The organism is Paenibacillus woosongensis (assembly GCF_009725165.1).
Classification (GTDB): Bacteria; Bacillota; Bacilli; order Paenibacillales; family Paenibacillaceae; genus Fontibacillus; species Fontibacillus woosongensis.
Genome location: NZ_WNZW01000009.1, coordinates 1 through 57,671 on the forward strand (window position 1 = coordinate 1; position 57,671 = coordinate 57,671).

Annotated in this window: 50 protein-coding genes and 1 pseudogene (1 of these 51 running past the window's edge); 21 read left to right on the forward strand and 30 right to left on the reverse strand. The window is 44.2% G+C overall.

Annotated elements, in window-relative coordinates; genetic code table 11:
• The 4 genes from GNP95_RS18535 to GNP95_RS18550 form a co-directional block, all read right to left on the reverse strand.
• Positions 1–303, reverse strand: a 303-nt coding sequence (locus GNP95_RS18535) for a hypothetical protein (RefSeq protein WP_196427244.1), incomplete at its 3' end; no start/stop codon positions are given.
• A gap of 216 nt (positions 304–519) precedes the next feature.
• The gene (locus GNP95_RS18540; protein WP_155612351.1) at positions 520–780 is read right to left on the reverse strand and encodes a DUF6809 family protein; all 261 of its coding nucleotides are present in this window, start codon (positions 778–780) and stop codon (positions 520–522) included.
• Positions 731–1,198, reverse strand: a complete 468-nt coding sequence (locus GNP95_RS26275; protein WP_230873909.1) for a hypothetical protein — start codon at positions 1,196–1,198, stop codon at positions 731–733. Before GNP95_RS26275 ends, GNP95_RS18540 begins: the two co-directional genes overlap by 50 nt.
• A gap of 361 nt (positions 1,199–1,559) precedes the next feature.
• Entirely contained in the window at positions 1,560–1,865 is a 306-nt protein-coding gene (locus GNP95_RS18550) for a DUF6809 family protein (protein WP_155612352.1), read from the reverse strand.
• A 160-nt stretch (positions 1,866–2,025) separates the two neighbouring features.
• On the opposite strand from GNP95_RS18550, the gene GNP95_RS18555 reads away from it, so the two are divergent.
• A complete protein-coding gene (locus GNP95_RS18555) occupies positions 2,026–2,244 on the forward strand; it encodes a helix-turn-helix domain-containing protein (RefSeq protein WP_155612353.1) in 219 nt (72 codons plus the stop codon).
• A gap of 65 nt (positions 2,245–2,309) precedes the next feature.
• Here GNP95_RS18555 and GNP95_RS18560 read toward each other — a convergent pair whose 3' ends face one another.
• From GNP95_RS18560 to GNP95_RS18575, 4 genes are all read right to left on the reverse strand, one after another.
• Positions 2,310–4,244: an SMC family protein gene (locus GNP95_RS18560; protein WP_155612354.1), complete on the reverse strand. Its 1,935-nt coding sequence runs from the start codon at positions 4,242–4,244 to the stop codon at positions 2,310–2,312.
• Positions 4,241–4,717, reverse strand: a complete 477-nt coding sequence (locus GNP95_RS18565; protein ID WP_155612355.1) for a hypothetical protein — start codon at positions 4,715–4,717, stop codon at positions 4,241–4,243. The genes GNP95_RS18560 and GNP95_RS18565 overlap by 4 nt, the downstream gene beginning before the upstream one ends.
• Positions 4,711–6,006 carry an SIR2 family NAD-dependent protein deacylase gene (locus GNP95_RS18570; protein ID WP_155612356.1) on the reverse strand — a complete coding sequence of 432 codons (1,296 nt, stop codon included), beginning with the start codon at positions 6,004–6,006 and terminating at the stop codon, positions 4,711–4,713. Before GNP95_RS18570 ends, GNP95_RS18565 begins: the two co-directional genes overlap by 7 nt.
• Before the next feature lie 189 nt (positions 6,007–6,195).
• Entirely contained in the window at positions 6,196–9,618 is a 3,423-nt protein-coding gene (locus GNP95_RS18575) for an AAA domain-containing protein (RefSeq protein WP_196427245.1), read from the reverse strand.
• A gap of 567 nt (positions 9,619–10,185) precedes the next feature.
• On the opposite strand from GNP95_RS18575, the gene GNP95_RS18580 reads away from it, so the two are divergent.
• From GNP95_RS18580 to GNP95_RS18590, 3 genes are read left to right on the forward strand one after another with little or no spacing between them, the layout of a single operon-like run.
• A complete protein-coding gene (locus tag GNP95_RS18580) occupies positions 10,186–10,725 on the forward strand; it encodes an ATP-binding protein (RefSeq protein WP_155612358.1) in 540 nt (179 codons plus the stop codon).
• Positions 10,722–12,221: a PIN domain-containing protein gene (locus tag GNP95_RS18585; RefSeq protein WP_155612359.1), complete on the forward strand. Its 1,500-nt coding sequence runs from the start codon at positions 10,722–10,724 to the stop codon at positions 12,219–12,221. The genes GNP95_RS18580 and GNP95_RS18585 overlap by 4 nt, the downstream gene beginning before the upstream one ends.
• Positions 12,199–12,570 carry an ASCH domain-containing protein gene (locus GNP95_RS18590; RefSeq protein ID WP_155612360.1) on the forward strand — a complete coding sequence of 124 codons (372 nt, stop codon included), beginning with the start codon at positions 12,199–12,201 and terminating at the stop codon, positions 12,568–12,570. The genes GNP95_RS18585 and GNP95_RS18590 overlap by 23 nt, the downstream gene beginning before the upstream one ends.
• 325 nt (positions 12,571–12,895) lie before the next feature.
• On the opposite strand, the gene GNP95_RS18595 is transcribed toward GNP95_RS18590, so the two are convergent.
• The 8 genes from GNP95_RS18595 to GNP95_RS18630 all read right to left on the reverse strand — a co-directional run bounded on the left by GNP95_RS18595 (position 12,896) and on the right by GNP95_RS18630 (position 21,260).
• A complete protein-coding gene (locus GNP95_RS18595; protein WP_155612361.1) occupies positions 12,896–13,426 on the reverse strand; it encodes a hypothetical protein in 531 nt (176 codons plus the stop codon).
• Between the two features lie 48 nt (positions 13,427–13,474).
• Entirely contained in the window at positions 13,475–14,065 is a 591-nt protein-coding gene (locus GNP95_RS18600; protein ID WP_155612362.1) for a hypothetical protein, read from the reverse strand.
• 11 nt (positions 14,066–14,076) lie between these two features.
• Positions 14,077–14,619, reverse strand: a complete 543-nt coding sequence (locus tag GNP95_RS18605) for a dCTP deaminase (protein WP_155612363.1) — start codon at positions 14,617–14,619, stop codon at positions 14,077–14,079.
• Positions 14,620–14,629: 10 nt separating this feature from the next.
• Positions 14,630–15,232: a dCTP deaminase domain-containing protein gene (locus GNP95_RS18610; protein ID WP_155612364.1), complete on the reverse strand. Its 603-nt coding sequence runs from the start codon at positions 15,230–15,232 to the stop codon at positions 14,630–14,632.
• Positions 15,233–15,259: 27 nt separating this feature from the next.
• Positions 15,260–15,514 carry a nucleoside triphosphate pyrophosphohydrolase family protein gene (locus tag GNP95_RS18615; protein ID WP_155612365.1) on the reverse strand — a complete coding sequence of 85 codons (255 nt, stop codon included), beginning with the start codon at positions 15,512–15,514 and terminating at the stop codon, positions 15,260–15,262.
• A gap of 332 nt (positions 15,515–15,846) precedes the next feature.
• Positions 15,847–16,626, reverse strand: coding sequence for a hypothetical protein (locus GNP95_RS18620; RefSeq protein WP_155612366.1), 780 nt, complete (start codon positions 16,624–16,626; stop codon positions 15,847–15,849).
• 40 nt (positions 16,627–16,666) lie between these two features.
• Complete coding sequence (locus tag GNP95_RS18625) at positions 16,667–19,075, reverse strand: restriction endonuclease-like protein (protein WP_155612367.1); 2,409 nt, start codon at positions 19,073–19,075, stop codon at positions 16,667–16,669.
• Positions 19,047–21,260: an MrcB family domain-containing protein gene (locus GNP95_RS18630; protein WP_155612368.1), complete on the reverse strand. Its 2,214-nt coding sequence runs from the start codon at positions 21,258–21,260 to the stop codon at positions 19,047–19,049. Before GNP95_RS18630 ends, GNP95_RS18625 begins: the two co-directional genes overlap by 29 nt.
• Positions 21,261–21,429: 169 nt before the next feature.
• Between GNP95_RS18630 and GNP95_RS18635 the strand changes: the two genes are divergently transcribed.
• Positions 21,430–21,909, forward strand: coding sequence for a hypothetical protein (locus tag GNP95_RS18635; RefSeq protein ID WP_155612369.1), 480 nt, complete (start codon positions 21,430–21,432; stop codon positions 21,907–21,909).
• Between the two features lie 8 nt (positions 21,910–21,917).
• On the opposite strand, the gene GNP95_RS18640 is transcribed toward GNP95_RS18635, so the two are convergent.
• The 3 genes from GNP95_RS18640 to GNP95_RS18650 are packed head-to-tail and all read right to left on the reverse strand — an operon-like array spanning position 21,918 to position 24,594.
• Positions 21,918–22,568 (reverse strand): hypothetical protein, encoded by a 651-nt coding sequence (locus GNP95_RS18640; protein ID WP_196427246.1) that lies wholly within the window; start codon positions 22,566–22,568, stop codon positions 21,918–21,920.
• A 60-nt stretch (positions 22,569–22,628) separates the two neighbouring features.
• Positions 22,629–23,273: a hypothetical protein gene (locus GNP95_RS18645; RefSeq protein ID WP_125081465.1), complete on the reverse strand. Its 645-nt coding sequence runs from the start codon at positions 23,271–23,273 to the stop codon at positions 22,629–22,631.
• Positions 23,263–24,594, reverse strand: a complete 1,332-nt coding sequence (locus tag GNP95_RS18650) for a hypothetical protein (protein ID WP_125081466.1) — start codon at positions 24,592–24,594, stop codon at positions 23,263–23,265. Before GNP95_RS18650 ends, GNP95_RS18645 begins: the two co-directional genes overlap by 11 nt.
• A gap of 930 nt (positions 24,595–25,524) precedes the next feature.
• Between GNP95_RS18650 and GNP95_RS18655 the strand changes: the two genes are divergently transcribed.
• From GNP95_RS18655 to GNP95_RS18690, 8 genes are all read left to right on the forward strand, one after another.
• Entirely contained in the window at positions 25,525–26,820 is a 1,296-nt protein-coding gene (locus GNP95_RS18655) for an ABC transporter substrate-binding protein (protein ID WP_230873912.1), read from the forward strand.
• 159 nt (positions 26,821–26,979) lie between these two features.
• Positions 26,980–28,761: a cache domain-containing sensor histidine kinase gene (locus tag GNP95_RS18660; RefSeq protein ID WP_155612371.1), complete on the forward strand. Its 1,782-nt coding sequence runs from the start codon at positions 26,980–26,982 to the stop codon at positions 28,759–28,761.
• Positions 28,758–30,392 (forward strand): helix-turn-helix domain-containing protein, encoded by a 1,635-nt coding sequence (locus GNP95_RS18665; RefSeq protein ID WP_230873910.1) that lies wholly within the window; start codon positions 28,758–28,760, stop codon positions 30,390–30,392. The genes GNP95_RS18660 and GNP95_RS18665 overlap by 4 nt, the downstream gene beginning before the upstream one ends.
• 262 nt (positions 30,393–30,654) lie before the next feature.
• Positions 30,655–32,157 (forward strand): glycoside hydrolase family 32 protein, encoded by a 1,503-nt coding sequence (locus tag GNP95_RS18670; RefSeq protein WP_155612372.1) that lies wholly within the window; start codon positions 30,655–30,657, stop codon positions 32,155–32,157.
• Positions 32,158–32,169: 12 nt separating this feature from the next.
• On the forward strand, positions 32,170–34,068 hold the full coding sequence (locus GNP95_RS18675) for a GH32 C-terminal domain-containing protein (protein ID WP_155612373.1): 1,899 nt from the start codon (positions 32,170–32,172) through the stop codon (positions 34,066–34,068).
• A gap of 17 nt (positions 34,069–34,085) precedes the next feature.
• Complete coding sequence (locus GNP95_RS18680) at positions 34,086–35,021, forward strand: carbohydrate ABC transporter permease (RefSeq protein WP_155612374.1); 936 nt, start codon at positions 34,086–34,088, stop codon at positions 35,019–35,021.
• Between the two features lie 82 nt (positions 35,022–35,103).
• Positions 35,104–35,943, forward strand: coding sequence for a carbohydrate ABC transporter permease (locus tag GNP95_RS18685; RefSeq protein ID WP_155612375.1), 840 nt, complete (start codon positions 35,104–35,106; stop codon positions 35,941–35,943).
• Between the two features lie 50 nt (positions 35,944–35,993).
• Complete coding sequence (locus tag GNP95_RS18690) at positions 35,994–36,977, forward strand: carbohydrate kinase family protein (protein ID WP_155612376.1); 984 nt, start codon at positions 35,994–35,996, stop codon at positions 36,975–36,977.
• 128 nt (positions 36,978–37,105) lie between these two features.
• Here the strand turns inward: GNP95_RS18690 and GNP95_RS18695 are convergent.
• Positions 37,106–37,267: pseudogene (locus GNP95_RS18695) on the reverse strand (transposase); the annotation flags it as partial.
• 535 nt (positions 37,268–37,802) lie between these two features.
• Positions 37,803–38,066: a hypothetical protein gene (locus GNP95_RS18700; RefSeq protein ID WP_155612377.1), complete on the reverse strand. Its 264-nt coding sequence runs from the start codon at positions 38,064–38,066 to the stop codon at positions 37,803–37,805.
• Between the two features lie 171 nt (positions 38,067–38,237).
• On the opposite strand from GNP95_RS18700, the gene GNP95_RS18705 reads away from it, so the two are divergent.
• Positions 38,238–39,203 (forward strand): copper amine oxidase N-terminal domain-containing protein, encoded by a 966-nt coding sequence (locus GNP95_RS18705; protein WP_155612378.1) that lies wholly within the window; start codon positions 38,238–38,240, stop codon positions 39,201–39,203.
• 6 nt (positions 39,204–39,209) lie between these two features.
• Here the strand turns inward: GNP95_RS18705 and GNP95_RS18710 are convergent, their stop codons facing one another.
• Complete coding sequence (locus GNP95_RS18710) at positions 39,210–39,425, reverse strand: hypothetical protein (protein ID WP_155612379.1); 216 nt, start codon at positions 39,423–39,425, stop codon at positions 39,210–39,212.
• A 161-nt stretch (positions 39,426–39,586) separates the two neighbouring features.
• Between GNP95_RS18710 and GNP95_RS18715 the strand changes: the two genes are divergently transcribed.
• Positions 39,587–40,006 (forward strand): hypothetical protein, encoded by a 420-nt coding sequence (locus GNP95_RS18715; protein WP_155612380.1) that lies wholly within the window; start codon positions 39,587–39,589, stop codon positions 40,004–40,006.
• 86 nt (positions 40,007–40,092) lie between these two features.
• On the opposite strand, the gene GNP95_RS18720 is transcribed toward GNP95_RS18715, so the two are convergent.
• Positions 40,093–40,629, reverse strand: a complete 537-nt coding sequence (locus tag GNP95_RS18720) for an NAD(P)H-dependent oxidoreductase (RefSeq protein WP_330163520.1) — start codon at positions 40,627–40,629, stop codon at positions 40,093–40,095.
• A 289-nt stretch (positions 40,630–40,918) separates the two neighbouring features.
• On the opposite strand from GNP95_RS18720, the gene GNP95_RS18725 reads away from it, so the two are divergent.
• On the forward strand, positions 40,919–41,296 hold the full coding sequence (locus GNP95_RS18725) for a winged helix-turn-helix transcriptional regulator (RefSeq protein WP_413773762.1): 378 nt from the start codon (positions 40,919–40,921) through the stop codon (positions 41,294–41,296).
• Positions 41,297–41,374: 78 nt separating this feature from the next.
• Here GNP95_RS18725 and GNP95_RS18730 read toward each other — a convergent pair whose 3' ends face one another.
• From GNP95_RS18730 to GNP95_RS18755, 6 genes are all read right to left on the reverse strand, one after another.
• Positions 41,375–43,075 (reverse strand): ABC transporter substrate-binding protein, encoded by a 1,701-nt coding sequence (locus tag GNP95_RS18730; protein ID WP_155612382.1) that lies wholly within the window; start codon positions 43,073–43,075, stop codon positions 41,375–41,377.
• Positions 43,076–43,156: 81 nt separating this feature from the next.
• A complete protein-coding gene (locus GNP95_RS18735; protein ID WP_413773763.1) occupies positions 43,157–44,005 on the reverse strand; it encodes a carbohydrate ABC transporter permease in 849 nt (282 codons plus the stop codon).
• A 57-nt stretch (positions 44,006–44,062) separates the two neighbouring features.
• A complete protein-coding gene (locus GNP95_RS18740) occupies positions 44,063–45,019 on the reverse strand; it encodes an ABC transporter permease (RefSeq protein WP_155612384.1) in 957 nt (318 codons plus the stop codon).
• Positions 45,020–45,141: 122 nt separating this feature from the next.
• The gene (locus GNP95_RS18745; protein WP_155612385.1) at positions 45,142–46,701 is read right to left on the reverse strand and encodes a response regulator transcription factor; all 1,560 of its coding nucleotides are present in this window, start codon (positions 46,699–46,701) and stop codon (positions 45,142–45,144) included.
• Positions 46,694–48,487 carry a sensor histidine kinase gene (locus GNP95_RS18750; protein ID WP_155612486.1) on the reverse strand — a complete coding sequence of 598 codons (1,794 nt, stop codon included), beginning with the start codon at positions 48,485–48,487 and terminating at the stop codon, positions 46,694–46,696. The genes GNP95_RS18745 and GNP95_RS18750 overlap by 8 nt, the downstream gene beginning before the upstream one ends.
• A 221-nt stretch (positions 48,488–48,708) precedes the next feature.
• The gene (locus GNP95_RS18755) at positions 48,709–49,158 is read right to left on the reverse strand and encodes a VOC family protein (protein WP_155612386.1); all 450 of its coding nucleotides are present in this window, start codon (positions 49,156–49,158) and stop codon (positions 48,709–48,711) included.
• Positions 49,159–49,277: 119 nt separating this feature from the next.
• Between GNP95_RS18755 and GNP95_RS18760 the strand changes: the two genes are divergently transcribed.
• The 5 genes from GNP95_RS18760 (at position 49,278) to GNP95_RS18780 (ending at position 57,147) form a co-directional block, all read left to right on the forward strand.
• Positions 49,278–50,216 (forward strand): helix-turn-helix transcriptional regulator, encoded by a 939-nt coding sequence (locus tag GNP95_RS18760; protein ID WP_155612387.1) that lies wholly within the window; start codon positions 49,278–49,280, stop codon positions 50,214–50,216.
• Between the two features lie 79 nt (positions 50,217–50,295).
• On the forward strand, positions 50,296–52,791 hold the full coding sequence (locus GNP95_RS18765) for a GH39 family glycosyl hydrolase (RefSeq protein WP_155612388.1): 2,496 nt from the start codon (positions 50,296–50,298) through the stop codon (positions 52,789–52,791).
• A gap of 345 nt (positions 52,792–53,136) precedes the next feature.
• A complete protein-coding gene (locus GNP95_RS18770; RefSeq protein WP_155612389.1) occupies positions 53,137–54,375 on the forward strand; it encodes a PTS sugar transporter subunit IIC in 1,239 nt (412 codons plus the stop codon).
• 67 nt (positions 54,376–54,442) lie between these two features.
• Positions 54,443–56,704, forward strand: a complete 2,262-nt coding sequence (locus GNP95_RS18775; RefSeq protein WP_155612390.1) for a beta-glucosidase family protein — start codon at positions 54,443–54,445, stop codon at positions 56,702–56,704.
• Positions 56,705–56,967: 263 nt separating this feature from the next.
• A complete protein-coding gene (locus tag GNP95_RS18780; RefSeq protein WP_155612391.1) occupies positions 56,968–57,147 on the forward strand; it encodes a hypothetical protein in 180 nt (59 codons plus the stop codon).
• A gap of 51 nt (positions 57,148–57,198) precedes the next feature.
• On the opposite strand, the gene ahpF is transcribed toward GNP95_RS18780, so the two are convergent.
• Positions 57,199–57,671, reverse strand: partial view of an alkyl hydroperoxide reductase subunit F gene (ahpF, locus tag GNP95_RS18785; protein ID WP_155612392.1) — the end only. 1,060 nt of this gene lie beyond the right edge of the window; 473 of the gene's 1,533 nt are visible here — the last part of the coding sequence; its start codon lies off the right edge, out of view; its stop codon occupies positions 57,199–57,201.

Sequence of the window (57,671 nt, forward strand, 5' to 3'; positions counted from 1 at the left end):
TGTATTCATTTGCTTAATAGGAGTGTCTGGTTCACTACTTATCAGCTTCATAAATTCATCCGAATTGGCTTCATTCCTATATTTTGTTGATAAATTTAATAATTTAACAAGTTCCAACTGTTCACCAGCATAGTCATTCTCTACAATATAAGGGTTTTGGACATTATTATTTACTTCATTGTGTTCATTATTCTGATTACTCGAACGTGAAGGGCTAGAGACATTCTGTCCATTAGAACATGCTGTTAGAAGAAATATACATAAGGCCAATAAATTAACCATTTTATAACAATTCATTTTCATTAGTAATCCCCCTAAAGACCTCAAGAATTTGGTGTACATAAAATGCTAACATCACACTCTTTTTATCGTAACCATTATATAACATTACTATATCCTTTTTAAGTCATAAATGAGATAAAAACCAAATAAGTCTCTCATCACGAATATGTCAATGCAGCTTACACAGCTATTGAAGAAGTTTTACTCTATCAAGCTATCAAATTTGCACATGCCAGCTTATGTAATGAAAATTGTAGTTATCCTGTTTGCGATAAGCTCCACCCCATGATCGAGATGGATTTCAATGATCATAACCGCTCCCAGCTTGAACCCGTAGGCGAACGCTGCCGTCACTTCCATGCTCTGAATTTGCTGCTCTAAGTCCAACAGTGCCTCAAGCTCGGCAAATTCGTCACTGGACAGCTTCTTCTTCCAGACTTCTATTTTTTCAGACAGTTCTCTGCCCTTTTTGCGATACAGGGGATCTTTGGAAACCAATTGTTCTTCGGGTATGAGATGACCGTAGTGCTTCGGTCGCGTTGTACTTTTTCATCTCATTCGAAATCAGCACGCGCTGGTAATCACTCTCCTCGGCCTGATACAACCGGAACTCTCGATTCTGCACCAGCTCAAACGGCAGATTGTACACATACCGCGTGAACGTGTCCATCGACGTCATGAACTGCTCCGTAATATGGGCGTTCCAGTCCATCTCCTTCTCTTTGACCACCTCCGCCGAATACGGATAGTAATACAGCACAATGATCATGACCGGAAACAGCAGCACCAGCAAATAGGAAATCAATAGCTTGGTCAGTAAATTGATCTTGCTCTGATTTCCCCCAGCTTGAATTAACTTCTTAGGACCCACCTTGTTCTGGTTCACCTTGCTTATATTCAGTTCGGTTTTCCCCAAGCCGATCTCACCTTCCTTTTTGAAGTTCCTGTTAGTAAAGAAAATATAAGAAGAAATTGAAATTTACAACCATTTCTTTGGACTATCTGGGATAGCGGTGGATGTAGGCAACAAAGAAGTTTGACAGCGATCTAGCTGCGAGCGACCCGACCGCTATGTGGCCTGTGACCTGCAGCCTCCGATAGTAGCAAATATGGCTTAAGTCAGCCTTGCCGCTGTGTGACTATATTATAAATGCAGACGTAGAGAGGGGTTAGAGAACATGGAAGGAATTTGGGGGGACTTAAGGGTGAAGAGGTATTGATTAGGGGAGCTAGGGCTTGATTGTGTCGCCAGGTCGGGTAGGGTTAAGCTGGGCTACTCAATATTCATCATCATGTTTAGAGATATTGCCCACCCCATGATCCAGGTGAATTTCTATGATCATAACCGCCCCCAGCTTGAAGCCGTAGGTGAACGCCGACGTCATCTCCATGCTCTGGATTTGCTGCTGCAAATCCAACAGCGCCTCAAGCTCGGCGAATTCATCGCTGGATAGCTTCAGCTTCCAGGCTTCTATTTTTTCAGACAGTTCCCTGCCCTTCTTGCGATACATGGGGTCTTTGGGAACCAATTGTTCTTCGGGTACGAGATGACCGTAGTATAGGGATTCGAGTAGGGATTGCATGGGGGAGGCCTCCTTTTAGGGCGGGTTCATTAGACAATCAAGAATCATATATAAACCCGTTTTACGATACGCATCCACGTACCACTAATGAAATCATTATACGTTACGCTTATGCGTATAGTCAAGTTGGGAATGATTCCATTAGGGGTGATTTTAAAAAATGAAGAAGAAAGTTGTCATAAAAATAGGAGAACTCACCAAAAAACATAATATTTCCTTACGAGAATTATCCAGGCTATCTGATGTCAGGCACGCTGCACTAAGTGAACTGTCGAACGGTAAACGAGAAAGCATCAGCTTTAGTCACATTGAAAGAATCGCGGAGGCGCTAAATATTAGTGATATTCGGGAGATTATTGAGTTGGTAGAGGAGGAATAAATAAACCACCCGAGAAGGGTGGTTTTATATGAAAAGATACAACTGTTTAGGAAGTAGGTTAAGATTTATTTGATTTCATTTGCATCCTCATCTATTAAGCCGTGTTTCCCATTATAAAAGGTATATTTTGTATAAAGTCTATCGAATTTCTGAGGAGGGGTATTTTCGACAAGTATAATTTGATGGTTAGCACCCAACTCAATTAATATTTTATAAAACTCTTCATAGACTTCAGGATCTTTTATACTGTCCTTATGACTAAGAGAATCTTCTAGCTTGCTATGCTCGTTTTCATCCTTCTTCAATGTCCCTACATACTTACTTATCGAGTCTAACATTAACAATCCAGGATGTCCTTCTGCATAACCTGCTTCCTTACTATTAAGTATAGCACCTAAAAAAGAAAGCTGCATGCTTTCTAATAAACCTCCACTTTCATGAGCGTAGACACTAGCTCCGTTATAATACGGTATATATTCATCTCTATTGATAAAGGTACCGTCCAATAACTCATATTTTAATCTACTCATGTATTTTTTATATTCACTATCGAGAAAATTCAAAATCTTGTCCTTCTCCCCTCCTTTCACTTGTAAGGCTGCTAGTTTTTCCTTTAATTTATCTTCTTGAATTTCTAATGTTTTAATATAATTTTCTTTTTCCTCAATTTTATTATACATTCTTATACTTTCTTTAAGAACTTCTTGATCCTTAGTTAACCTATTTATAATGCTGTTTATAGTTTCAATTTGAGAAAGAAAAGGTACATCTGTCTTTTTACTAAATACTCGAATTGCTTCATCAAAAATTTCACGTTTTTGATTTAATTCTGATATTTCTTTATTTATTTCTACTAATTTCTTTTTTTCTGTGTCTATTAGTCCTGATACTAAAGTTATCTTGCTATTAATCTCTTTTTTTACTTTTAGCAACATTTGCTCAGTCTCATTACCTTTGCTTTCATCGTTATGATTGTGTTTTATTTCAGAATTACACAAAGGACATTCAAGTGTTTGATCAAAAATCACTAATTTATAGTTAATGTTTAAGGTTTCTTCAACTTCCGAAAGTTCTACTCCATACTCTTCTAATAATAAATTTTTAGAGGCAATGGATAAATTCAACAATTTTTCTTCTTTTCTAAGACTAAATATTTCATTAGAAATATTCTCTAAGTCACTTTTCAACTTGATATACAACTGATTTTCTTTATTTTCATTAGATTTACTATTCAATATAACATTATCTTTTTCTTTTCTTTTTTCCTCTATTTCTCTACTAATTTTTTCTATGGTTAGATGTAATTTAAAGGGATCCTCTGCATCTCTATCTTTCAGGTAAGATTTTAAACCTATAAGTTCTTTTTTAGTTTCCGATATTTTATTTTGAACCTCAACTAACTTTTCGCTTAAAGTGTCTTTATCAACATCAATCAAGTTAAACATCATTTTAAAAGCATGGAGATTTTTATTTGCCTTAAATACATTACTTTTCTCTAAAAAATTTCCTGTCCCTAAATCATGTTGGTGTATATATACATATCTAAATATATCTCTAAATGATACTGTATCTATTTCCTTTTCCGTACTATGCTGCTTATGCCTGATTAATTTGTACTCATTTACACCTAACTTTTGCATTAAAAATTGCATAGCTTCTTTTATATCTAAAATCTTTGGTGTATATTCATCTAAAGCTATAAATTGACAAAAATATATATTTATCTTATCAAACTTCTTTTTTAAAGCTCTATTAAATGTCATTATCTCGTCATTAATAGATAATTCAACAAAAACCTCATCGCAGTAATTATCCAACTCTGTCTGAACACTTAAATCTATTTTGCTTCTTTTCCCAAGGCAGTAATCAATAAGGCTTAGAATTAAAGATTTTCCTGATGTTTTCTCACCACTAATAATTGTTAAACCTTCATTAAACTCGATTGTTCGTCTATACGATATTCCTTGTATAATAAGTTTTTTTATTACTATACGATTCAAAGTTTCCCCTCCTTTAATTTCTTTGAATTTTCACTAGTGAATTTCACCAATTCAAATGTCTCTAAGTACTTTTCTTGGAGCTCTATAAAAAATTCTGATTTGTTTTCTTCAAAAAATCCCCTACCTTTTATTGTTATTTTAAATTTAATATCCTCAGGTTTAGTAAAAACATTCGCATTCAATTCCAACAATCCTAATTTTTCCATACTGATCAAAAGTGGCTTGAATCTTGCCTGAAATCTAAAATATAAATTAGGGGACGTAATACAATCGTTACCACCAAATATTCCAATTAAGTTATAATTAACAAGTGCAAAGTAAAACAAAATTTCAGAAGCTTTTATATATCTTTGTCTTTTAACTGATAATGCGTATATTAAACAAAGTATTTTCATAATATCTAACTTATCGTTCTCAAATAATAATTCTATTGATGATGGGACAGATGAATATTGAGATTTATCGATTAGCATCTATTCTCCCCCCACCATACCTTCATTTTTTCATCATCAGCTAAAATGTGAATTAATCCCCTAGTCTCATCTTCATCGGCTAAATTATTATTAAGTAATTGTTTTATTCTACCATAATCTAAATTTTCTAGACTCGAATGAACAATGGTCAAAAATTCTTCACTATTCCCATGTTTTTTGTAAGTATCTACATATCTTTCTTTGTATTTAATAAACACCTTTCCTAACATGGCATCTATAATATTTAATGGTATTCCTGCTTTCTTTAATTCTCGAATATATTCTTCCGACGCAACATAGAATGCTGAACTAAGCTCAATCAGGGATTGATCAATATTTTCAATCTCTAGCTTTTTATAAAATAAGTTATTAGCCATATTCTTATTAAAATCATCGATTCCTGCACCCACAACAATCGAGTTGCCTAGTGTTTGATTTTCTTGACTTTGTGGATTATTCAAGTTGGTCTGTTTATGTCGATTCAATTGTTCTAATATTTTCCTAATCTCGATTGCATGCGTAGATTCCGAAGTTTTATATGGTATCGTAAGTAAACCATACTCTTCTCGGAGCTCCTTTATTTTTTCTTGTGTGGGATCAGCTAGAATTATATAGTGTTTAGACATAAAAAATTGTCTATGCTCTCTTATTAATGTTCTTATAAATTGATCATCAAATGAAAAACCCATAAAAAGTAGTTTTTTTGATCCTGTTATTAATTGCAATAAACTTTCATATTTTTTATCATTATAGAGAGTTCTATAACTATCTCTACTAATGACTATTGTTCCATAGTTGGAAGTCGTGCCATGAAGTTGAAGTACTCTTCTTTCATCAAATAGATTTTGAATATTAAATTGTATATCTTTCAGTAATATGGGGTTCAATTTGCATTTAAGATACTCCTGTAAAATATTTTCATAATTAGTTGTTAAATAAAGATTAAAGTCCATTTTTTGTAAGTCAAAATAATTATGTAATAATTCATTTTCGATCATTTCTATTCTAGTATTGATGGTATTTGCAATATGCTCTTGAATATCCTCTTCTTGTACTGTTGTGTAATTCTTCAAGGTATCAATCGCCTGCCAGTAATCATATCTCTGTAAGTCTTTCTCAACTGCTAACTTTACAAAGTCCAGATCATCTACAGCGTACTTGTCGGCTATGGATCTAATTAAGTTACTCCAATCGGGAACATTAAATGGAATAGATAAACCCGCTCCAATAAACGGAACAATTTTATTGTCGGAATAATCCTTGCATAAATCTTCTAAATGTACACTCATTAGTAACTCCTCTTTCTAATTTCTAATGGTTATCCCTATACTTATTGTTTAATAATACCAAATGGCTTTAGAAGCTTCCAGTACATATGACCTATTCTCAGTAGCACAAGACACTAGTTGATTGTGACCATATATCCAGGCATCTATTAGTTCTGTAATACATTGCTACAGAAAGGTTTTTTTGACCACCTAACCCGAAATCCTCTGCACCAATTTCCTCTTATCCAAATCTTCCCTGATCTTCCCAATCATCGCTCCAACATCCGGGCCGCGATAGACCAAAGACGTCTCATAATAACACCACTGATGAGATGGGTTCCTCCTGGCAGATAGCCAATTGAAGGAGCCTTCAATCAAGACATTGGTATCCACCCACAACGCCTTACTATGGACTCTGTCGGTCAGATGTAGCTGTACCCCGTGTTCCTGCAAAATCTGTTTGGCTTTTACATAAGTATACTTAAGCTCACTCTTATTGTAGTTTAATGCTTCGTTTGTATATACCGACACCGTGATGCCACGCTGCACAGCTTCATCAAACAACGGCTGAAGCTGATCAGCTTCAATAGCGACTGACGATAGGTACGGGGAGACAATATGAACCTCTTGGTTAGCCGATTGAATGCAATCCCGAAGAAGTTGTTGGTGAGCCTCTAGTTCATGAATATGCTCGACGGGTGCACCGTAACGGGTGTTAAAGTAGTCCCCCAAATCAATGTTCTTGATTTCATTTTCCTCTTTGGCAAATAAATACTTAGCAAGCAAGCCTGATGGTGTCGGACTAGCAGGAGAGAACACTCTCATATCGCCAAACACAAGAAAGCTGTCCCTCGCTCTGGATACAGCCACGTTCAACATCGAAACCCCTTGGTCGAAGAAGTACCCTGAAGAGTGGTTACTGTCGTACACCGGAGAAAATAAGACGATCGGGCGTTCATCTCCCTGTAATGTATGTACCGTACCCGCTTTTACTCCTTTCAATCCTGCACGTTTTAACTTATTTAGGAGTAACCATTTCTGAGAAGAAAACGGAGTTACAATGGCAACAATGTCCTCGATCCGAGTTAGCCCCTCTGACGAGTAGTATTCCAAAAGCTTATCCTTATTTCGGTCAATCCAACTGACAATCACTTCCGCTTCGAGTTTATTCTCTAGGCTGCCTCCTCGTTTCCGTGAAGTACCCGGAATATGAGCGTATCCCATATGCGGTAGTAAGTAATCTTTGATCGATTTCCGCTTAGGTTCCAGTTTCCCGTGATAAGCCAGTTCATTGCAGTAGGCAATAATTTCAGGTACGCACCTACGATGCTCTGTTAACAAAAATCCTCCATCCGACTCCGAAATAGTATATTTAGTGTGTCTTCTGGCAATTTCCATGACGGAGCCGCAAGACGCCGGGATCCCTGTAATTCTTAGTTCATCATAAGCGTCGGGGTCTGTCTGCAATCCATATCGTTGTAAATTGCCCATATCCACCGTAATAGGGATGCTCCAAACGGGCTGTATTTGCAAAGTATCTCCGACAATAATCGCCTTCTTGGCTAAGGCAAAGGAAGCCCCAGCAACTTCAGGTACAACTTGCCCAGCTTCATCAATAATCAGCATATCAATATACTCATACATGGGATGCAGCCTCGCTTGATATGCACTAAAAAAAGTAGGTAACATATATAAGGTTGTGACAAAACAAGGCGTTAACTTGGCCAATCTCCTCCACAGTAGTGCGCGCCCTTTCTTTCCATTTTTCCGATTATAGCTCGGATCCGATAGCATTCTTTCCGTTTCTAACAACCATTGACCTTCCCAATAATGAACGGCGAGCTTAAACGCCTCATAACGGCTCGTTCGATCCAAATACTCCAAATAGGTCTCTTCTCCTTGTATCGAAAGGGTAGATGCGACCTCTTCCCATTTATTCTGCGCTGTTACATATTCCTCATATTCCTTCTTCACTTCCGACAACTGCGCTTCTGCCTGCTCCCTCTTTCCTCTCAACCTGTTGCGGCTGTCTGCGAACCACATATCAATTTGCTCCTCTTGGGGCATATCGGGTAGTTGGTTAAGGGAACAAAAGAGTAAGTTCCTTAATTGCTTCTTGCGAATAGCTATATTTTTGACAACGGGAATTTTAAGCAGCAAAGGGATCCACCAGGGTTCTTCCAAAAGAAACTTCTTCCACTCGACCCGTGTCTTCTCTAGTTCAGCCAATTCCTCTATTGCTCGATTTACATGTTCCGTTCGTTCTTGAATCACATTTTGAATACCTTCGGGATACTTGGCCTTAATAGAAACTTCCAATTCTTGATACTTAACATGGGTGTTTACAATATCTTGAATTTCTTGTGATACTTTAACAAGACTACCGTGCAACAAGTCGATTGCATCATCGACGGTAACGATATCCGCTGCAAAATATTGAGAACATTTTTCCAAATAGTACTGGGAGGCTTGAGCTAGGAATTCCGTCGTTTCAATGTGCTCAAAGTAACCCCGAAATCCGCCTTGTCCAGTCATTACGGTTAACCAGTCTTCATCTTCGTGTTCGTCTTTGAAGGAAGATCTCAAATAAGATCCGTAGCTCGTAATATCGGGAATCCATCGACCGGAAAGGGGATTCTCCCCCACTTCATTCACTTTTCCAAAGCTTCCAATAACATTAGTAACCGCATTGTTATTTGTAGAAGTCACGACAATGACTGGCGGCTCCATTTTATGAATTGCATGGTGAACAACAGAAGTGGCGACAACACTTTGTAACAATGTCGTTTTTCCTGTCCCCGGCGGGCCATTGACCGCTATCAAATCCCCATCGTTTAGCAGCGTTGCATGATGCATAGCCTGTCGCTGCGAGTTGGAAAGGTAGAACTGATTACTCATCTGCCCATAGTGACCAATAGAAAGCTTCTCGGAATCTATCTCCTTCAATGCAGGTAACGGAGGTTGACTTTCTATGCTTGCAAACGTTAGCTGCAAAGGCGATTGGACTTGGTCTATCTCGATATTGCCGTAAAGATCCTGTATGGCTCTCGAAGTTCCAGTGACAAGATCATTGATGAAAAGATAACTTTCATCAGATAAACGATACTGTTCATGTGTCCACTCCGAAAGGAGTGAACCCGTGACATTATTAAATAATTCGAGAGAGAAGTTTAAATAATCCGCCCAGCTTTCCCGGTTTACAGATCGTGTTGAAAGATACTCATCCACCTGATCAACATTCCCCATCGGTAAAACTTCAGTTTCACTCGGTTCCAGATAGTCCCTGCAAATCCAGGGCGTATATCGTGGGTGAGGCTTTAATGTTCCGGATACATCTAGTAAGGCCGGAATCCATAATGGAGCAATAGCTTCAGGTAATCTATAGTTGATCGTGCTGCCATGCTCTTTTTTTACATAAGTTACGGCAGGGCACACTACCACATCAAAAATCTTCTTCTTATCCTTATCCTTACACTTGGAAATAAACTGCTGTACGGTATCCGAGGATACGACACCTTTCTCAATTGCATCATATTCAATTAAAAACCCACTGGGCTTCATCTTGTTAAAATTCGGATCCAACCAGTCCGCATCGGCTAAGCTGTTTCTCCAATACTTCAGTATGTTCATCATGGTCGCCATTCACCCTTCCATGCCTAAAGCTCTAGTTAGGGGTACTTTCGACAAACCTCAGGGAAATCCTTCCTAATCTGATAGATTGGCGTTAGGTCAAGTGGACCTCTTTCTATCACAAGCGAAGGCATCCGGCTCAATCAAACCATGGAACCGTAGTAACATTTTTTCTGGCAAGTGACCTCAGCATTTTTCACTCCCAATTACAAAAAGCAAGGAAGCCCCAGGCAACTTCTAGTATAAATTTCCATGCTTCATCAAATGATCAACATATAAAAATATTCATATATCGGATGCGGGGCTTCTCTTGATATCTGAATAATATACAGGAAACAGAATAATATTGTGACAAAACAAATCCCGGTAAATCCTTCCTCTGTAAATTAGCCAAGTAGATGGTTACTAAATTGATAAGTTATTTGATATGTATAAAGATGAAACGATAAATATGTTTCTATTTTTATTCTAATAGTCTCATCTCATTCTTCTATAAGAACGCATGGTAATAAACGACTAACCATGGTATCATCTGGGTATATAGTAATATTTGCGAAAGGAGATTAAATATTGAAAGGTTTAATTTTTATAGGTGGTGTACACGGAGTAGGTAAAACCACTATTTGTGAAAGTTTGGTTAATACATATCAAATACCTGCTTACTCTGCAAGTAATATAATTTCAAAATTAAAAAAACAAAACTTACCATCTGAAAAACTGATCCCAGATATAGATATTAACCAAGCACTACTTATTGCGGGTCTAAAAGATATTAAGGCAATGAAGAATATCTTTTTTCTGGATGGCCATTTTTGTTTACTAAATGAAAAACGTGATATTTCAAAAATATCCGACCAAGTCTTTCAGCAAATAGAACCTATTGCCTTCATTATTGTTACTGATACTGTAAGTAGAATTGTTGAACGTCTTAAAAGACGTGACAATATTGATTACGAATTTAATCTTATTGAACAATTTCAAAATGAAGAAATTCGCCACGCTGTATCCCTATCGCATAATTTAAATATTCCACATTATATTTACAATCAAAATTTGCATTCAGAAAATGACATACATAAATTTATCACCGAACTAGGAGTGGTAAAATGAAAGTGTTACTTGATACTAATATCGTGATTCATCGTGAAACCAGTAACGTAAAGAAGAATGATATTGGAGTTCTCTTTAGATGGCTCGACAAACTAGGTTATACGAAATGCGTTCATCCGGTAACTGTTGAAGAAATTAAAAGATATGAAGACAAACAAGCCGTTAGCTCTATGGTCATTAAACTCGATAGTTATCATCTCATGAAAACTCAGGCCCCAATAACTTCAATGGTTACTAGTATTTCAAACGAATACGATAAAAATCTGAACGATATAAATGATACTAAGCTATTAAATGAACTAGCAGCTGAACGTGTTGATATGTTAATAACCGAGGATCGAAAAATAGCCTTAAAAGCTACTAAACTGAACCTTTCTGCTAAAGTATTTACGATCGATTCCTTTTTAGAAAAGGTAACTAATGAGCATCCTGAATTGATTAATTATAAAGTTCTTTCAGTTACAAAAGAGTACATGGGAGATATAAATCTAAACGATCCATTCTTCGATAGTTTGAAAGAAGACTACCCTGGTTTTGAAAAATGGTTCAATAAAAAGGCAGATGAAATAGCTTATATTTGTAAAATGGATGATAATGTGGCTGCTTTTTTGTATTTGAAAATCGAGGATGAAAATGAAAACTACTCCAATATATCACCTCCATTTTCTAAAAAGAAACGTCTGAAAATTGGAACATTTAAAGTGACCATGAATGGATACAAACTTGGAGAACGATTTCTAAAAATTATTTTTGATAATGCATTAAGGTTCAGAGTTGATGAAATTTACGTTACCATATTTGATAAGAGCATGGAGCAAATACGACTAATTAATTTACTCACAGATTTTGGATTCACCAAGCATGGTACCAAGGATGATGCAGAATTAGTCTACATACGGGATTTCCAGCCAGCGTTTGATGACATGAATCCAAAATATACATTCCCATTTCATGATACAAACAAAGAAATATTTATTACTCCAATATATCCGGAATACCATACGAATTTATTTCCAGACTCTATATTACGTACAGAGTCACCAGAAGATTACATTGAAAATGAACCTTTCAGGAATGCAATAAGTAAAGTTTTCATTTCAAGATCGATTGAAAGGAATCTCAACAAAGGTGACATTATTGTATTTTATCGAACTGGAGGGTACTATGAGAGTGTGGTTACAACGTTAGGCATCGTTGAAAGCATTATCACTGACATTAAAACTCCCCAACATTTTATAGACTTATGCAAGAAAAGAAGTGTATTTAGTGATAAGGAACTGCTTGAGTTTTGGCACTATAAAAAGAGCAGACCCTTCATAGTTAATTTTCTCTATTCCTATTCTTTTCCAAAGCGAATAAACATGAAGAGACTTATTGAATTAGGTGTTATCCAAAGCGTTCACGCAGCTCCACGAGGTTTTGTGAGAATCACATATCAAAATTTTAAGGACATCTTACGGGAGGCACAAATTGATGAACGTATTATTATCAATTAAACCGGAATTTGTGAACAAAATATTTTCAGGACAAAAAAAATATGAATACCGTAAGACTATTTTTAAACGAAAAGACATCAGTAGGGTCGTGGTTTATGCAACTGCGCCTATTAGTCGTGTAGTTGGTGAATTTGAAATTGAATCTATTCTTTTTGATGACATAGACTCTCTCTGGCAAGAAACTAAGAACTATTCGGGAATTGATGAACATTTCTTTTTTGAGTATTTTACGAAGAAAGAAAAAGGATATGCCATAAAAATAAAGAGCTATAAAAAGTATTCTAAAACAAGAGAGCTCGGTGACGTTTATCATTCAGTTCCCCCCCAATCTTTTGTATATATCGATTAATTTAAACCCGATATATCTTACTTTTATTGAGAGATAGTTACTCTAGCTCGTATGCCTGACAAGTAAAAGTGGAAACTTCTGAATTTCTAGTTAAAACAACCATACTACTCTAATACATTATTTTTATTATAAACATGCTTAAGAAGAGCAGTCATACTGCTCTTCTTAAGCATGTGTTCTCTCAACTTCCTTCTTTGTCTTTTCGTTATACCAGATAAAATGTCTATTCCTTGATGACATAAAAACCTTCGGTTAATAGTTATTAAATCATGAAAACGGGATTCTATTTTAACTGTCTACGGTATGAAGAAATACAAAACCATCATTATTTCTTTCTTTTTATTATCCAAAAGCCGTCTTTTTTTATTTTTATTGATCTGTACAAGTCGTAATCTATAACACTTTTATAACCAGGATTTTTAGGACCTGGATCATATATAGTTACAATATTTGTTTGAGGATTGTAATCAGTAATTATAGAAACATGACCTACTCCGGTAGCTTCTCGGTGATGTAAAAAATCATAGTCATAACCACAAATCACGTAAACATCTTCCGAAGCCAACTGATTTAGTTGAGTTTCATATACCATATCATCAATTTCATAAATCGGTAAATAATCCTCTATCATTGGAATTTTGTACTCTTGAAAAAATTGATTTATAGAATTGTCTTTAATAATTATTCCTAATTTATTATCATCTTCAACATATTCCATATTGCTGGTAACGAGATTACTGTTATCTTTTTGATCAATTGGAAGATTAATTCCAAAAAAATCTGCAATAATTTGCTGATTGATGTCGCGATTAAATTCGTTTTTAATTATTATTTGTAAAAGAGCAGCTACACACAAATAAGGTTTAGAAATTATTTCTGATCCACAAATTCCCTTTATCTTTACCTACCCCTTTATATTATCGAATATAATTTGTGTCCACGACTCCATTTCGTTATAGCAATCCTTTATATCTTCTTTATGAATCCATTCACCTAACATTTTGTCTTTTTCAGCAATATCGCATTCTTTTTTGTTTAAGATAATATGATAAACGAAACCTAAATGCACTTTCCCTACCTCATTTGTGTCATCATTAATTATTCCTATAATCTCTACTGATTCTATGTGATCCTTATCTAAATAAACTTCTTCATCAAGCTCGCGAAATAAGCCTGCTTCGATAATATTTTTTGATTCAAGTTCGATAGGGTTAATATGTCCTCCCACACCAATGGAAATTTTGTTATGAAGTCGAGTTTCGTTTTGTTTTTTTAGCCTTTTCATCACAAAGAAGAAATCCCCATATGTTATAAATCCATATGGTATTATCTGTTTATAATTTAAATCGTGCTCTGCTTTTTCCCTCAACATAAATTCGTATTCACTATGAACCTTATCCATTACTTCTCTGATATTATTTACATACATTTTAGGGCTAGGGTCATTTATTACATCGTTAAGAATATATCTTGGGATAACTAGAACTTGTTCCATCTTTATTCTCCTTATTCTGGTTTCTGAAAAGTAGGCCCTTGCGCATCTTGATATTTACCATTGTATAACTTAACATCTTTTGTCGATGTTTTAAAGATAAATAGCTGACCTACCTTTTGCTTTGGTTTAATATTAATATTAAACAGGGAATGGTTACACACTTCAAATGTAATCTTTCCCTTATAGCCTGGTTCTACCTGTCCATCTGTACACGTCAAGCTTACGAATAATCTAGCGAGTGAACCCTTTGTCTGTAAAAGTCCAAAATATCCAGCAGGCATAACTATATTCTCATGGGAGCAAGCTAGTATACAACTTTTTGGTGGTAGTGTAATTCCAGTACTGTTTATTTTTTTTTCTTGTAGGTACTCCCTTGGAATTTCTTCCCCGTAATAAAGAGTTGGAATATCAGCTATGTCAGGGTTAGATGGTGAGAGCAACATTATTTTGTCACTTAACTGTAAGGTTATTGAAAAGTTATCAAAAGCATTTTCACTTTCAACAATATTGTATTGATTTATTAGCTGTTTTAAATTATCTCCAACAATAAGCATATCGTTCTCCTTATTTAATTATATTCCAAAGTAATGCTGCTAAAGCAAGACTAATTGTCAATATTCTATCCCAATAGGTTTTTATAAAGACTAAGAATTTGTTTCTATAATTACTTATGTATGGAAGACTTGATTTAGATGAACTATATTCTTTGAACGGGGCATCTATACAAGATTCTAACTGTACGAAAAAACAAGTACAAAGTAGATCCCCCTTCTTCAAAATTTGCTTCTTTTTATTCGTATTCAATATTCCAATTTTTAATCGTGCTCTAAAACCGGGATCTATTTTACCTGTCGAAACAAAAAGCCCCTTTTGGATATTCCTACCAACCCCAGTCACCAGTCCGAACATATTGAATGGTACGCCAATCTCTTCATTAGTTTCTATAATAACTGATTCATTACATTTTAAGAGAATTCCTTCTTCAGGGAAATCCGTCCATTGTTGATTTCCTGTTGAGTAAACATCTCCAACAGTGAATTCTAGACTACACGCATTGTCCTCCTTAACATTTAGCTTACTTATATAAAGCAAACTATCACTTGACTTTATATAATTGTTATAGCTCCTCAATTCTGTAGTTACCCGATTCTTAAGATCAACGATCAATGTTATTCACTCCATATTCGACTAAAGTTACTTAATAACTTTTTCATGATCTAAGCACTCAATCCAACGCAAAGCAGTAGCAGCAACTTGTATAAGTTCATCTCTTAACTGCGCCTGGTCACCCTCAATTTTTGCCTTTGAGACTTCACCGATTTCTTCAACAAGTATCTCCATTCGTAGATCTTTAGGAAATCCTTCTGGATACGGATGCTTTAAATCTTGTCTAGCTCTCTCCCTGCTAATCTCTTCAAATAAATCTTTTCTAAGTTTAATATCAATCAAATTAATCACCCGGATCAAAGTTTTAGATACATAAAGTAATTCGACAAAAAAGTAAATTTCCCTCTGTAACTTGCTTATTTATCAACATATCTCATTTAAAATAATAAAATTCCAGTTTGAGATTTTTTCTTCTATATATTACATCTATCTCCCATTTACAAACGTCTGGGGCATATACTATATGCATATTTTAAAAATGAAGCCAATTAAAGAGTCTTCAAAAAAGCGAATACTAATTCGACATTTCTATTCCCATGAAAAAGAGCAGATACACTGCTCTCTTTTTCGTGACAATTTAAACAAGTGACAACCAGTGAAAAATGCATGAAACTCTAGTTCATCTTTTTACGGCGTAATACTTTGTACTCTGTATCCTCTTTTAGGTGATCTTTCGCCTGTTCTTTCTCTACTTCATCCGGCATACGTAAAAGTAAATCTTCTAGTTGTTGAATGAGCCCTTCCCTAATGTTATTTTTGTTTTGAAAAATATCATTAACTATATTATCCTTGGTTCTTTTATATATCGTAAAAACTGCAATTACCACCATAGAGAGGAGCGTGCTTCCAAGAAATAGCTCTAGTACCTCATATGGTTGCATCAGTTCCTTATCTTTGTAAATATAAAATAGGAATTGAGTTAGATTAGGAGTCAACACGGCTAGGAATAGACTAGATGCAATTAATGGAGGTAATTTGGACTTCTCTCTATCATTTTTATATAACTCAATTAATTTTTCTATTTTCCATCTCGTTTTTAAATCTTTATTATGGAGAAAGTCGGCGAGTTTACTCGATTGGAGCTCCTTAAATTTCTCTGTTCTCCAAGTTCCCTTCCCAATACTTATTTTATATCTCTTTCTAATGACTTTTTTGGCAGCGTTGGAAAAGCTAAAACCTGAATATAAAAATGCAGCTATTGAGGCTATAGACGAAATAAATAACCATAACCCACTACCTTCTTTAAATATAAAAATATAAATACAGGTTAGTATTATTGCAGGGCAGAGTATCGCCATAGTATTGAGAAAATAATAATGTTTCTTGATATGTTTATGAACCAATGCATGGGCCCTTACTTTGTTATGGTAATGTTTAAAAACTAGATCTTTCATCCGGATCTCAACTTTCCTAGAATTTTAAACTCAACCCGCCCTACTCCTCCACCCGAATCCCCACCACAGACCCCGCCAAATCCACATCTGTATGATCTAACTCCACTTTGACCTTACCGACTCTTCGGGCTTCGCGCCATTTTCGCAGATCCTCGTCATTCTCTAGCTTTAGTTCTGCAATTTCATGGGCACGATCAAATATGTATTTGCTCGTGTACAGACAGGTATAGATGCCCTGTCCACCTAAGGCAATGGGATTGTCCCGCCGTTCCCAGCGTTCAATCGTAAATTTAACATATAGCTCCTCTTCCGTGCCGGGGCGGGCTGGCCGTTCTGTAATCTCACCTCTTCGAACGACCTTCCAATCCTGAATCCGGCCGAACCAATGGATGCCCGTATTTGCTGGCTCCTGAAACTTCCTACGGGACTGGCACATGGCAATATATTCGATTTGGGTGAGGAGCTTGTGATCGAAGATATTTTTAAGCGGGATATGGTAAAAACGTTCTGACAAAGCCACATCCAGTTGGGAGGGCTCTCGCAACGAACCAACAAGAACATTCTTGCCCTCAAGCTTGTTGGAATAGTATTCTTTCGTCCCACGAGGACGAGTAGACCTCTCATAAGCCTTCTCAGGACTATCCATAATGATTTCGTCCAGGAACTTCTCCATCAGGCTAGTAGCATTAGGTAGGAATGGGAATGCCCCCACGTTGACGAGCTCAATACTTTTATAGAATTTATGACCGCGAAACTGCTCTTCATTGTCATAGGGGAATAGAACATAGGCCCCAAACATGCTACGTTCCAATTCTTGTTGTCCATCCCCATATACAATGGCATCCCGATACCTATGCATCGTATTAATATCTGATTCCTCAGGTCCAGGATTAGTGTACGCCTTCCGGTAAGGAGTCCCCTCATAAGCTGGATTTAAGCGATACTTCGCATCAAAAATATATTTATATTCAAACGAAGAATCGCTTTTTTTCAAGGTCAGCACATTATCCGGCATCTGGCCCACCGTAGGGGTCTGCTCTCCCCTTGGTAGTGAATTATAGTAAAGTGTAAATACTTCACCATTCTGTGGATTCCGATACATGATTTTCGACTTCTGAGTTTTGTCGAGCTTCACAAAAATCCCTGAACGATTCACCTTGACGATGTCTTGTTTGATGAGTTCATATTTGCGACTTAATAAATCGTGGATTTTCAGGAAACACCAGTACTCATACAACTGAGCTAAATCCTTCAACGACAAACGAATGAGATCTCCTTGAACCGAGAGCCCCTTCATCAGCATGAGATAACAACGGTATACCTCTCTGTACCCGGGTGCCATCTGTAGAACAAGGGATACTGACATGTGCGTCATCTCACCAACTGCCAGAAAATCGTATCGTAGCAGCCTTTGCAGCTGTGATTCCATAAGATCTACATTTCTTAATATTTTGGGATCGGAAGTACGTTCTACGGACTTTAACCGAATACGAAGAGCTTGTAATTTCTTTGAAATCCGTAATAAAACCCACCGAACAAAGCGATTCTCCCCTGTATCGAAGTCCATATACTTCTTAGACTCCAATACATGAGTAGGGTACATTTTTTGGCCATTAATATGAATAATTCCGTTCTTATGATCCTTAACAAACAGCTCAGGGTGTCTAGAGAGGTAAGCTAAATTACCTTTCCCAGCATGTCTTGCCTTACCAGAAGATACTTTCTGATTCACTATGCTCGTCTTAATGTGAGGTGCATTCTTGATGCGCTCCACGGCCTGAACCAGATGCTGAAACATATGTCTTAAGATTGCAAAAAACTCTGTCATACTTTGCTGGGTGGTATCCTTTAGCCCCGTCAAATGATAGGTTTTCCGCAAAAAATCAAACGACAGATTATAAATTTGTTGGTTCACATCGCTCAGTATCGTTTCATAGTCCTTTTTATAATCCATCTTCGTCGGAAAAATTTCTAACTGTAATTGCATGAGCGTTTGTCCATGTAAACGAAGCTCTAATTCCGTAAATCCAACCTCGTTCTGGAAGTTCAAAATACCGGATAATATATTTTTCCCAAGAGGCTTTACCGCCTCTCTTAAGTACCTATTCTCATGATAAAACTGAATAGCCACATCTTGCTTTTTCTCGACTACAATTTCATAAGCCTGCGTCTCAAAGAAAAGAGGGGCGCATGCTTGGCCCTCTTCCCATTCCTGCAAACCGTTCTCCTCTGGCGAGAAGACCGATATGGAGCTAATTTCTAAATTGGAGGAGTATTTATCTATACGACAGTGGGCATTTACCAGGGCACCCTCCTCATCCCGGTGTAACTGTAATGCCTCTACCGTGGGGTGAAACGGCTTGCCCTGAATATATAAATTAAATAGATTGGTCTCGATCCGTAGTAACTCTACCGTCCCATTACGATAACCAGTATGAAGTGAATCCATCCTCTTCTAACCTCCGTAACATGAACACAATCTTGCGGGCACTTTGCGGATATTTGATCTGCGACTGTGCATTGAGAAACTCCGCCTCATTATATACCGGGGATAAGTCCTCCATTAGTTCGTTGATGGCAAGAGGTCGATCTAAACACACCTTCAACAACTCCAAGAGAACGCGTCGAACTGCTGAACTACTCCCTTGGATTCGAGGTAATATTTTCTGAAGTAGCTGAAGATCGAACGCCTCATCAGCCGACATTAAGTTGTCACGGCGATTGTATATCATATAGAAGCTTACGGAGTCACGAACTCGAAACCCTACATGGGCGTGTATGCCTTCTAAGATTCCATTCAATTGAGCTAAACTTTGTGTCGTTTCTGAAATGAGTTCCCTGTTCTCTTCCATTGCGTCGACAAGCTGAAGGAAATCACTTCTTAAAAAGGAATTCGGAGCAACGGCTTCTGTTATCGTTCCTTCCACCACTTCATCTGGAAGCTGCAATAAATTGATATAGTTAAATTCAATGGTATTGGCTCGGTCGAGAACTTTTTTACTAAAAGGATGGGTTGTCTCGTCCATATTGACTGTACCCATGAAATACACGTTATCAGGAATCGATAGGTCCCCGTACTTCTGCTGATCCTCCTCCGAAGATAGAGAAGCAGCTGAAATTAATGGAGCCGTCGCAATTTCACCATCTCGCCATTCCTGGGTTTCCAATACACTGAGTAGATCGCTGAAATAATGCTCTACCCTGGCTAAATTCATTTCATCTAAGCAAATAAAGTAGGGTTTCGAGCGGTTTTCCGGCTTAGAAGCTTCATATAGCACTTCCGTTAATCGCCCAGGGCGAAAAGTTCCTGATAAATCCTTATATCCTAATAAGTCTGAGGGATCGCTCCAGTCAGGTCTAACTGGGATAAGCGCGAACTGTCCATTTTGCACGGTTGCCCCCATCGCCTCAGCAAATAGTTTAACTAATTTTGTCTTTCCAGTGCCTGATATCCCCGCTAGAATGACAAACGGCTTTGTCTTTATGGACAGATAAAAATTCTCTATTAATCCATCTGGATACGAGAATCCTCTATTCTGAATAAACGAGCGTATCTGTGACAGCCGTTCTGTTACGGACAGTGTCTCCACTTCTTCCGACTCCTCATCCTCGATTTGATCATCTACCTCTTCATGCGCCGTCTGCAATTGACTTCGTACATAGATCTGATAATCCTCCATCATCCGTTGCAAATCAGCTACAAGCTGTTCATTTTCGGGAAGGTTATTGCTATCATATCGGACGTAGGCAACGGTAGATACCTGGTAATCACGTCCTAGCCCGCTAGTGGTTAGCTCAATTCGGTCGTCCTTTGTAAAGCCAACCAAAGGCAACTGTTTTCTGATTTGGTCGACTTTATTTTCAAGGTATGTGTAACCTGCCCTTCTCCCATGATCACGAATAGGTTTAGTCACACCTTGATTAAAGGTTAAATAAACAGAGCTCATATCCTCTGCAAAAAGATAAACTAAATATTCGCCATATTGAGTTGATCCCGTAAGACGTGTATCCATCAATGCAATCCAGGGAACGGTAGCCCAATTTCCTTGACCTACAGAACCTTGAACCCGAATATGATCGGAGATGAACGGGTATTGCCTCATTCCTTCGGGAATCGTTCTTCGAAATGCAGTCCCCAGGGGATGATTCGCAAACGGTTCCTGCTTAGCCGTTCTATATGTAAGTAATATCTGGCTCAGGTGTTCCTTTAGAGAGAACGAGTTAGACTGAAGCTGAGTATAATAGGACTCTAATTCCCGGTTCGCATATCTTTCGAGTTCAGTCAGAACTTCCTCTCCTCCGTCCCATATCGCATAGGTGAATGTTAGCTCATTCCTGTCGTTTTTAGCTAGAATACTCCTAAGAGCCTCAACCGGGGTATCTAATATCGCCTTCACTTGCGTAGCACTCACCTCTGACCAACGAGAAGCCATGCTATTCGGTGGAATATCCACTACTAGATTATTACCTTCCCGATCTCTGCAGTAGCTTAAAAACCGTTCCGCAATGGAATCTAACGATATAAACCTTTGCTGGGTTTCACGCCAAATGCCAATCATAGAGAGTACGAGTACCATCTTGTAAGATTTTTGCTTCACACGAAAAATAGATGCTAATTCAGTCGGTAATGACATTTCTGTTCCTCCAGGTGAAAGTTGAATTTAATAAATATATCTTGTAACATAGCGTTTATTTATCAAGTTATATATATTATAGTCCAAACATGGAGTGAAGGAGATAAACCTTAGCATAGAGGTATTCGGAATTGTTCAGATAATTTTTTAAAAAGGGGGGCGAATTTAAATGAAAACTAGTTTTCTACTCAAAACTTATATGCTAGTTCTTCTATCTCTTGTCCTCGTCAGTTGTACCAATCCTAAGCAAGTGATAAATATCGACATTACAGCATTTATGTATGGGGACGAGATAAATCAAACGGTAGAGGTATCCATGAATGGCGAGTATAACACCAAAGAACACAGTTTCATCGGCTCTCTAGTCATTGGAGATGTAATTAAGCTTGAACATGTAACCTTTTCTCCTGGATCAGGATTAATCAGCTACCACGAATCAACAAGATCTTATCTTGGCCAGATCTTTTTTGATTATCAAAGCCTGCATTTCTCTATAGAAATTACAGACCAGGATCTTTATCAGCAACTAACCGAATCCAATCATGATAGGGATAAAAAGATCACTATCACTTCACCTGCTAATAATATTGAGGAAGCAAAGCGAATGAATGCGGAGCTCAAAGACAAGAAGCTTCCTTTTGAGAAATAACAGGAACATCAATAATAAGCATCCTGGTTCCTACCATACCCGTAATACTCGGGCAGGAGATTCTTCCCTTCCTCCACACTTTTATTCACGATATCTATCAGTTGCTCCATAGTTCCACCAATCTGTTCGGTGGGTATGCTTTCGCCAAATCTCCCCTTCATTATGGCGTTGATTTCCTCGAACTCTTTGGTATGCAAACACATCAATACATTGGTTATTCCATAATACCTTGGCAATAAATCATAACCTTCAGCAATGCTTTCCTTCATTTTATATCTTAAACCGCCTAAAGCTTCGTTTTCCGGGATACTGTATTTATCGATAACACCATAGTATTTCCTATATTCCGCCACAATCTCTTTGTACTCCTTCGAATCCAAAACATCCCGCACTAATTGGTCATCTTGCATTCTAATTTCTGCTGTATCCAATGAATCTCTTTTCATTCCAAGTTTTTGATTTGCCTCAATAAGCCCATTAACTTTAAGGAAATAAAACTCAATTTGCTTTTCCTTCGACCTCAGGAGTTGTTCCATATCTTGACGTTCTTTGGCTACCTGTTGCAATCGTTCCCGATGATCAATTTGCATATAAATGATATAAGCGACTAGAAATAGAATTAAGGTTACTCCAGCATATATCGTCCTCTTATTTTGCATAAGCATTCTCCAATGTTTTACGCTGCTTGTAGTACATCAAGCTTTTAGTACATCAATAGTTTATCCATTCCTCCCATACCCGTAATACTCAGGCAAGAGATTCTTCCCTTCCTTCACACTTTTATGTACAATATCATTCAATTCTTCGAAAGTTCCGTAAATTACTTCAGTGGGGATAACATCGCCAAAGTGTTCCTTAAATAATTTGTTCAATTCTTTAAACTCCTTTGTATCCATCCACATCAATGCATTGGTTATTCCATAGTATTTAGGTAATAAATCATACCCTGCCGCGATACTTTCCTTCACTTTATATCTTAGACCACCTAATGTTTCATTTTCCGGAATGAAAACTTTATCCAAAATCCCATAATGCTCTTCATATTTCGCCATAATTTCTTTATACTCTCTCGAGTCTAAAACTTCCGACACCAATTGGTCATCTAACTCCATAATTTCTCCTCCATCGAATGAATCTATTTTCATTTCAAGTTTTTGATTTGTCGAAATAAGTTCGTTAGCTTTTTTAAAGTAAAACTCAATTTGCTTCTCCTTCGACCTCAGAAGCTGCTCCGTTTTTTGGCGTTCTTGGGCTTCCTGCTGTGTATGTACTTGATAATTAAATTGCATATAAATAATATAAGCAATCAGAATTAGAATTAGGGTTAGGGATATTCCACCATATATACGCCTTTTATTTTGCATAAGCTTCCTCCAACAATTCCTCGAATCGCTTATAGGCTGTAGGAAAATACTTTCTTAAGTTAGCTCTCCTTACAGAGTTGAATTGCGCCTCGTAACAGTGAGCAAATGCTTCTACAAATACCTTGTCTTTATCAGCCGACCAGTACTCCACGGGGTGCGCCCAATTTCCAACGATTCGTTGTGTCTCTTTACCTACCTTCACTATACTCAACCCACTATATAAATCTGAAACTGCCGACAATTCATGAGGAGTGAGTTCATCACTAATATTCTCATAAAGCTTCTTAAAATCAATCCAAGTTTCCTTGGTTCCATTCCAATAATCAGGATTCATAATGTCTTCCAATTTGTATCTCATATGTCCTAAAACCGGTACGAGTTCACGCTTCAGTTCCCTTAAAAACATGGCATTCGCTCGAGATTCCACGGCGCTTCGGAAATCATTCATAATACATTTTCGAAAGATCGCATCAATGGAAAGATCACCTGCTACATCATCAAGATAATGTCCATACTCATGGAAAAAAACAACGCCAGTTCCCTTCCTAGTATAATCTTTTGCAATGTTTAAAAATACGGTGTCCTTGGAATCCCTATAAAATGATCCATCCTCATTTGTTAGCTCTAAGAGAGAGTTATTTTTGACGTATTTTAAAAATAGTTCCTGTGCAATTGGTGTTCCGCTCATAAATCTGTTAATTACTGCATCACGATAGTCTTTATGCTCGTCTATGCCTGGTAGGGTGTCTAACTTCTTTGCAAATAAAGCCAGTAGAATATCCTTTCTGGTTGGCGCTGATCCGCCGTCTATTGATTTCTTCTCCCAATTCATCACGAGATTATGGGTGGTCGGAAGTTTTGGGGTATTTTTCACCGCAGTATCGCTTTCTTCTTGCTGCCCGAAATTAATTTTTCTAAGCTGATCTTTCTTCTGAGACAAGGACAGTTTAAACATTCCTACACTATCTTTATTGTCATAGCCCTCTTCATAATCCAAAACATAAGCATTGGTGAAATTGATTTCCCGTATGACTTGCTCGTCTTTCTCATATGTAATATAAACGTTGCGATAATAATCTGTACCAGGTTCGTAAGGAAGATGGGCCCATTTACTGAGCTCCAAAATCTCCTGCCCCGTTCCTGATTCTTTCATTGGCATTACCTTGCCTGAAATGAGAAGAGTATATCCCGGATCATAAGTCCTTGCTGATGGAACTGTGCTTGTATGGTGCAGATATTCAATGCATGTCAATAATTCATCATCCAGTTCAATGGAGCACCCTTCGTTATCCAGGCCTACAATTTTTAATGCTATTCCCATTAACAGCCTCCTGACAGGGTTAATCACCCTTGTATTCCTTTATTATGTAAATCGGTAAATTCCATCATATTTATTAATTCAAACATTTACCCAGCAAATGCTTATGGCTCGCTCCGCTGCTCTTTGCCCCATAACAGCAAAAAAACCGCTCAAAGAGCGGCTTATATCGAAACCCTAGTTAACGTATCATCACCTTCAAACTAAGCTTCTTTTTGCATGAAGACGGGACCACCTTAACGAATACTAACATCCCCCAAACCTCACCTTCTCACAAACAGCCGAAAGACATTCAATACTACAGAAAACAACCCGCCACCCAGTGCAAAAAGTAAAGTTAAACGGAAGCCGGCCATGGGATTAGATGTAGGATTGATCAATAGAAACAGTCCGCCAAGAATGAATCCTCCGAGACAATACAGCAAGAGATGTGCGAGTTTCCCATACTTCTTAATTCTCATATCGATAAATATGGATATAGGAACAGCAATAAATAAATATATGGCGAACAAAAGGACAAACCCGTTTAATAACTTACTTGTAAAGCTGTAAGATAAGACATTGTCCTCATTCGTATGGCTAATCATAGTGAACACAAGAGATAGAATGAATGAAGAAATGATGGATGATATGATCCTAATCAAAACACATTCCCTCCTAATGTGGAGCTATTTGCGACAAACGCCTGTTAATATCGGCAATAACCTCTCCATATTGATCACAATTCTTTTCAAAGACTTGACCTCCTGCAGTAGATATGTTTCTTCAATTATAGTTGTTTTAGATCGAAATACCGAACATTTTGAAAGTTTAGTGCAGAGGATAATGAATTTTATTACCGGGCATGTCTGATAGTATTCAGTTATAAGCGATAGCAACAGATGAAAGGGGAGGGCATTATTGATTAGCAAGAGTAAAGTGGTACTAAGCGTGATGTTGGCAATTGGATTACTCGCAGGATGTGGAAGCAAAGGGGATCATGCACAGCCACAGGCGGGATCGTCAGTAGCACCCAAAGAAGAGAAGGTGTCTATCACGTTCTGGAGGAACTCGGGCAATGACGCCGAGAATTCAGCCTATGACAAACTGGTGGCCTCGTTTAATGAAGCGCATCCCAATATCAAGGTTGAGATGAGTCCGATTCCGTTTGCTGATTACGATACCAAGGTGAGAACAGCCATTGCTTCGGGCAACCCGCCTGATATTATGGCTATCGATGGCCCGAATATGGCTTCTTACGCCCAGGCTGGTGCATTGCAGCCGCTGACCGCATATTTCAAGAAGGACGGTAACCTGGAGGATATTCCGGAATCGACCATTGCCACGTACACCTATAATAATGAAATTTACATGGCTCCGCTCACCGAATCCTCCATTGCTCTTTTCTATAATAAAAAAATGTTTGAAGCGAAGGGAATTCCTCTCCCTTCCAAGAACCCGGAAGAGCCTTGGACTTGGGATCAGGTGCTGGATGCAGCCAAGAAGCTAAACGACCCGGCCAAAGGCGTGTACGGCATTGATCCGGCGCAAGGCTTCGGTAATGCAGGCGGAACAGCATACTTTAAATATCCGATTATTTGGCAGTTTGGAGGGGAGATTATGAGCCCGGACGGAACAACCTCCAAAGGCTATCTGGATAAACCGGAGACCAAAAAAGCGCTGCAATTCTTCTCCGACCTGTATAATGAACATAAAGTGTCTTCCCTGGAATACCCGCCAGATGCGTTCCCGAACGGCCAGCTGGCGATAACGGTTGACGGTTCCTGGTCACTAGGCAATTTAGCTGATAAATTCCCGAACTTCAAATTGGGTGAAGATTATGACATCGCGCCGCTTCCGAAAGAGACCCAGCAGGCAGTCGCCAATGGAAGCTGGTCGCTGGCTATTTCGTCGAAGAGTAAAAATGCCGATGCTGCTTGGCAGTTTGTGAACTGGGTGACCGGTGCTGAAGGAGCAAAAACCTACACCTCCATCACAAAAGATATTCCGGCCCGCTATTCTGTAGCTAATGAGGTCCCTGAGCTCAATGAATATCCTATGAATATCTTTGTTGTACAGAACCAGAAATTCGGCAGACCTCGTCCGATTACGCCGATCTTTCCGCAAATGTCCGAAGCGGTAAACAAGATGATTGAAGAAGTGACGATTGGCGGACGCAACTTGGATACAGCCGTTGCCGAAGCCATCAATAAAATAGACAGGGCGTATGACAGTCTCCCGAAAAAATAATAGTATCTCCAATCATTGCAGAAACGGCAGCCGCCCTTTAAAAAAAGGGCGGCAATGCTGTTTCTTCTTTCAGCTTCAAGAAGCTTCAAGATTTAACTCCCTCGTTGTGGGGTTATTTTGAATTTTTGATTCATAATGATAGCAAGGGGCGCGGTTGTTATGTTCTACTCGTTACGCAGCAGATTGATGTTGGCCTTTTCAATCCTGCTGATCCTTCCGATTACGTCTGTTGTCTTTATCCTCAGCAAGGAATCGGAGGAGCAGATCCGAAAATCTACCCAGACCTCCACTTTGCAAACCATAGACCAATTTGCCACCCATGTCAGCACGCTGCTGAAGCAAATTGAGGATATGGGCAACCAGGTGCTGAGCAGCGACATCACACAGGAATGGATAACCACCGACCTGAACGATGAGAGCGCCAGGGGTGAACAGTTTATGGCCAAGCAAAAGCTGCGTGAGCTGCTATCCTCCTATGCGGTCAATAATTCGAATGTGATTTCTATATCCATTTTTGCGAAGGGAGAGGGCGGGTTATGGACACAGGACCAAAGCTATTTGAAGAGCAGCTGGTACAAACAATATAAGGAGCAGGACGTGCGCTGGACGCAGGCTCACCAAGACAGGGATCAGACCGACGACAGCATGCGTTCGCGCGAGATCAACAGCCTTGTGCTTCCATTGGTGCAGCTCCAGTCCCTTAAGGATGTCGGAGTGATCAAAATCAACTATCCTACGGAGCTTCTGCGTCAGGACATAGATAAAATCAGCATAGGCAAAAGCGGCAAAGCCTTTTTACTGACATCTGAAGGCCACAGTGTACTTCATCAGGATCTGACAGGAGCTCAGCAGGTGCTTAGCGATGGACTTGCTTATTTGCAGAAACACAGTGGAGAACAGAACAGCGGTATTTTTTCGCTTCGCCAGGATGAGACCGACTATCTGCTCTTTTACCGCAGGCTGCCTGCCCAGAATTGGTTGATCATCGGCGAGGTGCCGGAGGCGGAGCTGTATGCCACCATCACGAAGCTCAAAGAAACGCTGCTCCTTGCCAGCTTTGTTCTACTGATCCTTGTGATCATTGTCGCGCTGCGGCTCTCCACCAATATAACGAAGCCACTAAGTGCCATGGCCCGGGCCATGCGGCATGTCAAAAATGGGCAGTTCGAGCTGGGGCTGAAGGATATGCCGAAGGCTAGATCCCGGCAGAGTGAAGTAGACTATGTGGCTGGTGTATTTGAGGAGATGACCCATCGACTGAAGTATCTGATCGAAACGGAATTCGAGACCAATCTACGCCGGAAAAATGCCGAATACAAGGCGCTCCTGCTGCAGATCAATCCCCATTTTTACAACAATACACTGGAGATCATCAGCGGTCTGGCGGCGATGAAACGAGAGGATCTGGTCATGGATGCCACGGAAGCGCTGGGCAAAATGATGCGCTATTCGCTGAGTCTTGATTCGGATCTGGTGCAGGTCAGCGAGGAACTCGGTTATATTCGTGACTACCTGTTCCTCCTAAAGCTGCGACATGAGGATCATCTGATGGTGACGATCCAGCAGGATTCCGCTGCGGACCACCTGTTGATTGCCAAGTTTATTTTGCAGCCGCTGGTAGAGAATGCCGTGAAGTACAGCCTGGAACAAGGGGGGATTGCCGAGGTTGCGATCACCTCCAGGGTGTGCGGAGCGCGCCTGCACTTGCAGATACAGGATAACGGTTCAGGAATGACCCCGGAACTGATCGCCAGTATTCTTGCCGATACGGAGTTGAGGGACAGCGTGGGAATCTTAAATCATAAAGGGGACAGCATCGGCTTGCGCAATGTGCTATCCCGCTGCCGCCTGTATTACGGTGAGCAGTTCGAAGCCGTGCTTGATTCGAAGCCACTCACAGGAACAACCATTACACTGAAGCTACCGCTGATAGAGGGATGAACATTATGTATGAGATTATGCTGGTGGATGATGAGAAGGGGATTCGCAACAGTATCAAAGCCAAAATCGATTGGGAAGCCGCCGGCTTCCGGATTGTCTCAGAGGCCTCAAGCGGCAATGAAGCGCTGCAGCTGCTGGAGCAGGGACCGCTACCGCAGCTGGTCATCTCCGATATCCGCATGCCGCAGATGGACGGTATTGAATTTATCCGCATCTGCAAAAAAAAGTATCCATTGCTGAGGACGGTTGTGCTGTCGGGATACTCCGATTTTGATTATCTGAAATCGGCCATTCAGCTTGGAGTGAAGGATTATTTGCTGAAGCCGGTAGCCCGCGCAGAACTGAATGAGCTGCTTGGCAGGCTGAGTGAAGAATTTGAACAGGAGCAAAAAAACCTGCAGATCTCACAGTATGATCATCTACGGAAAAATGAGCAGCTGCGGTTGATGCAGGAGAATTTTTTGCTGCAAATGGTCAAAGACGAGTGGTACAGCCTGGCAGCTATCAAAGAACGGCTGCAGCAGCTTCAACTGACCCCGCTGACGGCGGATGATCTGAAGCTGCAGTTTGTCGCTGTGGAGATGAGAGTGCCGACGGGGCGGATGGCAGACCGGCAGGACCGCCGGGATCTGCTCAATTTGGCTTTTCAAATGCTATGCCGGGAGACGGCTGCTAAGTGGAAAGAAATTTACCCGTTCTACGATGTCGCCAATTCTGCGATGATGTATTTTCTGGTTATTATGAAATCGGGGCCGGAGCATGCCGATCGAACGGAACGGTTTGTTGAAGAACTGAAACGAAACATCGCCAGTTACCTGAAGCTGGAGTGTGTGACGGGGATTGGCGAGGAAGTGAAGGGACTCAAGCGTCTGAAGAACGGTTATGCTTCCTGCATGCTGTCCTGGAGTCAAAGCACCGTGTATAAAGATGGAGAGGGTGAACGGAACTGGGTGATGGAGCTTACGCTGGCTTTTACTCCGGAAGTGGAACGGAAGCTGGTGCAGGCGATTGAAAATTTGGACATGAGCACCTTTCGCCAGCAGCTTGACACCATTTTCAGCAGCGAAAGAGATATGCCGATGTTTGCTTTTACCTTTCTGGCCCTGCGGATACTGCTGATGTTCAGCTCCATCGCTAAAAAGTTCGAGCTCGGCGGCTCCGCACTGCAGAAGTATTTGTGGAACTGTCAGATGACCATTGCCGATTACCAGTCGCGTGAAGGTGTGCTGGGGCAGATAAATGAGCTGGCGCAGCTTGTCATGGACGAAGTGAAGAAGCTCCGCTTCTCCAGTGGACAGCATATGGTCGAGGCGGTCAGAAAATACGTGGAGGAGAATTTCTCTTACGAGTTGACGCTTTCTTCACTCGCTGAAATGTTTCATCTGAATGAGACCTATTTATCTGGGCTGTTCAAGCAGCATGTGGGCATTACGTTCAGCGACTATGTCACCAAGCTGAGAATGGCCAAGGCGGTGCAGCTTTTGCAAGAGAACGAACTGAAGCTGACCGATATCGCCATGCTTGTCGGCTATTCCAGCTCCAGCTATTTCAGCACCGCTTTCAAGAAAAACATGGGCAAAAGCCCCAAGGATTACCGTGAATGGTATTTGAAGAATCACAAGCACGGGTAGTCCTAACGATAGCGAAGCTTTCAGTGCAGTTCTGCCTGTTCTGCGACAGCATCAATAATATTGTCTATTCTAAGAAATAGACTGCGCAATGCCACATTGGACGGAACTCTGATGTGGCAATTTTATGTTTCACGCCAAAGTGCCCGTTCCATTCCCCCACTCCCTGAAAACATCACAACTCCCTAACTGATCATATTGAAATGATTTCTCCGATAGTTTAGCTACAATAGTCTAAAACAAACAAGGAATAGGAGCATGCAACATGAATGTTTCGGGTGAGAACCAAGCACATAAAGAGAGCATCCGGCTGGCGGAGAAAGCGGTGGCGGCACAGGCAGAGGCTGCGGCTCGGGATGACTACCGGCTGCAGTACCATGTGCTTCCGCAGGCTGGCTGGATGAACGACCCTAATGGGCTGATCCAATATAAAGGGGAATATCATCTGTTTTATCAGCATCACCCCTATAGTGACAAATGGGGGCCGATGCACTGGGGCCATGCTGTAAGCAAGGATTTGGTGCATTGGAAACACCTTCCTATTGCTTTAGCACCTACGGAGCCTTATGAGCTTGGGCAGGAGGGCGGTTACGGGTGCTGGTCCGGCAGTGCTGTGGAGATTGATGGCAGGCTAACCCTAATCTACACCGGGCATGTGGACGGCCGGGAGCCGATGGAAGTGCAGTGCGCAGCGAGCAGCGTGGACGGGGTAGTTTTTGACAAACATTCCGGAAACCCTCTGATTCCAGGTTCGCCCGATACAGGGAACCTCGGCTTCCGTGATCCCAAGGTATGGCGTCATGAAGGTCTGTGGTATATGGTGCTGGGTTCCGGGAAAGAAGGCAAAGGTAAGGCGTTGCTCTACCAATCGGAGGATTTTGAGCGATGGGAATACATGGGGACGGCTGCGGAGAGCGACGGCACTCAAGGGGACATGTGGGAATGCCCCGATTTGTTCCCGCTAGGAGATAAGCATGTGCTTGTACTATCACCGATGAATATGCAGGATGCCAAAAATTTATATATGATCGGCGAAATGGATTACGCCAGCGGCAAGTTTATACCGGAGGCTCAAGCGAAGCTTGATCATGGTCCTGATTTTTATGCTGCACAGACTTTGTTGGACGACAAGGGCAGAAGAATTATGATCGCTTGGATGGATCACTGGGGTTCGGAGATGGCCCGTGAGGATCGCGGGTGGTATGGGGCAATGACATTGCCGCGAGAGTTGGTGTTGCTGCCGGAAGGCAAGCTGGTTTCACGGCCAGTTCCCGAGCTGGAACTCCTGCGGGAGGATGGAATAATAGCTTCCGGGGTGACCCTCTCTAACGGGAATGATGTGGAGTGGAGCGTTAGGGACGGACAGGGTTTTGAATGGATTGCTGAGTTTGCTCTGGACGGCACACAAGCTGAGCGTCTTGAGATTACTTTGCTTGCAGTAGAGGGGAGCGGAGAATCGACGGTAATCCGCTATTTGCTCCGGGAAAACAAGCTGATCCTGGATTGCAGCGCTTCCGGCCATGGCGATGCATCGATAAGTGAAGTTTCAGTAAGTACGGAAACATCAGATACTAACGGAGCCACGCTTAAACTGCAGGTATTTGTCGACCGTTCCTCGATTGAGGTGTTTGTAAATGATGGCCGCTATGTGCTGACAAGCCGGGTGTATCCGTCTGCTCTAACCGGCGGAATAACAATGAAGGCGAAGGGTGGAAATATAACGCTGCAGTCGCTGAATATGTGGAATCTCAAATCTATCTGGAGCTAGTCAGGAGGGACTATGATCAAAACTACAAGCAAGCTGGCATGTGTAGCTGTAATGCTGCTGGTTATAGCAGGCTGCGACATTGGCGGCAGTACCAACAATAACGGATCAGGAGGAAGTGAAATGAATGCTTCTGATTCTAAAACTCCATCCAATGCCGTCTCTAATACTGCACCTGCGGCTTTTCAGTTTTCTGCGATTCCCAATTACTACACGGAGCTGTACCGCCCACAGTATCATCTGTCGCCGGAAAGCGGGAATATGAGCGATCCAAATGGAATGGTTTATTTTGAAGGTGAATATCACCAGTTCTACCAGAATAGCGGCCAGTGGGGTCACGCCGTCAGCACGGACCTGATTCATTGGCAGCATCTGCCGGTAGCTCTGATGCGTGATTCGCTCGGGGAGATTTGGTCAGGCAGCGCGGTGGTGGACTGGAAGGATACGAGCGGTTTTTTTGACGGCAAAGCGGGGTTGGTGGCGATCTTCACCCATTTCAAAGGAGGAACGCAGTCGCAGAGCCTGGCTTACAGCTCGGATAAAGGACGCACCTGGACCAAATATGAGGGCAATCCCGTTATTCCGAATCCCGGACTCAAGGATTTCAGAGATCCCAAGGTGTTCTGGCATGAACCCTCACACTCTTGGGTGATGGTTGTCTCGGTGGACAACCGGGTGAGATTCTATACCTCTCCAGACCTGAAGACCTGGCAGATGGCCAGCGAATTCGGCGCCGACCAGGGTTCGCATGCCGCCGTTTGGGAATGTCCGGATCTGTTCGAGCTTCCCGTGGAAGGCAGCAAGGAGACCCGATGGGTATTGGCGCTCAGCGTTGGAAATAACAAAACGACCCGTGGATCGACAGCGCAATATTTTGTCGGCAGCTTCGACGGCCGGACGTTCAAGAACGAGAATGAGCCCTCCAAAGTGCTGTGGACCGATTACGGAAGAGACTTCTACGCCGCAGTGTCCTACTCGGATATTCCGCAGACGGATGGCCGCCGTATCTATGTCGGCTGGATGTCCAACTGGCGCTATCCGTTCTCCATGCCGACCGATCCGTGGAAAGGTAATATGTCGCTCCCGCGGGAGCTGAAGCTGCGTGACATTCCTGGTGAGGGATTGCGCCTTGTCCAGCAGCCGGTGCAAGAGCTGGAGGCTTTGCGTGGCCAAGCTGTCAAGGTGGGAACCCAGCGGCTGGAGCCGGGCAACAATCCCCTGGTCGGCCTGCGAGGGAGTTCCTATGAACTCGATACCGAGTTCACCGTGCAAGAAGAAGCGGAATTCGGCTTCAAACTGAGAAAAGGCGGAAATCAGGAAACAATTGTATCTTATAACAGCGTTAATTCTACACTGACGATAGATCGGACCAAATCCGGCGACAGCTCATTTGAAGCCGAGTTTGCCGAAACGGTTAAGGCTCCCCTAAGAGCCGTAAACGGGAAAATTAAGCTGCGTATTTATGTGGATGAATCGACGCTGGAGGTGTTCGGCGCAGACGGCGAGACAGTGGTTTCCAGTATTTTGTTCCCGGGGGCTACCAGTAACGGATTGGAGTTGTATGTGAAAAAGGGGAACGTGACGCTGGACCAGGCCGTCTTTTATCCGATGGCCAGTATATGGCGGGATGAGGATCCCGACGGCTCGAAACCGCTTCGCGTTCTGCTTAGCCATTCCAGTGTAGATGTTCCACTTGGCGGCACTGCGGAGGCGGAAGCGGCGGTCGTTCCGCTAACAGCTCCCCAGGAGCTTACCTGGGTATCGAGTGATGAGGCGGTTGCACAGGTGGATAGCCGTACCGGAACATCCGCTGTCGTAAAGGGGGTCAAGGAAGGGCATGCGGAGATTAAAGTTCTTGCTCCGGGTGGGCAAATTTATGCCGTGATGAACGTGTTCGTATATAAACCGGATTGAAATGGAGTGAAAAGATCATGACAAGCGTTACATCGGCAGCCGAGTCTGGCTCCAAATCTATACTTGCAAGCAAAAAGCCCAACCGGTATCTGCGGGGAGAAGAAAGGACCGCCTGGTGGTTCGTGCTGCCTTCCTTTGCTTTGCTGCTCATTTTTGTATTTTATCCGATGCTGCAAGCCTTTGTGATCAGCTTCCAGAATTATAACCTGGTGGGGTCGACTCGCAGCTTTATCGGGTTGGACAATTACAAGAATCTGTTGACGGACAGGGATTTCCTGGCCAGTCTCAGGCATTCGTTTCATTTTGCCATCATTGTTATTCCGATTCAGACCAGTATTTCACTGTGCTTAGCCCTGTTAGTCCAGAATAAATTCGCGCTCACCGGGCTGTTCCGCACACTCTATTTCATTCCGGTTGTTATTTCTACGGCAGTGGCCGCAACCGTGTTCAAGCTGATCTACAACAAGGAATTTGGGATTCTGAACAATGTGCTGAAGACGTTTCACCTGCCCACCACCAACTTCCTCTCCAACCCGGAGACAGCGATGTACGGCGTGATCATGCTGGGGATATGGAAAGGCGTCGGCTTTTTCATGATTATCTTCCTGGCCGGACTGAATAACATTCCGCAGGATTTGTATGAGGCGGCCCGGGTGGACGGTGCTACAAAAATACAGCAGTTCTTCCGCATTACGCTTCCTTTGCTGAACCGTACCATGGCCTTCGTCGTTATTATGACGACAATCGATGCAATAAAGCTGTCCGGCCTTGTTTTTGTATTGACCGGTGGAGGACCCAACGGGGCTACCGAAACCGCAGTCTATTATATTTATAAAATGGCCTTCCAGCAGATGCAGATGGGTTACGCCACCGCTGCCGCCTTTATTCTGTTCGTGATTGTTCTCGTGATCTCGCTTGTGCAAATGAGACTGTTTCGGAACGCGGAATATTAATGGTGGAGCTTCTAAAGCCAATCTGGCTGCAGGGTAATTTCAAAGAAACGGTCGTTTCGCTAAACTACTAGGAGGAATACACATGAACCGCTTTGCAAGCATTGTTAAGTATACGGTTATGACCGTCCTGGCTGTCATTTCAATTATCCCGATCCTCTGGATGATCTCAGGTTCACTGCGACCTTATGAGGAATTGTTCAAGTACTCCTCTAGCCTGAATTATCATTTGTTCGTTCCTGTCCAGCCAACGCTGGCTAACTTTAAAGAGGTTATCTTCAATGAGGGCAACCCATTTATTCGCTATATCGCCAATACACTGTTCGTTGCAGGGATTGTGACCTTGCTGGTGCTGCTGGTGAATTCGATGTCGGCGTTTGCTTTTGCCAAGCTGCGTTTCCGTGGAAAAGCGGTTGTCTTCGCACTGTTCATGTCGGCGATGATTATTCCTGGTGAAGTGACGCTGGTCCCGAACTATCTGCTGATGAATTATTTCGGCTGGCTCAACTCCTATAAGGCGTTGGTGATTCCTTCGATGCTGTCCGTGTTCGGGATCTTTCTGCTGCGGCAGTTCTTCGCGGAGATTCCCGATGAGATTCTGGAGGCGGCCAAAATCGACGGGGCCTCGATGCTGCGAACCTTTTCCAGCATTGTCTTGCCTGCGACCGTCCCACCAATGATCACCCTCGCACTAATGACCTTTCTCGGTAATTGGGATTCGTATCTATGGCCGCTGATCGTAATCAATGACGACAAAAAACAGATGATCCAGGTAGCTATTGCCGCGTTCTCCTCGGTGGAAGGAACGGATTGGTCTAAGATTCTTGCGGCAAGCACCATTTCCACGGTTCCGATCCTGATCCTGTTTCTGTTCTTGCAGCGCTATTACATTCAGGGCATTACGATGTCTGGTGTAAAAGGGTAATGCTGCAGCCATTCTACTGATCTGAATTGATAACGAAGGAGCAACGAACGATGAAATATGATGCGGTGGCGCTCGGTGAGCTGCTGATAGATTTTACTCCTGCGGGGACATCTCCTGCGGGTAACCCCTACTTTGAGCGAAATGCCGGAGGCGCTCCGGTGAATGTGCTGGCCGCATTGTCGCGGCTCGGCAAGCATACGGCTTTTGTTGGAAAAGTCGGCGATGATCCGTTCGGTCAGTATCTGCGGGAAGCATTGGTTGCCGAAAATATCGCGGACAGCGGGTTGGTCCAGACAAGGACAGCCCATACGACGATGGCGTTTGTACATTTGGATGGTGACGGGGAGCGGAGCTTTCATTTCTGCCGACATCCGGGCGCGGATGCTGAGCTGACTTTCGATGAGGTGAATCGTGAACTGCTTAGCAGCACACGGATCTTTCATTTCGGGTCGATCTCCATGACCACCGAGCCTGCTTACAGCGCTACAGTTCAGGCGGTCCGGCTGGCCAAATCGCATGGGGCACTTATCACCTACGATCCTAACTGGCGGCCTGCGTTATGGATGGATGATGCCCACAGCAGGGCTGCGATGGAAGAAGGGCTACATCTGGCAGACATCGTAAAAGTATCTGAAGAAGAACTGGTCTTCCTGACAGGAAGTCAGGATTTGGCGGATGGAGCAGGGCAGCTCTTGAACAGCTATCCTATCGCGCTATTACTCGTCACGCGGGGAGCAAAAGGAACTTATTATGCCAACCGGACAGTGTCTGGCAATGTGGGCTCCTATCCGGTAACCCCAGTAGATACCACAGCAGCGGGTGACGGCTTTATGGGCGCTTTTATTTACCGACTGCTGGAGCTGGATAAACCGGTGACGGAGTGGGAAAGAAATGAACTGGAAAGAGCGGTGGCGTTCGCCAATGCGGCAGGCGCGATAGCGACCACGCGGAAAGGGGCAATCGCCTCCCTGGCAAAATTGGATGAGATTGCGGCGCTACAGCATCGTGGCGGAGGAAACGCAGATTCGATCTGATCAGGGGCTCGGATACTACTAGTCGCCGGAGTCCTCTGTCTCAATAATAATGAGAGGAAATAAGCGAGGGGAAGAATAACAACCTATTTTCTGAGAAAAAAGCTGCGCTTCCGGAAAAGGCAATGCTTACGCTTCCTAAAGGCCTCAACATGCTCAACCATGCCTCGCGGCATATTGGACACCGTTTGAGGCGTATAGTGATGTCCATACATTTTCTCAAGCAGATCTGAAATCTCCGCCATGGTTACGCCCTTCTGGAACATGTGAATGACGAATGATTCCAGGGTGTCGTACAGAATATGCGAAGATTTTCTATTTTAATTAAAATAACAAGGGAGTTGGAAGCTAGTAGCAATCGACTAGTTGATTAATCCGCTATTAAATTACGAATCCCAAATCAAAATCCCCCTCAACATACTGTTCAGGGGGATACACGCTTTAGGGATGATCCAAGGAACGTTATTATTGTTTCAGGAAATCAATTTCTATTTCATTTCTTTGTGGTTCACGTTTAAACAGATATTCACCATGCCGAATGGATGCAAGTACTTCTGCACGCTCACGAATGGCTTAAGAGGATAAGACAACGCCAAGAGGAGCCCGACACAAGTTCTGTGACCAAGCTCCTTTTTATGAAGGTAAACCATAGTATCTCTAATCTATGAAACAGTCGATTAACAAACACGGGTCTTCAATTCCATTGCTCCCACATCTATCAATGCTTCTGCTAGTTTCAAAAATTAAATCCTAGTATTCCGTCGATTTCCATGCCATAATCCATATTTCCGATTTCAACTTGAAAATCTTTAAGGGCCGCTTCTCCAACTATAATGGAATCCAGGTTCTAATCCCTACATATCGTTCTCGCGCTACTACCTCTGAACGGGATGTGTGGAAAAAACAATACTCGCGGTGAGGGTTCTCCTGGTGCAGCTCACTATACCGCTTCAATGCTTTGGTGGAATTCTCGAAGGAGTCAATGACAGTCATCTCTTCTATGAAACGCTGGCCTTCCTTAGAATACGCTTTGGTTGCCTCAAGAACGACCCATTCATTGGGAAAACGTTCTTTAACCTCATCCCATCGCATCTTGGATACCTCCGATTGAATAGTTACTTTTATTATGTCATATCGGACTGCTTATCATTAACCAGTGTAAGCCCCAGCTGCTGCTCCATAAATGCATCCTAACAAAACTTTCCAGTCCCTCTATGCGTCTAATACAGTATCAATGAAAAATTTTCACGGAGGTAACGTACCATGAAGAACTGGCTTCGCCACGCCGTCCTTGCAGCGGCAGCTTTTATTGTACTTCTTGCTAACCTTCCAGCGGCCTATGCGGCCTATGCGCCTGCCACCAAGCTGATTGTAGAAGGAAAAACGATTACCGAGCGCCTGCCCGTCATCACGGATCGCGGACGAACTCTGGTTCCGCTGCGCATCATTAGCGAGGCGCTGGACGCCAAGGTCCAGTGGGATTCCAAAACATCCACGGTCACCGTGCAGAAATGGGGAGAACGCCTAAGCTTGAAGCCCGGCACCAAAAAGGCCACATTGCGGGGGACAAAATCCGGCGATCTAGCTCTAGACCTGGATGCGCCAGCCAAATTAAAAAATGGAATCGTTTATGTTCCGATGCGCCTGATTGCCCATTCCTTTGGATATCAGGTGGAATGGACTCAAGGGGAGATTCGAATTTACTCGCCGCTTAGCGAGGAGACTAAGAACATTTTGTATCGCGGCTCTCTGGAAGAGGCAAGACCGAAAATTATGCGGCTCATTCAGTCCGTTCACTATATGAACCCTCCGCTGGAGACCAAGATTTTAGATGAAAACTACGATAGGACGTTTATTTTTCCGGAAGGCGAAGCGTTGGGTTATTACTATATTTATGGGGATACGATATCCTGGGTCGAACTGCAGGATGGCTTTCTAGTATGTACTTGGCAAGCTAACTTTGAATATGCCTCTATTGGTCACACGGAGACCCTCATGGGAACGAGCATCACAAACTCCACGGGCAAAGCGCCTGAAATCAACAAAAATTTGCTGTACTATTCGTATGGTATTTTTGGCGACAGCAGTCATACCGAATACGGAATGATCGATACAAACTACCAATACATGACTCTCGCTTACGAACGCATTGTTGGCGATAGGGTCACTGACTCGGAGGGGGTCATGTCATTTACGCTGCCAGGCGAGGTAAGAACGGATTATCGATAGTCCGCTCTAGTCTGCCGGCAAGCTCTCCACCGCTGTAAAAAATACATCCAGCAGCTCGACTTCAAAGTTAGCTTGGACATACTCCGTGATTTGCTCCAGCTCTCGGGCACTCCTATACTCCAAGCATGGACGCCCTTCGCTCCAAAGAACTCTGCATTGAAATATCTCTGTGACACGCTCAATAATGTAATCTTGCTCTACAGCTCCACGACGGATGGTCATGTCTGATGCTCCCTTGCTATTTAATCTCAGTGGTATAGCTATATAGTAATATTACATTTGTTCTCACAGAAAGAGTATTACATGAAGCACAATAAGTTACAACAAGCTGCTGCAAAAAGAAAGCCAACCAATAGCCTGGCATAGAAGAGGTGATCATAGTTATGCCTAGAAAAGCCTCCCTAATCCTCATTTCAATTCTAGGGATCATCTGTGTCTGGACGCTGTCCCGAGCGTTATTTTCGAATCTGACCGCAAATCGCAGTTATGATCTCCAACTTGGGTTTACACCGAATCACGAATTGCACAAAATTAACGACAGTTCTGATCGTTTTATCAACCATGCTCCGCTAACTGCAAAAGCCATTTATCCAGATCAGAAGGAAAGCTTACTTCAGGCTCAATTATATGTGACAAAACGCGGGGAAAGCGAAATTCTTCAGCAAGAGTCAATGAGAGAAACCGAGGACCTGGCCGCCTTTGAAATGCGGCTTCATAATTTGAAATGGGAGAAGGGAGACTACACTCTTCACTTTAAGCGAGGGTTGGACATTCAAAAGTCCCTTGATTTTACGCTTCAATAGCTCATGTGGCGGCTTCATATGTTCTTCAGTATGGTCCTGTAAGTGCTCCTTTCAGGACCATTGTAAATGGCTGTGGTTTGACAGCCTCAACTCATCAGCAGCTCCGACGGCATCCGGGCGGTCTCCGCATAACGCTGCGCTTCCTGCATAAGCTCTACATCGGTTGCCTTCGTTGTATTGTACGTAACAAATGGCGGCAGAAACTCAGCATCGCACCGGGTCAGGGTTCTCTCGATCGGCCGCAGAAGCTCGCTGAGGGTGTATCGGTTAAACCCTCCAGAGCGATACTCTTTCTCCGACCCTCCCGTCGTCGTTGCCACCATGAACGCTTTGCCCTTCAGCTGATCTCCACCTGATCCGTAGGCCCAGCCATACTCCAGTACGTCATCGAACCACTTTTTGAGCAGTGGCGGACTGCTGTACCAGTACAAAGGGAATTGAAGAATGATTCGGTCATGCTCCAGTAATAGCTGCTGTTCCTGCTTCACATCGATGTTCCAGTCCGGATACGCCCCATACAGATCATGAAGCAGCACTCCCGCTCGCTGTAATTCCAGACATAACGCCCGGTTGGCGCGAGAAGTGTTCAAATCGGGATGGGCCAGGATAGCCATGATTTTCACCAGCATATCTCTCCTTCCTACAATGGTGCATCGCGATGCAATCCCATTATTGGCGAGAATCCGCTGAGGTGTAAAGTACGCATTATTAACGTACTATGTACGTCAAATCGTACATTTAGCCGGACGTTGGTTCATTTGTTGGTGGTACATTTTACAGATATCCAGCAGACATCCCCTTTAGTACGGTATACCGTACTTAGTACTGCTAATGAGCGTACTGTTCCATTTCTTAGCCCTCTGGTAAAATCTGTGTTAAACAGGTACCCACACGAAAGGAGCGGGGACGACGATGCAAGACGAAATGCGCGACGAGGTGCGCGATAACGGCAAGACAGCGGGCATATTGACCACACTCCGCGTGATTGGAGGAAAGTGGAAGCCATTCATTTTGTTCATTCTGCTGCAGGACGGCACGAAACGCTTCGGCGAGCTGCGGCGCCTGCTCCCGAATATTACGCAAGGCATGCTGACTAATCAGCTGCGTGAGCTGGAGCGGGACGGTCTGGTGATCCGCACGATTCATCAACAAATCCCCCCTAAAGTGGAATATTCCATATCGGACTACGGCAAATCTCTCCACAAGGTACTCACGGAGATGTGCGGCTGGGGGTTTCAACACCTGGAATATATTCAGCACACGGCCAGCGAGCCAGCCGCAAAATCTTAAGCAAGCCATCGGCAGTCCATTCGTGCAACAAAAAAACTGCCAACCAACAAGTTGGCAGTTCCGGTTCACGCTATATTCTTACTCTCCATACCACAGCTTCACGCGGTCTTTGACAAACTGGCCATAAGCCTCTTCCATTTCCTTGACACCGGCTTTATCAAGCTCCTTCATGTAGCTGTCCCAAATGGCATCGAAATCCGCTGGCTTCGCCATAATCGCTTCCGGGATGCGTTTCCAAGTAATATCCTTCATTTTGGCTCCCAGTATAGTCGCCTTGTTATCTGCCGGTAAGGAGATGTTGTATACTGCGCCGGCCTTTCTCTCCGGGAATTCCTCTTCACTAGGGAACAGGCCCTTCCAATGCTCTATATTGTATGCGGCCAGCGCTTCTTTCTCCGGCTCACTGTAGGAAGCCGTCAGCTCCTCGGCATTCGTCTTGGTGAAATAGTTGCCCGTGGAATCTTTGATTCCATCTCCATAATGCACCATCATGTTCCAGTAGAATCCAAGGCCGGATTCCTTGGTGTAAGCCGTGCCCTCCCGGTCCATTTTGTCCTGAATGTCTTTAGGCACATAACGTTTGCCATTCTCCACGACGTAATCGATTCCTTCAACGCCCCAGTTCACCAGAATTTGTCCCTCTTCGGAAGCCAGGTAGTCCAGAAACTTGATGGCCGCTACAGGATCTTTGCATTGACTGGAAATCGCTACGCCATAACCTCCGTCAAAGCCTGCTGACCAGAAGCTGGGATCTTTATATTCCTTGCTCAGCGTTACTGGATAATGTCCATAGGTATGATCGAACTTGCCGGCTGCTTTCAGCGATTGCTGCGCATCCCCGAACTCCCACATCGGAACAATGAGACCAAGCACGCGTCCTGACGCTACTTTAGACTTGAACTGATCTGTTTTCTGAACGAAGCTCTCCGGGTCCAAGAGGCCGATATCGTTCATGTGGTTCAGCCAGCGGAAATATTCCTTCTCTTCCGGGCGGCGGAAGTGATACGTCACGTCAAAGGTTTCCTGATCCACATAATATTCTCCATCGTCAGGCGCGCCCGTCGTCATGAAGCCTACGTTAGTCACCATGTACATATGCCAATCATCTGCATTCAGGGAAAGGCCGATATTCTTATTTCCGTTCTCGTCGGTAGGATACTTCGCTAAATAGTCGGAGATGACTTTCTCATAATCCTGAAGCGTGCGAATTTCGGGATAACCGGCTTCTTTTACAACCCGATGCTGCAATTCGAAGCCGTGCTCTGCTCTGAATTTCTTCTCCTCTACTGCGGACCAGGTAGGAATGGCATAGATCGACTGATCCTCCAGGCTGTATTTGGCGCGGACAATCTTATCTCCTAACATCTTCTTAATATTGGGCGCATGCTGTTCAATCAAGTCGGTTAAATCAAGAACCCCTCCGACATCGACCAGTTTGCCCAAATCGGCTTTGGCAGCGATAAGATCAGGGTACTCCCCGGTAGCGGCCATAATGGACACCTTCTGCCCTGGATCGCCCACCGCAAATTCGGCATCCAGGATGACACCCGTCTTTTCGGTAATGATTTTGCCAATACGGTCCTGCATCTTATTCCAATTCGGGTTCGGATCCTCAGAGAAATACGTCAACGTGATGACTTCATTAGACGGTATGGTGTCTGATTGCTGCGACTCGTCAGGCTGCTCCCCATTTTTGGCCCCGCCACAACCCGTTAATGCCGAAGACAGCATCAGCAGAACGAGTAGTGAAACTGCCAGCCCCTTCCTTCCTAGCCTCATATGATCACACCCCTTAGTTATGATTGCGTATTGAACAGACCCACACCTGACGATACCGGTCTCACGGATCATCGGGCTCCCCTAGCTTTTGACTGCGCCGAGAGTCATCCCTTTCACAAAATACTTCTGCAAAAACGGATATACGACGAGAATCGGAACCGTAGCTACGATCGTAATGGCCATCTTGACGGAATCGGGAGAGATCTGGGCCATCAGCTGGTTCATGTTGTCCCCGCGGACATTGTTTGCATTCACGGTCGTGCTCTGCAGCACCTTCATCAATTCATATTGCAAGGTAGTCAGCTTGCTGTTAGAGCCGTTAAATAAATAAGTATCGAACCAGGAATTCCACTGGCCCACGGCAAGGAACAGAGCAACAGTAGCCAGTGCCGGCTTGCATAGCGGAAGAATTACCCGATAGTAAATCATGAAATCATTTGCCCCGTCCAGCTTCGCAGACTCCTGAAGGGAATATGGAATCCCATCAATAAACGACCGGATGACAAAAATGTTGAAGGCACTTACCAGCCCCGGCAAAATATAGACGGCAAACGTGTTCACCAGGTCCAGATTACGAATCAGAACAAAGCCTGGAATGAGCCCGCCTGACACGTACATCGTGATCGCCAGGAAGGTCGAGATGAACCTTCTGCCCTGGAATTCCGTCCGGGCCAGCGTAAAGGCAAGCATCGAGCCGCTGATCAATCCCGCAATCGTGCCGACTACGGTACGCAGAACGGATATTTTAAACCCGGTAATGAGACCGTCGTAGCTGAATATCAGCTTGTAATTCTGCAAGGTGAAGTCTCGCGGATAGATCGTAATGCCGCCCCTGACGGTATCTACCGAATCGTTAAAAGAAATCGCCAGCACGTTCAAGAACGGGTACAGTGTAATGATCGTAATGAGCGTAATAAGAACATAGACCACGACGTCAAACAGTCTGTCGAATAACGATTTGGATGCTATGGCAAGCTCCTCCTTCCCTTACATGATGCTCTCATTCGCTATTCTCTTGAACGCTCCGTTCGCAATAAACAGCAGCATGAGACTGATGACGGAATTAAAAATATTAATCGCCGTACCAAATGAATACCGTCCCATTTCAAGCCCATATTTTAGAGAATATAAATCGAGGACCTCGGAATAATCACTGACCATATGGTTGCCAAGCAGAAACTGTCTCTCAAATCCAATGCCAATCAAATGACCGATCGACATAATTAATAGAACGATAATCGTCGGCCGGATGCCCGGCAGCGTAATATGCCACATCTGGCGCAGTCGGCTGGCTCCATCCACTCTCGCCGCTTCATACAGCTCCGGTCCAATTCCCGCAATGGCGGCCAAGTAGATAATGGCATTCCAGCCGGTCTCCTTCCAGACGTCGGCCGCGGTTACAATTCCCCAGAACATGTGGCCCTTGGCCATAAATTGAATAGGCTGATCTATCACATGAAGGCTCATTAAGACAGCATTCACGACGCCTCCGTCCGTGGACAGCATTTTACTCACAATCCCGGCGGCCACAACCCATGATACGAAATGAGGCAGGTACGATACCGTCTGCACAAAACGCTTCAACACCTGTACCCTCACTTCATTAAGCAGCAGCGCGAACATGACAGGGAATACAAATCCAGCGACAAGTCCCAAGCTGCTCATAGCCAGCGTATTTCTTAGCACCAGATAGAATCGGTCATCCTGAAATAAAGCGGCAAAGTGCTCGAAGCCTACCCATTTCTGTTCGAGGAAGCTCTTTCCCGGTTTGTAATTTTGGAAAGCCATGGTCCAGCCCCATAAGGGCAAGTACTGGAACACCAGAACCCATAGCACGAAGGGTACGGACATCATGTACAGCACTTTTTGGTTTTTGAATGTGGTCCACTTTGTCCTTTTCCTGGTTAGCCCTAGCTCCGGCTCATCCCTTGTTACCGCTTTCATCCCTTTCGCCCCCTTCCTGCATTTCATAGTAACGCAGGAGGGGAACATCCCAACAGACTAGGGATTTCGCATAAATTCCTCCAACATCTTCGATTGTTTCTGAAATTTTTCAATCACTTCCATCAATTTTTAGCTTTTTTCTGATAATCGGATGGAGATTTTCCATCGTACCTTTTGAATTTGCTGTAGAAATAGTTTACGCTCGAGAAACCGGCCTTCTCAGCTGCTTCATATACTTTGTCCCCTTGGGCCAGCCATTCCTTCGCCTTCTGAATCCTCACCTTATCTAAATAGGTGTTAAAGTACTCCCCCGTCTTGTTCTTGAAAATTTGTCCTAAATAAGCGCTGCTGTAATTAAACATGCGGGCTAAGGTCTCCAGCTTGAGGTTCTCCGCATAATGGCGGTCTATAAAATCCAGCATCTTCTTAATTTCGCTATGTTGACCCGAGGAAGCGGACACGATCGACAATTTCTCCAGTACGCTAAGCACATCTTCAATTAACCGGGCCAGAGTATGGTGTCCGTAAATACTGCTTAGAAATTGCGCTGGACTGCATGCCAAATTTGCATCGTGCCATGTCTTCGCTGAAATCCTCCGAATCACTTCATTGATCATTTGGAAGAAGGCCTCCTTGACCTCCTGCTCGCTGCATCCCTTGTTCATATAAATTTGGGCCGCATCCTTCAATAAGGGTTCCAGATAGCCGCCATCCCCGACATCGATGAGGTAAAATAACCGAAAGCCCCATTCCTGTACATCCGGCAGCTCGCAGTGATCCAGTACTATCCCCTGGGGGAGGCTGGCTGTGGAAGAATCGGAGCATAGAATGGCATCCTCGCCATAGAAGAAGCTCCTCTCCAATAAACTTTGAGATGCGGTGTAGGACTGCCTAATCTCCAGCAGCTGCCTCACCTTACCGCCCGCGGCTATCGTTATGTAAGGGCGCAGCTCTCCGGCTATGTGCTGCAATTCCTGATAGAGCTCCACTCTCTCCTCTTCTCTCTCCAGCGGATTCTTAAGCAGTATGGCAATATAAGCAGCAGTATCCAGAACAACACCGCGCTTCTGACGGTTAAACAGATCAGCAAGCTGTTCGCGGAAGCGATGGATTTCGGCTTCATTCCTGGAGCCCTCCCCCCGAACCTCCACAAGCACCACTTCATATTCCGGCCAGCTTAACTCGTATTCTGTGGCCATGTCCTGAACCGTACTTTGATCCATATTAGAGCTGCCTGATAACAGCGAATATATAAGCCACTCCTTCGATGGGGGGTCACTGCGTCCAGAGCTTCGCTGCTGCCTCTCTTGCACCATTTTCTCCCGCACATTGATTAACAATGAGGTCATTTCATCCTTGTTCACAGGCTTCAGCAAATAGCCGTCAGCTCCTAGCTGCAGTGCTGTCCGGGCATATTCAAAGTCGGCATAGCCGCTAACGATCACGTAACGCATAGGCAGTCCGAGAGTGCGGATCTCCTGGATGAGCTGCAAGCCGCTCATGCCAGGAATGCGGATATCGACTATGAGCAGATCAGGCAGCTGTGTATCGAGTGAGCGAAGCACTTCTTTTCCACTGGCCGCTGTCCCAATGACTTCAAAGCCGATAGATTCCCATGGAATCAAGGTTCTCAGTCCGTTGCGGAGCTTAGGCTCGTCGTCTACAATCATCACTTTATACATGCATATGACCCTCCTTCGGAATTAAAAATGACACTCTAGTTCCTTTCCCTTCTACGCTATCGATGCGAAGCCCATACGGCTTGCCGTAAGAGAGGATTAACCGGTCATGCACATTGCGAAGTCCAATTCTCCGATCCGCCGCCTCTTCTTCCAGGTCCTCCAGATGGCCATGAATTTCAAGCAATTTGTCCTGCGAGATCCCCGCGCCGTTATCGATAACTTCAATTCGAACGCCCTCCTGTATGCGATACACATGAACTTGAACTAGGGTAGCTCCTTCCTCTTTATTCTCCAGGCCGTGAATGATGGAGTTCTCCACCAAGGGCTGAATAATGAGGGGCAAAATCTCGACCTGCTCCGCGCCCGGTTCAATATTTAACTCGTACTGCAGCCGCTCCTCATGACGGAATTTCTGCAGCTCAAGGTAACAGAGCACGATATTCATCTCTTCCCGCAGCTGGATAGCCCGGTTCCCGATCTCGAGGCTGCTCCGAATCATGCTGCTAAGCTGCCATACAGCCACAGCGATGTCCTCCTGCCCGCGAACATGCGCCTCCATGCGGATCGAATCGAGCGTATTAAATAAAAAATGGGGATTGATCTGGCTGGCCAGCATTTTGAACTTGATATCATTTTGCTTCTGCTCCAGCAGGCTCTTCTCGTAGTTGCTCTCCTCTACTTCATTCATCAGCTGATTCAGCCGCTCGACCATCCCGTTAAATTGTCGGGACAGCTGTCCGATTTCATCCTTGCCGTCGATCGTCAGGAACGCTTTCCACGACCCGCTCCCCACCTTAGACATATGCTTGCTAAGACGCAGCAGACGCCTTGTAATGAGGGAGGCCGAGCTGTACACTAGCAGAATCGCGGCGAGGAAGCTGGCGGCAATGACCCGTGCCGCGCGGCCGATCACCCCATTCGCTTCCTTTACAATCTCCGGAATACGGAAGACCGAGATGACTCTCAGTCCATTCCAGCTATTCTGGAGGCTTAGACTGGATATGACAACCTTGGACGGATGCCCCGCCAGCATGACGTCAAAGCTTCCTTCACTCCTCGTTAACATCTCCGGGTTGTCCCCATGCATTTCTTTTAGATTTTTCCCGTACAAATCCGGGCGGTTCGCCGCTACAATGTTATTCTGGTCATCCACAATCCATGTGGCGAAGGTCTCCTGGGCTAATATCGCCTCCAGAAGCACCGTATCTACGTTGATGACAAGGACGCTATCATACAGCCAGTCTTCGAGGTTAATTCTGCGCACCAGACTTAGATAAGATTGCCCATCCCGCTCATCCTCCATAAAACTCCACCCGACAAGCCCCTTCTGCTCTAACGCTTGCTTATACCAAGGCAGGCTCTGTATAACCTCATCAGGCTGCATAAAATCCCAGTTATTCAGCATCGTTGAATTGGGAGTGTACAGGCGGATCCCCTGGATTTCCTTATACATATGGACGTAGCTCCTGAGATCGGTATACTGCTTATACGCATGGACAACTTCGTAATTGCTGCCATACTCCCGGTTCACGACGGTCTTTAATCGCGAATCGTTGGAGAGCCGATAAGAGATGTCCAAGGGAACCTTGATCACCTCCTCGGTTCGCTGTCTTACCCGCTCCACATTGCTTACAGCCTGCTGAAATGCGCCCGCAATTAAAATTTCGCGAAGCTGCACCGTAAGAATGACACCGCTGATCAGCATCGGTATAACGGCAGCAGCAATGAAAATCAATGACAGTTTATTTCGCAGCTTAATATCATTGAGGATCCCGGTTAGCTTCATCATTTTGGATTCTCCTTGGTCTCTTAGTCCAAAAATTTCAGCACCTCTCAGACATCACCTCATCCGATTCATAATGCAGATGAAACAAGCCATCTTCTTCATCATATTTAATGGTCATGAAGCGTATGTCGGCATACAAAAAAGGAGCCTCATGGCTCCTTTCAAATTAGGGACTTTTTCATATGGCATGTGAATTTGGGATCGGGATCATCTAGCACTTCTCACCGCAATCTCTCATCATACATCAACTGAATCTGAATCCCGAACGGGTCTTCAATAATCCCGTACGCCTTGCTGAACACATTGCTGGATAAGGGAACAATGACCCTCACCCGATCATCTGAAGTCAGGCTCTTGTAGAAATGTTCGATTTCCTCCAGGTCTGCGCTTTGAATGCACCAGGAGGTGTTGTTGCCGACCGTGTATTTTTCCCGAGGGTCCATGGTGTCCTCTGCCAGCATGATCTTTGTTGTTCCGATGGATAGGACGGAGTGCGTGATATAATGCTTATTCGCGTCCGTAAGCTGGAACGAGCTGTCGCGTTCTGCCATGTCTTCATAGGTCACCAGCAGCAGTTCCTTGGCGTTGAAATGTTTTTTGTAAAAATCGATAGCCTCTCTCGCCCTTCCGTTCATTGATAAGAAAATAGCTACTTCCAATGTTGCACTCATGGGATCAGTCTCCTTTGATCGTGATTTAGGTACATCTCATCTACATTTGATCTTTCCCCTTGAACTCATCATAATTTATAAAGGTATCAAAATATGACACCTTTATAAGGAGATCCAGGATGAAGAAATCGGAAAGACTAAATGACATGATCCGATACTTGAACGGCCGGGAGTTTTTTAATTTACATGACCTGATGGATAAATACGATATTTCCAAAAGCACCGCTCTGCGCGACATTCATTCATTAGAGCAATTAGGCATGCCGATCTTCTCCGAGCATGGCCGGCATGGACGATATGGAATCCTCAAGAACAGGCTGCTATCCCCCATTATCTTCACAATGGACGAGGTGTATGCTCTGTATTTTGCCATGTTGACGCTGGAGGCTTATCAATCCACGCCATTTCACCTTAGTGTGAATAAGCTGGGTGAAAAGTTTGAACACTGCCTCTCCGATAAACAGCTCCAGCAGATCCGCAGCATGAGAAAAGTCCTGCAGTTTGAAATGGTCCAGCATGCGCATGTGAGCCGGTATCTAGATCGCATTCTGAAAAGCATTCTTCAGGAAAGCAGCTGTACGATTCAATATCGGAAAAATAAGCAGCAAACAAGCTACCACGTTCAATTTTTCAAAATATCCGCCAGGTTTGGTCAATGGTATGCTACAGGAATCGAGTTAGGTACGCAGCAGTATCGGGTTTTCAGGTGCGACCGGATCACCTCTGTAGAAGAAGTGGAGGCTGAATCTCCTTTTACTATAGACGAGCTCCTTCACCGTTCATTAGAAGTTTATCAATCTAAGCATAGTATTGACTTTGAAGTGGAGATTTTAGAACAGGCCAAGGATCTTTTCTATAAAGAACATTACCCTTCGATGAGCCTGGACTGCGGGAAGATGACGGTCATACGGGGATTCTATAATCCGGGGGAAGAGGCGTTCATAGCTGATTATTTGATGAGATATGGCAGCTCTGTTGTATCCGTGAAGCCTGAATCCCTGAGACGAATGATCCAAGACCGGGCAGAGCGTCTCTTACATCACTATCAGCAATTATGATGCCGTGAGAACCCCCGAATAAAATAACGGAGAACCTCAAGAATAAGACTATTCTCCCGTCAGAAAGGAGCCCTTGCCGATGAGTTATCTCTACGAGTTTATCGAATATCAAGAGGATCTGCCGATTAGGCTGTTCGTGAATAGTGTCGCATATGTCCCTTTTCATTGGCATAAGGAGGTTGAAATTATTTATGTTCTGCAGGGCGCGATTACGATTCATGTGGATCAACGGAATTATGAACTGAAGCAAGATGATATTATCGTTGTCAACAGCATGTCTGTGCATCAGATCGACCGTACAAATCAGGATAATGTCCTGCTTACGCTGCAATTTAGTCCGGATTTGCTGGACGAGCAGCGGGCGGTGTCGTGTAATTCCCTGTATCAGACGCCAGAGAGCCAGGATATCTATGACAGCATTCGCCGCTATCTGGCCCAGATGGCCCGGGAAGCGAGCAAGAAGACGCAGGGCAGCCGGAATTATTCGCTGGGTCTTCTGCATATGCTGGCGGGGCATCTGATGCGCTACTTCTCTATCCAATTGACGGAGGAGAAGCAGAACAATGTCAACGATTATGACTATCAGCGGCTGAACCGCGTGCTGCAATTTATCGACCATAATTACAGCCAGAAAATTACGCTGCAATCGATTGCCGATCAGGAGCATTTAAGCCTTCATTATTTCTCCCATTTCTTTAGCGACAAGATCGGCATTCCGTTCCAGAAATATCTGACCTCTGTCCGATTGGAGAAGGCAGTTAATGCATTGATGGACACCAATCATAGCGTGACTCAGATTGCGCTCGATTGCGGCTTCGCCAACGTCAAGCTGTTCAATAAATATTTTAAAGAGAAATATGACACGACTCCCGGGGCCTTCCGCGAGGCCCTCACGGCGGCAAAGCCTGTGGACCCTGACCGGAAGCCGCTCACCTATGAGGAATCGACAAGCGCCGACTATTATGAGGTGGATACGATTCAGGCGATGGAATCGCTCTACCGGTATTTGGAGCCGTCGCAAGCATCGGCTGTCCTATCCTCCGCATCCAGCGTCATTTATGATGAAGTGGAAATCCTCATCGATGAGAAGACAGCAGGTAATCCGTATACGAAGCATTGGAACTGGCTTACGACAGCTGGCAGGGCGGTAGAAGGCTTGCGTGCTGATTGGCAGGCGCAATTTCTTGAGCTGCAGCGCAGACTTGGGTTCTCGCATATCCGCTTCCACGGTATTTTTAATGATGAGATGATGGTGTATACGGAGACAGCGGATGGCGAGCCGGTCTACAACTGGGCTTATGTGGATAAACTGTACGATTTCCTGCTCCAAGCCGGGATTCGCCCGTTCGTCGCCTTAAGCTTCATGCCTTCAGCACTGGCTCGCTCGAAGGAGACTATTTTCTGGTGGAGAGGGCATATTGCTCCGCCGCGGGATCAGAATAAATGGAATGCGCTAGTTCGTGAATTCATCCGGCACTGCCTGAACCGCTACGGCTTGGAAGAGGTATCCTCGTGGTACTTCGAAGTGTGGAACGAGCCTGATCTCTCGGGGGTATGCTGGGCGGGCTCCAAGCAGGAATATTTCCAGTTCTATGCCGAGACGGCGAAGACGATCAAGTCCATCTCCCCGCGGCTCCGCTTAGGCGGGCCTGCGATGGGCTACGGCTCGCTCTGGAACGACAACTGGACGGAGGAATTCATTGCATTCTGCAGCGACAGACAAGCCCCGATCGACTTTTTCTCGTTCCATGTCTATTCGGAATATCCGAGTCTGAAAGAAGAGCAGCCCAAGCTTACGACTCTGATGCCTTCTACGTTCTATTTGGACAGTGTGAAACGTTTGCGATCTAAGCTGGCAGCGACTGCCCTGCCCGACCTGGAGCTGCATATGACGGAGTGGAACTTCTCGCTCTATGACCGTAACCTGATTCACGATACGATGTTCATGGGCGCGTTCGTGGTCCATCATGCGCTGCAGACGCTGGGTACGCTAAAATCTCTTGCCTACTGGTCATTTACGGATGTATTTGAGGAGAGCCAGGTGCCTTCCTCGATGCTGTATGGCGGATTTGGCCTCATGAACCGCAACGGGTTGAAGAAGCCGAGTTATTACGCCTTCGAGCTGCTCGCCAAGCTCGGGGATCGCATTGTATCCCAAGGCGACGGGTACATCGTAACGAGCGGCCAGAATGGCAGCCTGCAAATTCTAATGTATAATTACGCCCATGTAGATCAGCTCTTCGCCAGCGGCGATTGGTCGGGATTGACGGAGCTAAGCAGGTACACCATTTTTGAGGAAAAAGGGAATCGCGCATTCCATCTCAAGCTGAATGAACGGGAGCATGGCTGTAAAGTGACCCGCTATCGGCTAGATCGCGAGCACGGGTCTGTCTTCGACGAATGGGTACGCTTAGGCGCACCAACCTATCCGACCGAAGAGGAGCTGCAATTTCTGCAGCATCGAAGCGGACCGCAAATGCACGTGGAATGGCTGTCTGCGACGGAGCGTTTAGAGCACACTTATATCGTACCTCCGCATGGCATCTTGCTGCTGACTTTGCAGCCGCAATATTGATATATGGACTTTCGTAAAAAAAGGAGTGACCGTTCCCGCTGGATGCGGGAATGGCGCTCCTTTTCGTATAGTTAGCGTCACATATGTGATCATTCTGCATAAAGACGGTCAGCGGACTAGATCCTAGGAAGGGCAAGAGTGCTTTACAACCCGGCTTCATCCGCCGAAGAGGTATTTCTTGCTGTATGGCTGGGCCAATCCCGTATCAAGCTAGCAAGCGAACGAACAACACAACAAGAAACAAACCTATAGAGGACAAGGAACAACGAGAAAGCGCTATCAGGGCTGTTTATAATGATCTTGTAAGTCATTAATACCAAGCTTAACGATATAGGAGGAATCATAATGCAACGTCTAATGAAGTGGATGGAAGAGAACTTCGCCCCACGATTAGAAGCATTTACGAAGAATGTCTGGGTCGATTCCATTCAGGAAGCGATTATGGTCGCATTACCGATGATCTTCATTGGTTCATTGATAACCTTAGTGTCCATTCTGAATGACTTCATCCCAGGCATGCCTGATTTGTCGCCAATTACGACGTTCAGCTTCGGATTGCTTGGCATTTTTATTGCTTTTCTGACACCATATACCGTCATGCAGAAGAAGGGACACGACAAGATTAAGCTCATAGCGGGCGCAACTGGCTTATCCTTGTTCATGATGCTGCTCAAGCCGACCTTCGGTGAAGACGGAACGGTACAATTCGTCCTTGAGCGCTTCGGTCCTTCGGGGATGGTGACTGCTCTTTTGGTGGGTGCATTTGTAGCTGCTATCTTTAATGTCTTTAACCGATTCTCTTTCTTCAAGAAAAATACGACCCTGCCTGAGTTCATTAAGGACTGGTTCGACTTTCTCGTCCCGATTGCCCTGGTTCTTGTGATCGGCTGGGTTCTGATCTACCAATTGCATTTCGACATGTTTGCACTGATCGTAAACATTTTCAACCCGCTGCAAAAAATTAGCCAGACCTTAATTGGCTTCGTCTTATTCAACTTTATCGGAGTGCTGCTCTATTCCTTCGGTGTCAGTCCGTGGGTCATGACTCCCATTTTCTACTCGATCTGGATTCCGGCGATCGAACAGAACGCTTCACTCGTCGCCCAAGGCTTGGAGCCGGTTAATATCAACACGTTCGAGACGTTCTTCTCCGGCTGGGTCGGCGTTGGCGGACTCGGGGCCACTCTGCCGCTGATTGTCTGGTTCATGTTCGCGAAGTCGAAGAAATTAAAATCGATCGGGAAAGCAACGATTGTCCCTTCCCTGTTCAATATCAATGAGCCGGTGATTTACGGGGCTCCGGTTGCCTTTAACCCGATTCTGATGATCCCGATGTGGATCAACGGCATCATTACGCCGATTATCGTCTACATCGTGCTTGATCTTGGGCTGGTAGACATTCCAAGTAAAGTGTTCCAGCTCTGGTATACGCCGATCGGTATTTCCACGTACCTCTTGACCGGATTCAAGGGCGTCGTGCTTCTGGCAATTGTATTGTTCCAGATGTTCCTCGTCTGGTTCCCGTTCTTCAAAGTGTACGACAAGCAAGAGCTTAAGAAAGAGCAGCTCGCTGCTGCTGAATAATTTAAATTTGTGATCATAAGTGGACTTTCTAAACGACGAAATTTGTAACGATAGGAGAGACATAACGATGAGACCAACAAAAGAACTGCTCGCGGCTATGACTTTGGAAGAAAAAGCGGCCATCTGCGCCGGACTAAATATGTGGATGACAAAGGGCTTTGAACAACACGGGATTCCCGCTCTGCAAATGTACGATGGAACAAACGGAATCCGTAAAACGAACAGTAATGAAGAGATGGGCATCACCGGGGAGAATATCCCTGCAACCTGCTACCCTACGGGATCAGCCATCGGCTCTTCCTGGAACACGGAGCTGCTGCATGAACTTGGTGTAGCCTTAGGAATAGAAGGACGCGATATGGAGGTTGATTTGCTCTTAGGGCCTGGGATCAACATGAAGCGTACGCCGCTGGGCGGCCGGAACTTCGAATATTACTCCGAGGATCCGGTCCTGTCGGGCGAGCTTGGAGCCGCCTTCGTGAACGGTCTGCAAAGCCAAGGCGTTGGCGCTTCGTTGAAGCATTTCGCCGGGAACAACCAAGAGTTCGAGAAAATCGTCACAAGCTCCGAAATCGATGAGCGGACACTTCGCGAGATTTATCTCGCTGCCTTCGAGCGGATTGTGAAAAAAGCCAATCCATGGACCGTCATGTGCTCCTACAACCTGCTTAACGGCTCTTACACGAGTGAGAACGAGCATTTATTGCATGATATTTTGCGCGAGGAATGGGGCTATGACGGGGTAGTCATCTCGGACTGGACCGCTGTCAATGACCGGATTCGCGGTCTGGCTGCAGGTCTGGATCTGGAAATGCCAGGCCCTGCTTACTACAATACTAAAGCGATTGTAAAGGCCGTCGAGGAGGGCAAATTGGACGAAGCGGTCGTTGATCAGTCCGCTGGCCGTATTATCGAGCTTGTGCGCAAGGTTAAGGAAGCGAATATCGAATCGGCTCCTGCGAACGTGGATTATCATGATCTGGCGCGCCGGGCGGCTGCGGAAAGTATCGTATTGCTGAAAAATGACAATGGCATTCTGCCGCTTGATTCCAAGAAGCTGTCCAAAATGGCCGTCATCGGAACGTTTGCGAAGCACCCAAGAATTCAGGGTGCCGGCAGTGCGAGAGTAACCCCGACACGTGTTGATATTCCATGGGATGAACTGAAGAACATCGCAGGCGATCAGGTTGACCTGGTCTATGCCGAAGGATATCCGCAGGATGACCGCATCGATGAGCAAATGATTCAGGAGAGCGCGGCGCTTGCAGCATCCGCAGACGTTGCTGTACTGTTCGTCGGTCAGCCGGAGTATGTTGAATCAGAAATGCATGATCTGGAGACGATCGAGCTGCCGCTTCATCAGCAGAAGCTCATCAAGGCGGTGACAGAGGTTCAGCCTCGCTGCATCGTCGTCACTAGCAGCGGATCAGCGCTAGCGATGAATTCCTGGGTTCAGTATGTGCCAGGCGTGCTTCATTCCTGGCTGACCGGCCAAGGCAGCGGCAAAGCGATTGCCGACATTCTGTTCGGACGTGTCAATCCGTCCGGCAAGCTGTCGGAGACCTTCCCTGTTAAGCTGTCCGACAACCCGGCGCATATGCGGATTCGCGGCGAGAACGGCAAGCTCTACTATCGCGAAGGACTCTATATCGGTTACCGCTACTATGAGCGCAAGGAGCTGGCGCCGCAATTTCCGTTCGGGCATGGCTTGTCGTATACGACCTTCGCTTACTCCGATCTGAAGGCTGTTCAGCAAGACAGAAATGTGAACGTAAGCTTTACAGTAGAGAATACCGGGAAGATGGCCGGTAAAGAGGTTGTTCAGCTCTATGTTCATGATGAAGAGTGCAGCTGGGGCCGTCCGGAGAAAGAGCTTAAGGCATTTGCGAAAATTGCCCTTGCTCCCGGCGAGAAGCAGCAGGTTCAATTCGTGCTGGAGGAACGCGATTTCGCTTATTACAACACGAAATACAACAAATGGGTGGCGGAGACAGGGTACTTCCAAATCGCGATCGGCAGTTCTTCCCGAGATATTCGCCTGCGTGAGCGTGTCCATTGCGACTTCGGCTTGGAGCCAATCTCCTTCCACAAGTTCAGCCTGCTGAACGACTGGATCAACACACCGAAGGCGAGAGGCATCTTTGAAGTTTATCTTGCGGAGATGAACAAGCATGTCAGCGAGCAAGTCATTCTGGACGATGTGTTCATTGGCTTCTGGGGCGACTTCCCGGCCATTAAGATCTTCCAGATGTTTGGCCAGACCTGGTTGGTCGATCGCTCGCCGGACGATGTGATTGCAGAGATGATCGCTGAGTATGAACGGCAATAAGAAATAAGCAGTGAGCAATGAGCAATGAGCAATAAGCAGCGAGCAATCAGTAATGTGCTATGTGCAAATCTGGGCTTAGATGCTCTGATCCTGAACCAGATTTGATCGTAATATGTCTAAGAACATCTCCATGAGGGTCGTCCCCTATCTGTTTAGATATGGGCGGCTCTGGAGATGTTCTTTGCTCTTTGCGTCTTCCCCCTCATTTCCCCTCCCCTGACCTCATATAATGCTATAAAGACATAGCTCGGAGGTACCAAAGGATGGGCGACGCGCTCCATGCAGTGGATGAGGAAATAAAGCGGCTGACCACAACGCTGATTCAGCAGCAGCGGGAGGATGGGTCCTGGCATTTTTATACCCATTATCACAGCTACCGATACATCTGGCCGCTCCTGGCGCTGAGCCACTATCGAAGGAAATATGATGACAAGCACAACTAAAAACGGCCCCAGTCCCAAAATAGATCAGGACCAAGGCCGTTAATAAATATATTATTGATTCCGAATCAGGTAATCGAATGCACCTAAAGCTGCGGTAGCACCGGATCCCATCGAAATGATGATTTGCTTGTAAGGCGAGTTCGTGCAGTCGCCGGCAGCGAATACGCCAGGGATGCTCGTTGCGCCATGATTGTCAACCACGATTTCGCCCATGCGAGTACGTTCAATCGTGTCACCGAGCCAATCGGTATTCGGAACCAGACCGATTTGAACGAATACGCCCTCGAGATCAAGATGCTTAGTCTCGCCGCTCTCGCGCTCGATGTAGCTGACGCCGTCAACTCGGTTCGACCCCGTGATTTCTTTCACTTGCGCATTTTTGATAACAGTCGTATTTGGCAAACTATTCAGACGGTCTTGCAGTACAGAGTCTGCCTTCAGCTCTGGCATGAATTCCAGAACGGTAACATGGTCGGTAAGACCTGCAAGGTCAATCGCTGCCTCAATACCAGAGTTTCCGCCGC

What these genes read in the sequence shown, in the direction of transcription:
- GNP95_RS18775 (WP_155612390.1), top strand. Translation starts at nt 54,443, where the DNA reads ATGAGACCAACAAAAGAACTGCTCGCGGCTATGACTTTGGAAGAAAAA.
- GNP95_RS18755 (WP_155612386.1), bottom strand. Translation starts at nt 49,158, where the DNA reads ATGAGTGCAACATTGGAAGTAGCTATTTTCTTATCAATGAACGGAAGG.
- GNP95_RS18665 (WP_230873910.1), top strand. Translation starts at nt 28,758, where the DNA reads ATGAACATTATGTATGAGATTATGCTGGTGGATGATGAGAAGGGGATT.
- GNP95_RS18770 (WP_155612389.1), top strand. Translation starts at nt 53,137, where the DNA reads ATGCAACGTCTAATGAAGTGGATGGAAGAGAACTTCGCCCCACGATTA.
- GNP95_RS18715 (WP_155612380.1), top strand. Translation starts at nt 39,587, where the DNA reads ATGCCTAGAAAAGCCTCCCTAATCCTCATTTCAATTCTAGGGATCATC.
- GNP95_RS18670 (WP_155612372.1), top strand. Translation starts at nt 30,655, where the DNA reads ATGAATGTTTCGGGTGAGAACCAAGCACATAAAGAGAGCATCCGGCTG.
- GNP95_RS18655 (WP_230873912.1), top strand. Translation starts at nt 25,525, where the DNA reads ATGTTGGCAATTGGATTACTCGCAGGATGTGGAAGCAAAGGGGATCAT.
- GNP95_RS18600 (WP_155612362.1), bottom strand. Translation starts at nt 14,065, where the DNA reads ATGGAACAAGTTCTAGTTATCCCAAGATATATTCTTAACGATGTAATA.
- GNP95_RS18630 (WP_155612368.1), bottom strand. Translation starts at nt 21,260, where the DNA reads ATGTCATTACCGACTGAATTAGCATCTATTTTTCGTGTGAAGCAAAAA.
- GNP95_RS18690 (WP_155612376.1), top strand. Translation starts at nt 35,994, where the DNA reads ATGAAATATGATGCGGTGGCGCTCGGTGAGCTGCTGATAGATTTTACT.
- GNP95_RS18660 (WP_155612371.1), top strand. Translation starts at nt 26,980, where the DNA reads ATGTTCTACTCGTTACGCAGCAGATTGATGTTGGCCTTTTCAATCCTG.
- GNP95_RS18620 (WP_155612366.1), bottom strand. Translation starts at nt 16,626, where the DNA reads ATGAAAGATCTAGTTTTTAAACATTACCATAACAAAGTAAGGGCCCAT.
- GNP95_RS18550 (WP_155612352.1), bottom strand. Translation starts at nt 1,865, where the DNA reads ATGCAATCCCTACTCGAATCCCTATACTACGGTCATCTCGTACCCGAA.
- GNP95_RS18625 (WP_155612367.1), bottom strand. Translation starts at nt 19,075, where the DNA reads ATGGATTCACTTCATACTGGTTATCGTAATGGGACGGTAGAGTTACTA.
- GNP95_RS18585 (WP_155612359.1), top strand. Translation starts at nt 10,722, where the DNA reads ATGAAAGTGTTACTTGATACTAATATCGTGATTCATCGTGAAACCAGT.
- GNP95_RS18705 (WP_155612378.1), top strand. Translation starts at nt 38,238, where the DNA reads ATGAAGAACTGGCTTCGCCACGCCGTCCTTGCAGCGGCAGCTTTTATT.
- GNP95_RS18700 (WP_155612377.1), bottom strand. Translation starts at nt 38,066, where the DNA reads ATGCGATGGGATGAGGTTAAAGAACGTTTTCCCAATGAATGGGTCGTT.
- GNP95_RS18570 (WP_155612356.1), bottom strand. Translation starts at nt 6,006, where the DNA reads ATGAGTGTACATTTAGAAGATTTATGCAAGGATTATTCCGACAATAAA.
- GNP95_RS18765 (WP_155612388.1), top strand. Translation starts at nt 50,296, where the DNA reads ATGAGTTATCTCTACGAGTTTATCGAATATCAAGAGGATCTGCCGATT.
- GNP95_RS18710 (WP_155612379.1), bottom strand. Translation starts at nt 39,425, where the DNA reads ATGACCATCCGTCGTGGAGCTGTAGAGCAAGATTACATTATTGAGCGT.
- GNP95_RS18635 (WP_155612369.1), top strand. Translation starts at nt 21,430, where the DNA reads ATGAAAACTAGTTTTCTACTCAAAACTTATATGCTAGTTCTTCTATCT.
- GNP95_RS18760 (WP_155612387.1), top strand. Translation starts at nt 49,278, where the DNA reads ATGAAGAAATCGGAAAGACTAAATGACATGATCCGATACTTGAACGGC.
- GNP95_RS18680 (WP_155612374.1), top strand. Translation starts at nt 34,086, where the DNA reads ATGACAAGCGTTACATCGGCAGCCGAGTCTGGCTCCAAATCTATACTT.
- GNP95_RS18605 (WP_155612363.1), bottom strand. Translation starts at nt 14,619, where the DNA reads ATGCTTATTGTTGGAGATAATTTAAAACAGCTAATAAATCAATACAAT.
- GNP95_RS18575 (WP_196427245.1), bottom strand. Translation starts at nt 9,618, where the DNA reads ATGATGAACATACTGAAGTATTGGAGAAACAGCTTAGCCGATGCGGAC.
- GNP95_RS18730 (WP_155612382.1), bottom strand. Translation starts at nt 43,075, where the DNA reads ATGAGGCTAGGAAGGAAGGGGCTGGCAGTTTCACTACTCGTTCTGCTG.
- GNP95_RS18780 (WP_155612391.1), top strand. Translation starts at nt 56,968, where the DNA reads ATGGGCGACGCGCTCCATGCAGTGGATGAGGAAATAAAGCGGCTGACC.
- GNP95_RS18725 (WP_413773762.1), top strand. Translation starts at nt 40,919, where the DNA reads ATGCAAGACGAAATGCGCGACGAGGTGCGCGATAACGGCAAGACAGCG.
- GNP95_RS18745 (WP_155612385.1), bottom strand. Translation starts at nt 46,701, where the DNA reads ATGTATAAAGTGATGATTGTAGACGACGAGCCTAAGCTCCGCAACGGA.
- GNP95_RS18640 (WP_196427246.1), bottom strand. Translation starts at nt 22,568, where the DNA reads ATGCAAAATAAGAGGACGATATATGCTGGAGTAACCTTAATTCTATTT.
- GNP95_RS18750 (WP_155612486.1), bottom strand. Translation starts at nt 48,487, where the DNA reads ATGAAGCTAACCGGGATCCTCAATGATATTAAGCTGCGAAATAAACTG.
- GNP95_RS18645 (WP_125081465.1), bottom strand. Translation starts at nt 23,273, where the DNA reads ATGCAAAATAAAAGGCGTATATATGGTGGAATATCCCTAACCCTAATT.
- GNP95_RS18685 (WP_155612375.1), top strand. Translation starts at nt 35,104, where the DNA reads ATGAACCGCTTTGCAAGCATTGTTAAGTATACGGTTATGACCGTCCTG.
- GNP95_RS18565 (WP_155612355.1), bottom strand. Translation starts at nt 4,717, where the DNA reads ATGCTAATCGATAAATCTCAATATTCATCTGTCCCATCATCAATAGAA.
- GNP95_RS18675 (WP_155612373.1), top strand. Translation starts at nt 32,170, where the DNA reads ATGATCAAAACTACAAGCAAGCTGGCATGTGTAGCTGTAATGCTGCTG.
- GNP95_RS18555 (WP_155612353.1), top strand. Translation starts at nt 2,026, where the DNA reads ATGAAGAAGAAAGTTGTCATAAAAATAGGAGAACTCACCAAAAAACAT.
- GNP95_RS18650 (WP_125081466.1), bottom strand. Translation starts at nt 24,594, where the DNA reads ATGGGAATAGCATTAAAAATTGTAGGCCTGGATAACGAAGGGTGCTCC.
- GNP95_RS18740 (WP_155612384.1), bottom strand. Translation starts at nt 45,019, where the DNA reads ATGAAAGCGGTAACAAGGGATGAGCCGGAGCTAGGGCTAACCAGGAAA.
- GNP95_RS18590 (WP_155612360.1), top strand. Translation starts at nt 12,199, where the DNA reads ATGAACGTATTATTATCAATTAAACCGGAATTTGTGAACAAAATATTT.